46 protein-coding genes, 1 tRNA gene, 4 pseudogenes and 1 other annotated feature (2 of these 52 cut by a window edge) are annotated in these 57,671 nt (G+C 62.1%); of the genes and pseudogenes, 27 read left to right on the plus strand and 24 right to left on the minus strand.

The window, feature by feature from the left end; all coding sequences use genetic code 11:
* Positions 1 to 993: the 3' end of a cyanophycin metabolism-associated ABC transporter gene (locus tag FHS02_RS03205; RefSeq protein WP_137312772.1), read on the plus strand. The gene continues 1,290 nt to the left of window position 1, outside the view; the window shows 993 of its 2,283 coding nt (coding positions 1,291-2,283); the start codon falls outside the window, past its left edge; the stop codon is at positions 991 to 993.
* Positions 980 to 1,450, plus strand: coding sequence for a cyanophycin metabolism-associated DUF1854 family protein (locus tag FHS02_RS03210; protein WP_137312773.1), 471 nt, complete (start codon positions 980 to 982; stop codon positions 1,448 to 1,450). The genes FHS02_RS03205 and FHS02_RS03210 overlap by 14 nt, the downstream gene beginning before the upstream one ends.
* A 25-nt stretch (positions 1,451 to 1,475) precedes the next feature.
* Here the strand turns inward: FHS02_RS03210 and FHS02_RS03215 are convergent, their stop codons facing one another.
* Positions 1,476 to 2,147: a hypothetical protein gene (locus FHS02_RS03215; protein ID WP_137312774.1), complete on the minus strand. Its 672-nt coding sequence runs from the start codon at positions 2,145 to 2,147 to the stop codon at positions 1,476 to 1,478.
* A gap of 325 nt (positions 2,148 to 2,472) precedes the next feature.
* Between FHS02_RS03215 and FHS02_RS03220 the strand changes: the two genes are divergently transcribed.
* Both FHS02_RS03220 and FHS02_RS03225 read left to right on the plus strand, forming a co-directional pair.
* A complete protein-coding gene (locus tag FHS02_RS03220; protein WP_137312775.1) occupies positions 2,473 to 4,767 on the plus strand; it encodes an FdhF/YdeP family oxidoreductase in 2,295 nt (764 codons plus the stop codon).
* 149 nt (positions 4,768 to 4,916) lie between these two features.
* Entirely contained in the window at positions 4,917 to 5,471 is a 555-nt protein-coding gene (locus FHS02_RS03225) for an FxDxF family PEP-CTERM protein (protein WP_183444243.1), read from the plus strand.
* Positions 5,472 to 5,524: 53 nt separating this feature from the next.
* Here the strand turns inward: FHS02_RS03225 and FHS02_RS03230 are convergent, their stop codons facing one another.
* From FHS02_RS03230 to FHS02_RS03260, 7 genes are all read right to left on the minus strand, one after another.
* Positions 5,525 to 6,256, minus strand: coding sequence for a hypothetical protein (locus tag FHS02_RS03230; protein ID WP_137312776.1), 732 nt, complete (start codon positions 6,254 to 6,256; stop codon positions 5,525 to 5,527).
* A gap of 259 nt (positions 6,257 to 6,515) precedes the next feature.
* Entirely contained in the window at positions 6,516 to 7,514 is a 999-nt protein-coding gene (locus FHS02_RS03235; RefSeq protein WP_137312777.1) for an aldo/keto reductase, read from the minus strand.
* Between the two features lie 122 nt (positions 7,515 to 7,636).
* Complete coding sequence (locus FHS02_RS03240) at positions 7,637 to 8,590, minus strand: site-specific integrase (protein ID WP_137312778.1); 954 nt, start codon at positions 8,588 to 8,590, stop codon at positions 7,637 to 7,639.
* Between the two features lie 362 nt (positions 8,591 to 8,952).
* Positions 8,953 to 9,027 (minus strand) — tRNA-Val (locus FHS02_RS03245).
* 67 nt (positions 9,028 to 9,094) lie between these two features.
* Positions 9,095 to 9,793, minus strand: coding sequence for a DNA polymerase III subunit epsilon (gene dnaQ, locus FHS02_RS03250; protein WP_137312779.1), 699 nt, complete (start codon positions 9,791 to 9,793; stop codon positions 9,095 to 9,097).
* A 105-nt stretch (positions 9,794 to 9,898) separates the two neighbouring features.
* Positions 9,899 to 10,339: a ribonuclease HI gene (gene rnhA, locus FHS02_RS03255; RefSeq protein WP_137312780.1), complete on the minus strand. Its 441-nt coding sequence runs from the start codon at positions 10,337 to 10,339 to the stop codon at positions 9,899 to 9,901.
* Positions 10,332 to 11,102 (minus strand): class I SAM-dependent methyltransferase, encoded by a 771-nt coding sequence (locus FHS02_RS03260; protein ID WP_137312781.1) that lies wholly within the window; start codon positions 11,100 to 11,102, stop codon positions 10,332 to 10,334. Before FHS02_RS03260 ends, rnhA begins: the two co-directional genes overlap by 8 nt.
* A 164-nt stretch (positions 11,103 to 11,266) precedes the next feature.
* Between FHS02_RS03260 and gloB the strand changes: the two genes are divergently transcribed.
* Both gloB and FHS02_RS03270 read left to right on the plus strand, forming a co-directional pair.
* Positions 11,267 to 12,085, plus strand: a complete 819-nt coding sequence (gene gloB, locus FHS02_RS03265) for a hydroxyacylglutathione hydrolase (RefSeq protein ID WP_229422530.1) — start codon at positions 11,267 to 11,269, stop codon at positions 12,083 to 12,085.
* An 11-nt stretch (positions 12,086 to 12,096) separates the two neighbouring features.
* A complete protein-coding gene (locus FHS02_RS03270; RefSeq protein ID WP_175424722.1) occupies positions 12,097 to 12,744 on the plus strand; it encodes a 2-hydroxychromene-2-carboxylate isomerase in 648 nt (215 codons plus the stop codon).
* Positions 12,745 to 12,852: 108 nt separating this feature from the next.
* On the opposite strand, the gene aceB is transcribed toward FHS02_RS03270, so the two are convergent.
* Positions 12,853 to 14,442, minus strand: a complete 1,590-nt coding sequence (aceB, locus tag FHS02_RS03275; protein WP_137312783.1) for a malate synthase A — start codon at positions 14,440 to 14,442, stop codon at positions 12,853 to 12,855.
* A 115-nt stretch (positions 14,443 to 14,557) separates the two neighbouring features.
* Between aceB and FHS02_RS03280 the strand changes: the two genes are divergently transcribed.
* On the plus strand, positions 14,558 to 15,466 hold the full coding sequence (locus FHS02_RS03280; protein ID WP_137312784.1) for a LysR family transcriptional regulator: 909 nt from the start codon (positions 14,558 to 14,560) through the stop codon (positions 15,464 to 15,466).
* Between the two features lie 348 nt (positions 15,467 to 15,814).
* On the opposite strand, the gene FHS02_RS03285 is transcribed toward FHS02_RS03280, so the two are convergent.
* The 4 genes from FHS02_RS03285 to FHS02_RS31915 form a co-directional block, all read right to left on the minus strand.
* On the minus strand, positions 15,815 to 16,018 hold the full coding sequence (locus FHS02_RS03285; protein ID WP_137312785.1) for a cold-shock protein: 204 nt from the start codon (positions 16,016 to 16,018) through the stop codon (positions 15,815 to 15,817).
* Positions 16,019 to 16,598: 580 nt separating this feature from the next.
* Complete coding sequence (locus FHS02_RS03290) at positions 16,599 to 16,952, minus strand: Hpt domain-containing protein (protein ID WP_217496903.1); 354 nt, start codon at positions 16,950 to 16,952, stop codon at positions 16,599 to 16,601.
* 17 nt (positions 16,953 to 16,969) lie between these two features.
* On the minus strand, positions 16,970 to 17,620 hold the full coding sequence (gene upp / locus FHS02_RS03295; protein ID WP_137312786.1) for a uracil phosphoribosyltransferase: 651 nt from the start codon (positions 17,618 to 17,620) through the stop codon (positions 16,970 to 16,972).
* A gap of 33 nt (positions 17,621 to 17,653) precedes the next feature.
* On the minus strand, positions 17,654 to 17,941 hold the full coding sequence (locus FHS02_RS31915) for a hypothetical protein (RefSeq protein WP_137312787.1): 288 nt from the start codon (positions 17,939 to 17,941) through the stop codon (positions 17,654 to 17,656).
* Between the two features lie 358 nt (positions 17,942 to 18,299).
* Between FHS02_RS31915 and FHS02_RS03305 the strand changes: the two genes are divergently transcribed.
* Together FHS02_RS03305 and FHS02_RS03310 are read left to right on the plus strand one after the other, a co-directional pair.
* Complete coding sequence (locus FHS02_RS03305) at positions 18,300 to 20,030, plus strand: putative bifunctional diguanylate cyclase/phosphodiesterase (RefSeq protein ID WP_137312788.1); 1,731 nt, start codon at positions 18,300 to 18,302, stop codon at positions 20,028 to 20,030.
* Entirely contained in the window at positions 20,027 to 21,550 is a 1,524-nt protein-coding gene (locus FHS02_RS03310) for an HDOD domain-containing protein (protein WP_229422531.1), read from the plus strand. Before FHS02_RS03305 ends, FHS02_RS03310 begins: the two co-directional genes overlap by 4 nt.
* Positions 21,551 to 21,653: 103 nt before the next feature.
* On the opposite strand, the gene aroC is transcribed toward FHS02_RS03310, so the two are convergent.
* Positions 21,654 to 22,757, minus strand: coding sequence for a chorismate synthase (aroC, locus tag FHS02_RS03315; RefSeq protein ID WP_137312789.1), 1,104 nt, complete (start codon positions 22,755 to 22,757; stop codon positions 21,654 to 21,656).
* A 206-nt stretch (positions 22,758 to 22,963) separates the two neighbouring features.
* Here aroC and FHS02_RS03320 point away from each other — a divergent pair, with 206 nt between their 5' ends.
* Positions 22,964 to 25,198: an EAL domain-containing response regulator gene (locus tag FHS02_RS03320; protein ID WP_175424723.1), complete on the plus strand. Its 2,235-nt coding sequence runs from the start codon at positions 22,964 to 22,966 to the stop codon at positions 25,196 to 25,198.
* A gap of 170 nt (positions 25,199 to 25,368) precedes the next feature.
* On the opposite strand, the gene FHS02_RS03325 is transcribed toward FHS02_RS03320, so the two are convergent.
* Both FHS02_RS03325 and FHS02_RS03330 read right to left on the minus strand, forming a co-directional pair.
* Positions 25,369 to 25,824: a CBS domain-containing protein gene (locus FHS02_RS03325; protein WP_137312790.1), complete on the minus strand. Its 456-nt coding sequence runs from the start codon at positions 25,822 to 25,824 to the stop codon at positions 25,369 to 25,371.
* 120 nt (positions 25,825 to 25,944) lie between these two features.
* On the minus strand, positions 25,945 to 27,303 hold the full coding sequence (locus tag FHS02_RS03330; protein ID WP_229422532.1) for a YihY family inner membrane protein: 1,359 nt from the start codon (positions 27,301 to 27,303) through the stop codon (positions 25,945 to 25,947).
* An 81-nt stretch (positions 27,304 to 27,384) separates the two neighbouring features.
* On the opposite strand from FHS02_RS03330, the gene wrbA reads away from it, so the two are divergent.
* The 11 genes and pseudogenes from wrbA (at position 27,385) to FHS02_RS03385 (ending at position 40,249) form a co-directional block, all read left to right on the plus strand.
* Positions 27,385 to 27,993: an NAD(P)H:quinone oxidoreductase gene (wrbA, locus tag FHS02_RS03335; RefSeq protein WP_137312791.1), complete on the plus strand. Its 609-nt coding sequence runs from the start codon at positions 27,385 to 27,387 to the stop codon at positions 27,991 to 27,993.
* Complete coding sequence (locus FHS02_RS03340; protein WP_137312792.1) at positions 27,993 to 28,400, plus strand: DUF2069 domain-containing protein; 408 nt, start codon at positions 27,993 to 27,995, stop codon at positions 28,398 to 28,400. The genes wrbA and FHS02_RS03340 overlap by 1 nt, the downstream gene beginning before the upstream one ends.
* 29 nt (positions 28,401 to 28,429) lie before the next feature.
* Positions 28,430 to 29,836 (plus strand): FAD-binding oxidoreductase, encoded by a 1,407-nt coding sequence (locus FHS02_RS03345; protein WP_137312793.1) that lies wholly within the window; start codon positions 28,430 to 28,432, stop codon positions 29,834 to 29,836.
* Positions 29,833 to 30,270: a DUF4124 domain-containing protein gene (locus tag FHS02_RS03350; protein ID WP_137312794.1), complete on the plus strand. Its 438-nt coding sequence runs from the start codon at positions 29,833 to 29,835 to the stop codon at positions 30,268 to 30,270. Before FHS02_RS03345 ends, FHS02_RS03350 begins: the two co-directional genes overlap by 4 nt.
* Before the next feature lie 29 nt (positions 30,271 to 30,299).
* Positions 30,300 to 32,855, plus strand: a complete 2,556-nt coding sequence (locus FHS02_RS03355; protein WP_137312795.1) for an FtsX-like permease family protein — start codon at positions 30,300 to 30,302, stop codon at positions 32,853 to 32,855.
* Positions 32,852 to 33,943 carry a lipocalin-like domain-containing protein gene (locus FHS02_RS03360; RefSeq protein ID WP_137312796.1) on the plus strand — a complete coding sequence of 364 codons (1,092 nt, stop codon included), beginning with the start codon at positions 32,852 to 32,854 and terminating at the stop codon, positions 33,941 to 33,943. Before FHS02_RS03355 ends, FHS02_RS03360 begins: the two co-directional genes overlap by 4 nt.
* Before the next feature lie 16 nt (positions 33,944 to 33,959).
* The gene (locus tag FHS02_RS03365; protein WP_137312797.1) at positions 33,960 to 35,807 is read left to right on the plus strand and encodes an ABC transporter transmembrane domain-containing protein; all 1,848 of its coding nucleotides are present in this window, start codon (positions 33,960 to 33,962) and stop codon (positions 35,805 to 35,807) included.
* Positions 35,800 to 36,930, plus strand: a complete 1,131-nt coding sequence (locus tag FHS02_RS03370) for a threonine aldolase family protein (protein WP_137312798.1) — start codon at positions 35,800 to 35,802, stop codon at positions 36,928 to 36,930. The genes FHS02_RS03365 and FHS02_RS03370 overlap by 8 nt, the downstream gene beginning before the upstream one ends.
* Positions 36,927 to 38,444, plus strand: a complete 1,518-nt coding sequence (locus FHS02_RS03375) for a DEAD/DEAH box helicase (RefSeq protein WP_137312799.1) — start codon at positions 36,927 to 36,929, stop codon at positions 38,442 to 38,444. The genes FHS02_RS03370 and FHS02_RS03375 overlap by 4 nt, the downstream gene beginning before the upstream one ends.
* Before the next feature lie 31 nt (positions 38,445 to 38,475).
* Positions 38,476 to 39,066: pseudogene (locus FHS02_RS03380) on the plus strand (thymidylate synthase); the annotation flags it as partial.
* 211 nt (positions 39,067 to 39,277) lie between these two features.
* Positions 39,278 to 40,249 carry a thymidylate synthase gene (locus FHS02_RS03385; protein WP_137312800.1) on the plus strand — a complete coding sequence of 324 codons (972 nt, stop codon included), beginning with the start codon at positions 39,278 to 39,280 and terminating at the stop codon, positions 40,247 to 40,249.
* Positions 40,250 to 40,747: 498 nt separating this feature from the next.
* Here FHS02_RS03385 and FHS02_RS03390 read toward each other — a convergent pair whose 3' ends face one another.
* The 5 genes from FHS02_RS03390 to FHS02_RS03410 form a co-directional block, all read right to left on the minus strand.
* On the minus strand, positions 40,748 to 40,975 hold the full coding sequence (locus tag FHS02_RS03390; protein ID WP_137312801.1) for a hypothetical protein: 228 nt from the start codon (positions 40,973 to 40,975) through the stop codon (positions 40,748 to 40,750).
* Positions 40,976 to 41,650: 675 nt separating this feature from the next.
* A complete protein-coding gene (locus tag FHS02_RS03395) occupies positions 41,651 to 42,808 on the minus strand; it encodes a tyrosine-type recombinase/integrase (RefSeq protein ID WP_137312802.1) in 1,158 nt (385 codons plus the stop codon).
* Between the two features lie 4 nt (positions 42,809 to 42,812).
* Positions 42,813 to 43,322 carry a hypothetical protein gene (locus FHS02_RS03400; RefSeq protein WP_137312803.1) on the minus strand — a complete coding sequence of 170 codons (510 nt, stop codon included), beginning with the start codon at positions 43,320 to 43,322 and terminating at the stop codon, positions 42,813 to 42,815.
* Positions 43,323 to 43,326: 4 nt separating this feature from the next.
* Positions 43,327 to 45,354, minus strand: coding sequence for a hypothetical protein (locus FHS02_RS03405; protein ID WP_221403764.1), 2,028 nt, complete (start codon positions 45,352 to 45,354; stop codon positions 43,327 to 43,329).
* On the minus strand, positions 45,351 to 47,246 hold the full coding sequence (locus FHS02_RS03410; RefSeq protein WP_183444244.1) for a hypothetical protein: 1,896 nt from the start codon (positions 47,244 to 47,246) through the stop codon (positions 45,351 to 45,353). Before FHS02_RS03410 ends, FHS02_RS03405 begins: the two co-directional genes overlap by 4 nt.
* Positions 47,247 to 48,010: 764 nt before the next feature.
* Here FHS02_RS03410 and FHS02_RS03415 point away from each other — a divergent pair.
* Positions 48,011 to 49,180: pseudogene (locus tag FHS02_RS03415) on the plus strand (IS3 family transposase); the annotation flags it as partial.
* Positions 48,238 to 48,354 (plus strand) — a sequence feature (AL1L pseudoknot). (Overlaps the previous pseudogene by 117 nt.)
* Before the next feature lie 344 nt (positions 49,181 to 49,524).
* Here the strand turns inward: FHS02_RS03415 and FHS02_RS03420 are convergent.
* On the minus strand, positions 49,525 to 50,571 hold the full coding sequence (locus FHS02_RS03420) for a DNA-binding protein (protein WP_221403765.1): 1,047 nt from the start codon (positions 50,569 to 50,571) through the stop codon (positions 49,525 to 49,527).
* 175 nt (positions 50,572 to 50,746) lie between these two features.
* Between FHS02_RS03420 and FHS02_RS31195 the strand changes: the two genes are divergently transcribed.
* The 4 genes from FHS02_RS31195 (at position 50,747) to FHS02_RS03440 (ending at position 55,700) form a co-directional block, all read left to right on the plus strand.
* Positions 50,747 to 52,330 carry an SEC-C metal-binding domain-containing protein gene (locus FHS02_RS31195; protein ID WP_217496904.1) on the plus strand — a complete coding sequence of 528 codons (1,584 nt, stop codon included), beginning with the start codon at positions 50,747 to 50,749 and terminating at the stop codon, positions 52,328 to 52,330.
* Positions 52,323 to 53,264, plus strand: a complete 942-nt coding sequence (locus FHS02_RS03430; protein WP_137312808.1) for a site-specific integrase — start codon at positions 52,323 to 52,325, stop codon at positions 53,262 to 53,264. Before FHS02_RS31195 ends, FHS02_RS03430 begins: the two co-directional genes overlap by 8 nt.
* A gap of 972 nt (positions 53,265 to 54,236) precedes the next feature.
* Positions 54,237 to 54,551, plus strand: a complete 315-nt coding sequence (locus FHS02_RS03435) for a hypothetical protein (protein ID WP_137312809.1) — start codon at positions 54,237 to 54,239, stop codon at positions 54,549 to 54,551.
* A gap of 132 nt (positions 54,552 to 54,683) precedes the next feature.
* Positions 54,684 to 55,700: an IS30 family transposase gene (locus FHS02_RS03440; protein ID WP_137312810.1), complete on the plus strand. Its 1,017-nt coding sequence runs from the start codon at positions 54,684 to 54,686 to the stop codon at positions 55,698 to 55,700.
* Positions 55,701 to 56,339: 639 nt separating this feature from the next.
* On the opposite strand, the gene FHS02_RS31365 is transcribed toward FHS02_RS03440, so the two are convergent.
* Together FHS02_RS31365 and tnpC are read right to left on the minus strand one after the other, a co-directional pair.
* Positions 56,340 to 56,903 carry an Xre family toxin-antitoxin system antitoxin gene (locus tag FHS02_RS31365; protein ID WP_229422533.1) on the minus strand — a complete coding sequence of 188 codons (564 nt, stop codon included), beginning with the start codon at positions 56,901 to 56,903 and terminating at the stop codon, positions 56,340 to 56,342.
* A 94-nt stretch (positions 56,904 to 56,997) separates the two neighbouring features.
* Positions 56,998 to 57,579: pseudogene (tnpC, locus tag FHS02_RS03450) on the minus strand (IS66 family transposase); the annotation flags it as partial.
* Positions 57,580 to 57,598: 19 nt separating this feature from the next.
* Here tnpC and FHS02_RS03455 point away from each other — a divergent pair.
* Positions 57,599 to 57,671: pseudogene (locus tag FHS02_RS03455) on the plus strand (IS66 family transposase) (its annotated part continues 586 nt past the right edge of the window); the annotation flags it as partial.

Consider the following 57,671-nt stretch of genomic DNA (forward strand, 5'->3'; position numbering starts at 1 on the left):
GTGTTCGGCATCTGGCAGGTGTCGCAGTCGCATGTGACGGTCGGCGTGCTGACCGCGTTCCTGACGTACTCGACGCGTTTCTACAGCCGCCTCGATTCGATGAGCCGGATCGTCTCGGTGACGCAGAAGTCGGCATCGGCCGCCAAGCGGATCTTCGATATCCTGGACCACGTGTCGTCGGTGCCGGAGCCGGCCAATCCCGTCAAGCTGGCGAAAGTGGACGGCAACATCACGCTGCGCGAGGTCGGTTTCCGCTATGGCAACCGGGCCGTGAACCGCGGCGTGAACCTGGAGATCAAGGCCGGCGAGATGATCGGCCTGGTGGGGCATTCCGGTTCGGGCAAGTCCACGCTGGTCAACCTGATCTGCCGTTTCTACGATGTGGCGGAAGGCGCGATCCTGCTCGATGGCGTGGACATCCGCTCGCTGGCCGTGTCCGACTACCGCCGCAATATCGGCCTCGTGCTGCAGGAGCCGTTCCTGTTCTTCGGCACGATCGCCGAGAACATCGCCTATGGCAAGCCGGATGCGACGCGCGCCCAGATCATGGCCGCCGCACGCGCCGCGCACGCCCACGACTTCATCCTGCGGCTGCCGCAGGGCTACGATTCGATGGTGGGCGAGCGGGGCCAGGGCCTTTCCGGCGGCGAACGCCAGCGCATCTCGATCGCCCGCGCCCTGCTGATCGATCCGCGCATCCTGATCCTGGACGAAGCGACGGCATCGGTCGACTCCGAGACCGAGAAGGAAATCCAGAAAGCGCTGGACAACCTGGTGGCCGGCCGCACCACGATCGCCATTGCCCACCGGCTGTCGACGCTGCAGCGTGCCAACCGGCTGGTGGTGATGGACCGCGGCAAGGTGGTCGAGGAAGGCCCGCACGAAGAACTGATGGCGCAGGAAGGCGCCTATTACCGGCTGTACCAGGCGCAGGCCCGCAACGTCGATACCGACCTGGATGACAAGGGAGCATCACGCGATGACGACAATTGATTTCCAGCTGCGGCGCGACCCGTTCGGCCGCCTTTCCCTGACCGACGCGAACGGCATGGTGTACGAAGGCGTGTCACCGGTGCGCGCATTCCCGATCCAGGCGCCGGACGAAGGCCTGGCGCTGGTGAACGCGGACGGCAAGGAAGTGGTCTGGATCGACCGCGTCGACGATTTGCCGGCGCAGACGGCGGCGCTGATCCGCGAAGAATTGTCGGGCCGGGAATTCATGCCGGAGATCCAGCGCATCGTCGATGTGACGAGCTTCGCCACGCCCTGCACGTGGACCGTCGACACGGACCGCGGCACCGCCGATTTCGTGCTGCGCGGCGAGGAAGACATTCGCCGCATCGGCACCGAGGCACTGCTGATCTCGGACACCCATGGCATCCAGTTCCTGATCCGCAATCAGTACACGCTGGACAAGCACAGCAAGAAGATCCTCGACCGCTTCATGTGATGGCCCGCCCGGGGCCGCCGCTGGATTACTTCAGGTACGGCACACAGGCGGCGGTCTTTTTGGCCGCGCCGTCGCACACGGCGCGGCGACACTCGACGGCGCCCGATTCGCCGGGGCCCGGGCAGCGCGCGAACACGGCGCCGTAGCGGTCCTTGCGAGGGGCGGCCTCGCTGCGCTGGCGCTGCGGCAATGCAGACGGCTGGGATCGCTGAGCGGGCTCGGAAGACCGGGACGACTGGACGACGGCGGGCGCTGCCGACTCGTCGCCGGAACCGCCCGACGTTTGTACCGGCGCCACCTGGGCGGTTACCCACTCCGGCAAGTCGCGCAGCACCGCGGCCGGGACCGGCTGGCCCGGCAGGACCAGCGGCGGCAGGCGGTCGGCGGAAGCCGGGGCTGCGGCGACCGGCGCCATTCGTTGCCCTGGTTCGAACTGATCGACCTGGTTGTCCCGACTATCCCGACTCATCTGATCGGGCTGATCGACCTGCGGTGCCTGCTGTGCAAGCGGTGCCTGGCCAGGCGTGGCCGATGGCGTTGCCGCCGGGCCCGCCGCCTGCGACCGTCCGGCCAGCGAACTCTCGACATTCGCCATGGTCCGGTTCGTTTGCCAGGCCTGTACGCCCCAGACCGTTGCGGCGATGGTGGCCGCTGCCAGCAAGGCGGCACCCGCCCATGCGACTTTTCGGGGATTCATCGACGGCAGCGGAGAATCGGGCGACAGCGATTCGTGCGATGCCGATCCGTGCGATGCCGATCCGTACGATCCAGCTTCGCGCGCCCCAGCTTCGTGGGATGCGGTTTCGTGATGTGCAGTGTCGTGGGAGGCGGTTTGGCGAAATGCAGCGTCGCGCGATGCCGTTCCGCGTGCGTGCTCCCCTGGTGGTTGGCTGTCCGGGTCCATCCCGGAAGGATACCGCAGCTGCGCGTGATGCGGCGCACAATGATGTCCGGCATTGTGCGGTTGCGCACCGACAACCCGGCCATGCGGGGCTACCGTGGCTCGTCATCCAGGAGGGACCATGAGCGACGAGTTGAAGATCGAATCAGCGGACATGCCGGCGGGCGGCTGGGGCTCGGTGAAGGAAGTGACCAACATCCTGTTCCACGAGCACGTGCCGCTGAAGGACAGCCGCCTGCTCCTCAAACAGAACAAGCCGGACGGCTATGCCTGCGTCAGCTGTGCCTGGGCCAAGCCGGCCAATCCGCACCCGTTCGAATTCTGCGAAAGCGGCGCCAAGGCTACCGCGTGGGAAACCACCAGCAAGACCATCGGCGCCGAGTTCTTCGAACGGCACACGGTTACCGAACTGGAGAGCTGGAGCGACCATGCGCTGGAGGACCTGGGCCGCCTCACGGTACCGCTGCGGTGGGACGCCGCCAGCGACCGGTACCGCCCCATCGACTGGGACACCGCCTTCGCCGAGATCGGCGCCGCGCTGCGGGCCTGCGACCGCGAGAACGTGGTGTTCTACAGTTCCGGCCGGGCCTCGCTGGAAGCGTCGTACATGTACCAGCTGCTGGCCCGCATGTACGGCAACAACAACCTGCCGGACAGCTCGAACATGTGCCACGAGAGCACGTCGGTAGGCTTGAAGAAAACCATCGGCGTCGCCGTCGGCACCGTGGGGTTGAACGATTTCGAGCACACCGACTGCATTTTCTTCTTTGGCCAGAACGTCGGCGTGAACAGCCCGCGCATGCTGCACCAGCTGCAGGAAGCGCGCAAGCGCGGCGTGCCCATCATCACGTTCAATCCGCTGCGCGAGCGCGGCCTGGTCAGCTTCACCAACCCGCAATCGCCGCTGGAGATGCTGATGGGCCAGGAAACGCCGATCAGCACCCAGTATCACCAGTTGAAACCCGGCGGCGACACCGCTGCGCTGATGGGACTCTGCAAGGCCGTACTGGGACACGACGACGCGGCCCGCGCCGCCGGTGCCCAGCGCGTGCTGGACATGCCGTTTCTGCAGGAACACACGCATGGCTTCGCGGACTTCGAACGATCCGTGCGGGAATGTTCGTGGGAAACCATCGAAGCCGAGGCCGGGCTGAGCCGTGCCGCGATCGAGGCGGCCGCCGACGTGTATTGCAGGTCCGGCGCCGTGATGGGCGTCTATGGCATGGGCCTGACGCAGCACCGCCATGGCGTGCAGAACGTGACGATGCTGGTCAATTTCCTCCTATTGCGCGGCAATATCGGCAAGCCGGGCGCCGGCATTTGCCCGGTGCGCGGGCACTCGAACGTGCAGGGCCAGCGCACCGTCGGCATTACCGAGAAGCCCGAGCTGGCGCCGCTCGACAAGCTGAAGGAACAATATGGCTTCGAACCGCCCCGCAAGCCCGGCATGAATACCGTGGAGGCGTGTGAAGCGATCCTGGCCGGCAAGGTGCCTGCGTTCATTGCGCTCGGTGGCAATTTCGTGCGCGCGGTGCCGGATACGGTGCGGATGGAAGCGGCCTGGCGCGAACTGCCCCTGACGGTGCAGGTTTCCACGAAGCTGAACCGTAACCACGTGATCCACGGCAAGGCCTCCTATGTGCTGCCCTGCCTGGGCCGCATCGAGATCGACCGCCAGCGCGGCATTCCCCAGTCCGTGTCGGTGGAAGACAGCACCGCGTGCATGCATGGCTCGCGCGGCATGGCGGAACCCGCCGCAGCGACGCTGCTGTCGGAACCGGCGATCGTGGCGGCACTGGCGAAGGCGACGCTGCCGCCTAACCCGAAAGTGGACTGGGATGCGTGGGTAGCCGACTATGGCCGCATCCGCGATGCGATCGAAGCCACCTACCCCGACATCTTCAAGGACTTCAATGCGCGGATGTGGACGCCCGGCGGTTTCCGCAAGCCGCTGGGCGCCGCCGAACGCGTGTGGGACACGCCCAGCAAGCGGGCCGAATTCACCGTGCCGCAGTCGCTGCAGGTCGATCCCGATTCGGACAGCCGGGATCCGGCGGCGCTGCGGCTGTTCACGGTGCGCAGCGACGGCCAGTTCAATACCACGATCTACAGCAACGAAGACCGCTTCCGCGGCGTCAGCGGCACCCGCATGGTGCTGTTCATGGCGCGCGCCGACATGGCACGGCACCAGCTGGCCGAAGGCGACGTGATCGACCTGGCGACGGCCGTCAGCAGCGACGCGCCGCGCCACGTGCGCGGACTGCGGGTGGTGCCGTACGACATACCGGAAGGCTGCGTGGCCGGCTACTATCCGGAATGTAATCCGCTGGTGCCTTTGTGGCATCACGCCATCGACAGCAAGGTTCCGGCGGTGAAATCCATCGATGTGCTGCTGCGCCGCGCCGTCGTGCATTGACCGGATCGACCACACCAGTCCGGAGCGGTTGAGGTTCCTTAAAAAATAATAGGTTCGTGAGATTGACAAAAGAACCATTGGGGCTACGCTGGAGTTAGCGCGCGCCCCAACCTCAATCGGTTCTCTCAACTACTTCGACTGGAGTGATCATGCCCGCATCTGTCTCGACCAGATGGGCAGGGGCCACCGCGCTCGCCGCGCTGCTGGCCTGCCCTGCCTTCGCTGAAACGCAATCGGTTTATTACGACAACCTGACGGCCAGCGCCGTCGTCGCGGCGCAGCTCAACCCCGGCGACAACCTGTTCATCGATACCTTCACCACCGAGCACGGCAGCCTTACCCAGACCACCACCTTCACGCTGGCCGACGCGGTCGATTTCAACGGCCTGGCCGGCTGGATCATCGATACCGCAGACGGCCAGGGTCCCCGGCTGGTGGGGGTCAATATCGACATCCTCGATGCCGCATCGAACGTGGTGGCCAGCGACGACTTCGAAGGCGTGCTGGGCGGCTTCGCGGATTCGAGCTTCCTGGGCAGCCTGGGGCCGGGTACCTATACGCTGATCGCAACCGGCAATGCGGCGCGCGATGCGTCGCTCGATATCTCGCTGTCGTTTACACAGCCGGTTCCCGAACCCGCGACCTATGGCATGCTGATCGGCGGACTCGGCGTGCTGGCGATGCTGGCACGGCGGCGCCGATAGGTTGCAAGCCCCGGGCACGGGCTCCACGGCAGCCCGGCGCAGATGAAGGGAGATCAGGGCCGGCGCTCAAGGTAGGGCCGGCACGCCGCTTCTTTCCCGGCGCCGCCGTTGCAGATGTGCCAGCGGCACATTACCGCGCCTTTCTTGCCGAGCGGCGGACAGCGCTTGAACGTTCCGCCGCTGCGCGCCGCGCCCTTCTTCGCGACGCGGCGCTCCTGCACACCATCGCGCTTTGCCACACGCGCCGGGCGGCTCCGCTTCGGCGGCTGCGCCCCTGCGTCCATCGCGGTGCTGGCGTCGCCGTTTGCTTTCGCCTGGCTTGCGCTGGTCGAAGCTGCCGCTGCGCCTGTCCCGGCTCCGGCAGCGGTGCCAGCCATCTGTTGCGCTGCCGGTGCAGGCGGCGTGGCATTGACGGGTGCCGGCCCCGACGCCGGTGCGGGTGTGGGTACAGGGCCGGCTGGCGACTGCGGCGTTGCCGTGGCCAGCACCGCCGCACCGGCCAGCCCCGCTGCCGCGCCGGGCAGCATGCTGGCAGGCGCCACCGCGGTTGCAGGCGGGGGCACCTCTGGCGTGACCGGCGCCCCCGGCGCGGCCGCCAGGCCAGGCGCTTCGGCCGGGCCCTCGACCGAAAGCGCAGCCACGCTGGCCACCTGGCGCAGCGCCTGCTCGGCCTGCCACTTGCGCACCAGCGTGGGCGCTATCGCAACGATCGCCAGCACGAGCAGGCCGATGAAGATCCACGGCAGGCGGTGGCGCCAGCGAAACGCGGCACTGTCGTCTGCCACGCTCTCGGCCGGGGGAACAAAAACGCCTGGGCCGTCGGTGCCGGCGGCCGTCGCCGGTGGAGGCGCGTTCGCGCCTGCGGATGGCGTATTGGCGTCGTCCGCGGCGGTTGCAGGCTGGGCGGCTTGTTCTGGTGGAGGTGGAAAATGTTCACGCATACAGTAGAGTACGACTTTTGCGCCTGGCGCGCGAGGTGGCGCGCCACGAACGTGGCGGCGGCCGCGCCATCATCCGGCCAGCCGGTCCACCGCGCCGCACGGATTACGGAGTCGCCCTCCGCGGTGGAATCGGCGCATCCCGCGGCAACAGGCCCTCGGCCAGCAGTTCCTGCCAGAACACTTCCGGTATTTCGATCTCCAGCAGGGTGGCATTGCGCTGCAAGTGAGCGGGACTGCTGGCACCGGGAATGGTGGCGACGACGACCGGATGCGCCAGGCCGAATTGCAGCGCGGCAGCGGCCAGGTCGACATTGTGCCGCGCCGCCACCTGGCGCAGGCGCTCGCGGTGCTGTTGCTGCTCCGGCCTGGCCGGCCCATAGTCGTAGTTGCTGCCACCGGCCAGGAAACCGGAGTTGAACGGCCCACCCTGCACCACGTGCGCACCGCGTTCGGCGCACAGCGGGAACAGTTCCTCCAGCGGAGTCTGTTCCATCAGCGTGTAGCGGCCGGCCAGCAGGAAGATGTCCGGATCGGATTGCTGCAGCGCGCGCAGGCACGGTTCGACGGTATTCACACCCAGTCCCCAGCCCTTGATCAGGCCCTCCTCGCGCATCTTGACAAGTTCTTCGAAGGCGCCGCCGGGGCCCGCGGCAATCCGGAAGTAATGGTCGAACTCGTTGCCGAGAAAGTCGGGTGACAGGTCGTGCACGTAAGCGATGTCGATGCTGCCGATGGCCAGGCGCTGGAGGCTGTCCTCCACCGAGCGGCGGGCGCCGGCGGCCGTGTAGTCGAGCACGCGCCGGAACGGCAGCGATGTAACGAACGGGCTGGCGATGTCGCCGGCCACGTCCGGCACGAGCAGCCGGCCCACCTTGGTCGAGAGCGTGTAGCTGTCACGCGCGCGCCGGCGCAGCGCCTGGCCGAAGCGTAGTTCCGACAGGCCGGTACCGTAATGCGGCGCGGTGTCGAAATACCGTATGCCGGCATCCCAGGCAGCGTCCACGGTGGCTTCCCCTGCCGCGTCGGTAGTGGCTTTGTACATGTCGCCGAGCCCGGTGCCGCCCAGGCCCAGGCGCGTGATCGGTCGATAACGCTGGTTCACGTTGGATCCCTTCTTCCCGTTGATGGAGGCGCGGCGGATCGCCGCGGGCTCATGCTACACCGCGACGGGTACCGCACGATTCAGCTGGCTGAACAGGAACTGCGGCTGTGGCCGCTGCGCCATCAGGAGGACCCCTTCCCTTCGCGCTGCCGGCGGGCAGCACTCAGGTAGGTGTCCAGCGCGGGAGCGCGCGCCAGCCCGAGCCGCTTGCGCATTGCTTCTTCCGGCGTGCCCGCTTCCAGTTCCGCCACGGCGAAGCCGTTACGCAGCGTGCGCCCGCCCACGTGCGGTATCGCCACACCCGCCTCCGTCAACGCGCTGCGTGCCTGCCGGTACACCGTGCTCTTGTGCAGCGGCCGCCCTTCCGGGTCCGCGGGAAACGCCAGACTGCCGGGGATGCCGAGCCGTTCGCGTGCCGCGAGCCAGTCCAGCACTTCAGCCACCGCATGCGCCTGCAGGAAGGTTTCGTGCGGATGGCTGGTAGGCTGCTTGGCCGTCGGCGTGAGCCTGATGCGCAAGGTGCCGTCCGCTTCGGGCTCGGATGCGACTTCCCTGGTCAGCAGCCCGATCGCCTCGGCCACGCGCAGACCCGCGCATAGCATGACCAGCTGCATTGCCCTGTCGCGCTGACGCTTCCAGGATGTCAGCTCGGGCTTCCTGGCCACCACCTGGTCGGCCTGCACCGGCGTCAGCGCGACCATCTCGCGATCGCGCACGGGCCGGTCCGCCGCCATGATCGCGATGGCGCCACTGGCTGGATTCGGCAGGCGGCCGATATGCTCGTAGCACCGCTCGAGCAGGCGCAGGTAGCGGTAGGCGATCTTGCTGTGCAGTGGGCGCCCGCGCGCGTCGCGGGTCGCGAGAAATTCGATCAGATCGCCAGGCTGCAATCCGGACATGGTGCGGCCGTGCGCGCGCAGCCATTTGGCGAAGCGGCCGAACATGAAGGTGTACACCTCGGCCGACGCCGCAGACAACGGCGGCGCGGCGCGCTTGGCCGTTTGCGCGAACGCGGGGCTGTGGAGGAACTGGTCGAATGCGGTGACGGGATTGCGGTCCCAGGCGGAGATGTTCATGGTGCGGCGATCTTACCATTGGCGCTGCGGCGCGTTCGATTCCCTGCCCCGCAAGCGGGCGGCACTTCTTTGTAGACTTGGCGGTCGAGTAGCCCGGATTCTTGGAGGTCGGATAGATGGATTGTCTTTCGGTTAGTTGCATTTTAATGCTGAACACCAGTGCGTTCACCAGGGCTTTCTTTCCGTGGACGTCGGTCGTCGATGGATGATGGGAATGGTCCAGATGCTGGCAGGCTTGATGTGGTTGACGTAATGAACCGGCCTCGGCCAAGGGGTAAGCAACTCGCGAAGGAGCACTGCATCCCCGAAAAGCAAAAGGCCCGCAACATGCGTTGCGGGCCCTCTGATAATGAAACGAATCCTGGTGGGAAGTGCAAGTTTCGAACTTGCGACCCCTGCAGTGTGAATGCAGTGCTCTACCCCTGAGCTAACCTCCCGAAGAAGCGCTATTATAGGTGCCGCCTTGCGCCAGGTCAAGTACCTGCCGAGCTGGCGGAAGGGGCGTCAGGCCGCGGTACGCCAGACGCAGGTGCCCTTCACTGCCTTGTCCAGTCCGTTGAGCAGGTCCTCGTGCGCGGCCACCTCGTCGTCCGAGGCGCGCAGCACGATGATCTCGGCCAGCGCCACCTGCTCGAGGTGCGAGCCGGCCGATTCCTCTTCCACTTCGATATCCATGCCCAGGCTGTTCTGGCCGCGCGTCATGGCCAGGTACACGTCCGCCAGCAGTTCGGCATCCAGCAACGCGCCGTGCAGCTTGCGGTGCGCGTTCGAGATGCCGTAGTGATCGCACAGCGCATCGAGCGAGTTGCGCTTGCCGGGCCGCAGCTCCTTGGCCTGCACCAGCGTATCGATGACGCCGCCGATATGCTCGTCGAACGACGGCAGGTTCAGCATGCGGAATTCGTGGTTCAGGAAGCCGAGGTCGAACGGCGCGTTGTGGATGATGACTTCGGCACCGCGGATGTATTCGCGCAGTTCCTCGGCGATCTGGCCGAATCGCGGCTTATCGGACAGGAATTCCGTCGTCAGGCCGTGCACCGCCAGTGCGCCCTCTTCCGACTCGCGATCGGGATTGATGTAGCGGTGGAAGTTGTTGCCGGTCAGCTTGCGATCAACCAGCTCGACGCAGCCGATCTCGATGACGCGGTTGCCCAGCTTGGGGTTGATGCCGGTGGTTTCGGTATCGAGGACGATCTGGCGCATGGTACAGGATGCTTTTCTGGATGAGCCGCGCAGTATACAAGAAGAAAGCCGCGCGGCGGTGAATCTTGCCTTCTTCTTACCTGCCTCTTCTGCCTCTTCTGCCTCTTACCGGCCGCGCACCGCATCGACGCCGCGGTTGGCCAGCATGTCGGCCCGCTCGTTGCCCGGGTGGCCATTGTGGCCGCGCACCCAGCGCCAGTCGACCTTGTGCACCGACTGGGCGATATCGAGCGCCTGCCACAGGTCGGCGTTCTTGACCGGTTCCTTGGTCGACGTTTTCCAGCCGCGCGCCTTCCAGCCATGGATCCATTCGCTGATGCCCTTCTGCACGTACTGGCTGTCGGTGTGCAGCACCACTTCGCATGGCCGCTTCAGCGCATTGAGGGACTCGATGACGGCCTGCAGTTCCATCCGGTTGTTGGTGGTGTTCAGCGCGCCGCCGAACAGTTCCTTTTGCGCTTCGCCGGCCACCATCAGTGCGCCCCATCCGCCGGTGCCGGGATTGCCCTTGCACGCGCCGTCCGTAAAAATCTCGACTTTATCCATGATCCTTGTGTTTGTTCGTTGCAGGCACCGCCACAGGCGACTTCGCCTTTTTCTTGCTCCAGGCCGGCCCGATCAGCCGCATTCCCTTGACCCGCTTGATTGCCTGGACAAGGTAGACGGCACCGAAGTACGGCCACCAGCGCTCGCCGGCCCGGTCCATGAACGCATACCTGGCCAGCCAGTGCTCCGTGCGGCAGGCAGGAGCATAACAGCCGAAGTGGCTGTGGCTGACGCCCATGTTCAGCAATTTTAACCAGTCCTTCATGCGCAGCATCGAAATCTGCTCGCCGCGCGGCAGGTAGCGGGTACCGGTCACCCTGCCCCGCATCTGCCGCAAGCCCCACAGGCTGGCCGGGTTGAAGCCGCAGATGATCAGCTGGCCCTCCGGGATCAGCACCCGCTCCACTTCGCGCAGCACCTGGTGCGGTTCGGACGCGAATTCCAGCACATGCGGCATCACCACCAGGTCCAGGCTTTGCGAAGGAAATGGCAGTTCCAGCGGGTCCAGTGTCAGCGCGATGGGGCGTCCGGGCGTTTCCACGGTACGGCCCGGCAACGTGTCGGCCAGCCACTTGTGCGGCATCCGGCTGGCGGCCAGCGCGTCGATCTGGGGCATGCCGATCTGCAGCGCGTTGTAGCCGAAGATATCGGCCGTCAGCGCGTCCAGGCGGCTTTGCTCCCAGGCGCGCACATAGCGTCCGGCCGGCGTTTGAAGCCAGCTGTCCAGCGCTATAATGGATTTTTCGGATGCTGCGCTATCCATGCGTTTCCTTGGCAATGACCTCGATCGACTTTACATCCATTCGCAGTAAACCAGCCACTGCGTCATCTGCTGAACCTTCGGCTGCACCGACGGCTGAACCATCGGCCGCACCATCGGCTGAGCCATCGGCTGAGCCATCTCGTCAACAGTCGGCAGAACAATCCGTGGAAGCGGGCGAAGCGGCGGCGCCGCCAGCGCTGCGCGTGCTGCCCGTGCCGGCATTCAACGACAACTACCTGTGGCTGATCCATGACGGCCGCCATGCCGCGGTCGTCGATCCCGGCGATGCCGAGCCCATCCTCGCTGCGCTGCGCGATCGCGGGCTGGCACTTACCGCCATTCTACTCACCCACCACCATCGTGACCATATCGGTGGTGTGCCGGCGTTATTGCAGCGGTTCGATGTGCCCGTGTTCGGCCCCCGGCACGACGGTATTGCCGCCGTCACGCAGCCGCTGGGGGAAGGCGACCGCTTCGCCGTGCCGGGTATCGGCCTGGAGCTCGCCGTGCTGGACGTGCCTGGCCACACCAATGGCCACATCGCCTATGTTGCCGACGGTACGCGTGGCGAGGGAGCGCGCTGGCTGTTTTGCGGCGACACGCTGTTCGCGGGCGGATGCGGCCGCCTGTTCGAGGGGACGCCGGCGCAGATGGCGGCTTCGCTGGACAAGCTGGCCGCTCTGCCGCCCGAGACCGAGGTTTTTTGCGCCCACGAGTACACGCTGTCGAACCTGCGGTTTGCGCTGGCGGTCGAACCTGGTAACGAAGCACTGCGGGCGCGCATGGATGTGGAGACGAACAAGCGGCAACATGGCGTGGCCACCGTGCCGAGCACTATTGCCGTCGAGCGCGCAACGAACCCCTTCCTGCGCTATCGCGATGAATCGATTGCGCAGCGTCTCGCCGCGGCGGGCAAGGTGGCGGCTGGTGCCGCTCCGCTCGCCGTGTTTGCGGCGCTGCGCGAATGGAAAAACCATTTTTGACAGGAACAACTATGGAGAAAGTCCGGTTTTATTACGACCCGATCAGCCCTTATGCCTGGCTGGCAACGAAACAGATCGCCCGCATCGAAGCCGCGGGTGTACACCTGGAAATGGAGCCCGTGCTGCTGGCCGGATTGTTGAAGGCGCATGGCACGAAAGGGCCGGCCGAAGTGCCGGCCAAGCGTGAATTCCTCTTTCGCGACGTGATGCGCATTGCCGATGCGCATGGCCTGCCGTTCCGCGGGCCGCCGGGCCATCCGTTCAACCCCTTGCTGGCGCTGCGGATGTGCCTGGCGATACAGTCCCTGACGAGCAGGCGCCGCTTCACGTTCATGCTGTCGCAGGCTTGCTGGGAGCGTGGACTGGATCTTTCGAGCCCGGCCGTGCTGAAGGCACTGGCGGCCGAGTGCGACCTGAACGGCGAAGCGCTGGTGGCAAACGCAGGCGACCCCGCGATCAAGCAGGCACTGATCGATGCGACGGAAAACGCCGCGGCGGCCGGTGTGTTCGGCGTGCCGACGTTCAGCTATATGGGCGAGCTGTTCTGGGGCGGCGACCGCATCGACCTGCTGCTGCGCCGCATTGCAGGCCACCGCATCGATGAAGCCCGGCTGAAGGAATTCCTGGCCCGCCCCGCCCTGGCAGAACGCGGCATGTAATGCGCGAGCACCGGCAAGGCGGCTGATGCGGGCAGCCGATGCGGGCAGACGACACGAGCCGATTACCGGCGCCCGCAGCGAGCGCCGGTACGGAGCCCGCGGGGCCGGTCAGATTTCTTCGTAAAGCGGCAGCGTGAGGAACTCGGCAAACGATTCGGATGTCGACATCTGTTCGAAGATCTGCGCGGCGCGCTCGTAGTTCGGGCTGCCGCCGTCCGGTGCGGATTCCTTCACCTTCGGCAATTCCTCGGCAATCATCGCCCGCACGATGTCGGCCGTGACCTTGCGGCCGTCGTCCAGTACGCCCTTCGGCGAACGGATCCACTGCCACACCTGCGAACGGCTGATCTCGGCGGTGGCCGCGTCTTCCATCAGGTTATGGATGGGCACGCAGCCATTGCCGCCCAGCCAGCTGCCCAGGTAGTGGATGCCCACGTTGATGTTGTAACGCAGGCCGGCCTCGGTGATCGGCGCCTCCGGCTGGAAGTCCAGCAGGTCGGCTGCCGTGACTTCCACGTCCGGGCGCTGCTTGCCGATCTGATTCGGCGCATCGCCCAGCACGTTGGTGAACTCGGCCATTGCCAGCCCGACCAGGCCCGGGTGGGCAACCCATCCGCCGTCGTAGCCGTCGGTGGCATCGCGCGACTTGTCGTTGCGCACGCCGGCCATGGCCGTTTCGTTCTTCTCCGGATCGTTCTTGATCGGAATCAGCGCCGACATGCCGCCGATCGCCGGCGCGTTGCGCTTGTGGCAGGTCTTCAGCAGCAGCAGCGCATAGGCGCGCATGAATGGCGCCGTCATCGTCACCTTCGGGCGATCGGCCAGGCAGAAGTCCTTGTCGACCTTGAATTTCTTGATGCAGCTGAAGATGTAGTCCCAGCGGCCAGCATTCAGGCCGGCGCTGTGCTCGCGCAGTTCGTACAGGATCTCGTCCATTTCAAACGCGGCAAGGATCGTTTCGATCAGGACGGTTGCCTTGATCGTTCCCTGCGGCAGGCCCAGCTCGTCCTGCGTCATCACGAAGATGTCGTTCCACAGGCGCGCTTCGAGGTGCGATTCCATCTTCGGCAGGTAGAAATACGGACCCGCGCCGCGTGCCAGCTGCTCGCGGGCGTTATGGACCATGAACAGCGCGAAATCGAACACGCCGCCGGAAATGCGCTTGCCGTCGACCAGCACGTGCTTTTCATCGAGATGCCAGCCGCGCGGGCGCACGACCAGCGTCGCCGTCTTGTCGTTGAGCTTGTAGGATTTGCCGTTCTGTTCCAGCGAGATCGTCTTGCGCACCGCATCGATCATGTTCAGCTGGCCGGTAATCTGGTTGTCCCAGTTCGGCGTGTTCGAATCCTCGAAGTCGGTCATGTAGCTGTCCGCACCGGAGTTCAGGGCATTGATGACCATCTTGCGCTCGACCGGACCGGTGATTTCCACGCGGCGGCACTGCAGTGCCGCCGGGATCGGCGCGATCGTCCAGTCGCCGGCACGGACATGCGCCGTTTCAGCCAGGAAATCGGGACGCTCGCCGGCATCGAGACGTTTCGCGCGCTCGACGCGGGCCGCCAGCAATTCCTGGCGCCGCGGCTCGAATGCGCGCGACAGTTTTGCCACCAGGGCCAGCGCTTCCGGCGTCAGGACGCTTTCATAGCCGGGCTTGATCTCTCCCTTGATTTCCATACCTGCCGGTAACGTGATGCTCATGTCGATCTCCTTGTGCTCTGGTGAAATTGGATGCCTTGCAGTATATTGACTGCAAACTTATCTAAACAAGACAAATAATCACTTCATCTGTGCGAATTTGTCATAAATCGACGCCATGGCACAGTTCAAGCAGATTTCCACGTTCGTGGAAGTGGTCGCGCGGGGCAGTCTTTCTGCCGCGGCACGCGCCGAAGGTATCGCACCGGCCGTGATCGGCCGCCGCCTCGATGCGCTGGAGCAGCGCCTGGGCGTCAAGCTGTTACAGCGTACCACGCGCAAGCTCGCCCTCACCGACGAAGGCGCCGCCTTCCTGGAGGATTGCCAGCGCATCCTGGCCGACCTGGAAAGCGCCGAAGCGGCGGCCGCCGAACGCAGCGCGCGCGCCACCGGCCACCTGCTGATTTCGGCACCGGCGGGATTCGGGCGCCACCACGTCGCCCCGCTGATTCCGTCGTTCGTCGCGGAGCACCGCGACGTAACCGTCACGCTGAACCTGAACGACCGCGTGGTGGACCTGATCGGCGAAGGGGTGGACGTGGCGATCCGTATCGCCACGCTGGAGGATTCGAATCTGGTCAGCGTGAAACTGGCGGACAACCGCCGCGTCGTCGTCGGTGCGCCCTCCTACCTGCAGCGCCACGGCATCCCGAAAACCCTGGACGACCTGTCGCGCCACAACTGCATGGCGATCAGCAGCGCCGGCAGCCAGCGCGGCTGGACCTTCCGTGACGGCAGCAAGAACGTCACGCTGCGAACCACGGGCAACATGAGCTGCAATGACGGCGCGGTATTGCATGACTGGGTGCTGGCAGGCAAAGGATTGGGTTGGCGCTCGATGTGGGAAGTCGGCGTCGATATCGAAGCCGGGCGCCTCGTTACCGTGCTCGACGACTATGCCGCGCCGGGCAATGACAATATCTATGCAGTGTTTGCCCAGCGGCGGCACTTGCCATTGCGAATCCGCGCTTTCGTCGATTTCCTGCGGCGCACCTATGGGCAGCCGGGATACTGGGCCAAGGGCTGACGGGACGCTGACCGGTATCGCCGGCCATGAGTGCGGCACGGGCCGGGCGGCCCGGCGATTTCATGGGATTGCACGATTGCTGCAGGTTCGCCGGTTCCGCGGCAAATTTGCTTCAGATGGCGTGCGTCAGATGGCATGCGTCAGATGGCATGCGTCGAATGGCGTGCGGCAGGCATGGGTGCAGCACGGGGCAGCTCGTGGATGCAATTGTGGCGCAATTCAGGTGCAATTCAGGTGCAGCTCGGGTGCAGTGGTGCGCCTTTGACCACCTTGGAAATCGATGCGCCGGCAATGGACAAAAAAAAATCCTCGGAAACCGAGGATTTTTTGATCGTTAGATCCAGCGTATTACAGCGGCTGAATGTTCGATGCTTGCTTGCCTTTCGGGCCAGCGGTTACATCGAAGGATACGCGCTGGTTCTCTTGCAGAGATTTGAAGCCGTTGGTTTGGATCGCCGAGAAGTGAGCGAACAGATCTTCGCCGCCTTCGTCAGGGGTGATGAAGCCAAAACCCTTCGAATCATTGAACCATTTTACGATACCAGTTGCCATTACAATTCCTATTACAGTTAAATGAGCTTACGCCCGTGATATCGTTTGAAGCAAGTATGCAATGGCAGACAAACTGCACTACTCTTGAATCTAAACGATCCCGCATTATACCGAATGCAGCGCCAAAAGCACGTCGTGAGGCACGATTTCGTGAAAATATTCACTACTGTCGAGCGAAAAGTGATGGGAATCACATGAATGAAGGCAAAAATCCCGTGAAACCGGATTAAAAATGCTCTCAATCAATGAATCTTGCCACTTTCGGAGCTCGGGAGACGACAAATAGATGGGGCCGAATCATTTCGGAAACGGACTGGACCAAAGTTCGATCGACCGGCTCAGATCAACGTCAGATGAACATTAGATCAGTTGAGTCCGGATAGCTCGATGTGGACCGCCTGTCTTCAACTGCCGTGATCAGCGTACGACCATCGAAATGCTGCGATCGACGTACCCGGAACCACACCAGCCAGCGATACTATCCTGCCACCATCAAATTGCCTGCCTCGCAAGAATGCCCTCGCGTCGTTCGGCATATGTGTAACTATAGACAATATAGGCCGCGACCGTTTGATTAATATCAATCGTGCGCGGGATAATTCGCACTGTGAGGATCCCGCAAGGCCCATTCGACATAGGCATGGATTTGCGCCGACAGTGCGGCCCAGCCGGCTTCTCCCGCCATCTGGCCGCGCACCGCCTGCTCCAGCCGGCGCGCCTGCTCGCCCAGCAGCGTAAAGCCGAACGAGCCGGCCGAACCGGCCACGGTATGCAGTGCCTGCTGCAGCCTGTCCAGCCGGGGGCCGTCGGGCGCCCCGCCAGCGGCCGCCAGCGCCTCGGCGATTTCCGCCATGCGTGCCGGGATACTGGCGGCGAACATGTCCGACAACGCCTGCAGGCGGGCGCGGTAGTTGGGGTCGAGCGGCGCTGCCACGATCGCGACGGCGCCGCTTACTTGGTACCGAAGATGCGGTCGCCGGCGTCGCCCAGTCCGGGCACGATGTAGGCGTGATCGTTCAGGTGCGAATCGAGCGAGGCACAGTAGATCTTCACACCCGGATGCGCGTCCTGCACTACCTGGATGCCTTCCGGCGCCGCCACCAGCGCCAGGAAGATGATCTGGTCGTCGGTCACGCCACGATTCTTCAAGACCTCGATCGCATGGACCGCCGAATTGCCGGTCGCGACCATCGGGTCGCACAGGATGAACGTACGGTCGACGAGGTCCGGCAGCCGCACCAGGTATTCGACCGGGTGGTGCGTTTCCGGGTCGCGGAATACACCGATATGCCCGACGCGGGCCGACGGTACCAGGTTCAGCAGGCCATCGCTCATGCCGATGCCGGCACGCAGGATCGGTACCACGGCAAGCTTCTTGCCGGCGATCACGGGAGCATCGACCGTCATCAGCGGGGTTTCGATCTCGCGCGTCGTCAGCGGCAGGTCGCGGGTGATTTCATACCCCATCAGCAGCGTGATCTCCTTCAGCAGCTCGCGGAACGTGCGGGTCGACGTGGTCTTGTCGCGCATATGGCTCAGCTTGTGCTGGATCAGCGGATGATCGGTGATGAACAGGTTCGGGAAGCGCGGATCTTGTTTCATGTTGACTAAAGTGCAGGCGGTTTGTGTTCCGCATTATCCCAGCCCGCGATGCGCGCTGTCCATGGCGCGGCTTGAAAAAAACGCCACAGCAACCAGTCCGCTGCCAGCGCGCGTTGCAGGCCGGAAGCCATCCGCGCACTCCACTTCAACAACGCGTTCGACGGTTCGCGGCTTGCCCTGCAGTCGCTGCACGCGCAGGCCGTTGAGCGTTTCATCGGGCAGGAAGCGCGGCACGGGAAAACACGACAGGCGGCGCCCGCCGGATTCACCAGTGTGCGCCAGCACCTGGTGTGCATCGGCCTGCAGTGCGGAAAGAACCACTGATGGCCCACCAGGCCGTACACCCCTTCCCATCGTCGCGCTGCCCGGTGCCTTATTGACAGGTCCTTGTTCCATCAGCCAGCCCAGCGCAAGGCGATTGCCGCGGCAACGACGGCACCGGCCCGCCCGAACAGCGACGCGCTGCGTTAGAATGGCCGCGATTTTCAGTCACGGGAGCAACACATTTTTCCAAAACCACGGTAAATGTTGCTTCGTTTCATGTTTTTGTTCGCCCAAAGTGATACATTCACGCAACGTGACCGTCCGTCTCGCCCGGCTCGCGTACCGTCAGAGCCAAATAGCGCTCCATGGCAGGCATTCACAGGACGAGATACCAGAATAGACCGCTGCATTGTCCATGCTTTCCAGTCCTACCTCGCCCTTGCCGGATAACGCACGGCACGCACTCGACGGCATGCTCGAAGAAGCCGGCGACATCGTGTTCCGGCTCGATCCGCCCGGCAACGTGCTGTTTGCCAGCCGCCGCGCCATGACGCTGCTGGGCGCCGGCCGTCCTGTCGCAGGCCGCCCGCTGGAGACCTTCGTGTCCGAACTCGACGAAGCAGCCTTGAAGGCCGCGCTCGCCGGGCTGGCGAAGGACGGCGTTGCGCGCCTCGAGCTGCGCATGCAGTCGGCGGACAGCGACGTGTGGTTCGACCTGCGTTTTTCCACCTTTGCCGACACGGATGGCGCGAGCCAGGTGCTGGTGGTCGGGCGCGACCTGTCGGTCCAGCAGGCCACCGAGGAACGCCTGCGGCACATGGCCACGCACGACACCCTGACCGAGTTGCCGAACCGGCTGCTGCTGACTGACCGCATCCGGATGACGATCGCCCAGGCGCGCCGCTCGGGCCAGGGCTTCTCCGTTGCCGCCATCGGGCTCGACAGCTTCCGTAAAGTCAACGACGGGCTCGGCCACCCGGTCGGCGATACCGTACTGAAGATGGCCGCGGCACGGCTGCGCAAGACGCTGCGCGACAGCGATACGCTGGCGCGCGTGGGCGGCGACGAATTCGTGGCGGTTCTCCCCGGCACCTTCAACGAACAGCAGATCCGCCTCGTCACGGGACGACTGCTGGCCACGCTGCAGGCGCCGTTCGAGATCGGCGCGCACACGATCTATGTCGGCGCGTCGCTGGGCGTGGCCGTGTATCCGCAGCACGCCGAGGACGACGTGCGGCTGGTCGCCCTGGCCGATGCCGCACTGTCGCGTGCCAAGGAAACGGGCAAGGCGCGCTGTGTGATGTACAGCCCGCGTCACTCGAGCCCGACCGAAGACGACATTTCCCTCGAAGCGGCCATGTTCCAGGCGGTGCGCGAAGGCGAGTTCGTGCTGCATTACCAGCCGATCGTCGATGCGACCACGCGCGAGATCGAAGGATTCGAAACGCTGATGCGCTGGAAGCACCCTACCCTGGGCATGGTGTCGCCGGCACGCTTCATCCCGATTGCCGAGACTAACGGCCTGATCAATCTGCTGGGCGCCTGGGCGCTGAAGGCTGCGTGCGTGCAGCTCAGGCAATTCCAGGAGGCAGCGAAACGGCCGCTGTACATCTCTGTTAATATCAGCCCCCGCCAATTTCGTAGCGACAAGTTTTTAGAAGTGCTAGACGACGCCATATCCTACTCCGGCCTGTCCGGCGACCAGCTAGTGCTGGAAATCACCGAGGGCACGCTGATGATCGACCCGGCGCACGCTGAAACCATTCTCGGCAAGATGGCCGAACGCCGCGCCCGCATCGCGATCGACGATTTCGGTACCGGCTACTCATCGCTCGCCTACCTGAAGCGCTTCCCGATTTCGGTGCTGAAGATCGACCGCGCGTTCATCCGCGACCTGCCGGCGTCGCAAAAGGATGGCGCGATCTGCAACGCCGTGCTGGACCTGGCGCGCCACCTGTCGCTGTCGGTGGTCGCCGAAGGCGTCGAAACCGAGGAACAGATGGCTTACATGCGCGAACGCGGCTGCCGGTACGTGCAGGGTTACCTGACCGGCAAGCCAATGGCGGCCAACGTGGCGATCGCCGCGCTGACCGAGCGCCATTACGAAGAAGTCATGCGCGCCGAAGCGACGAAGGTGGTGCAATGAACGCCGATACCGCGATCAGCCCGCTCGGCGAGCAGACCTTGGCCCTGCTGTGGGAACGCACGCGCCGGCAGGGCGACATGCCCGCCTTCGCGAAAGCCATCGGCGCCGTGCTCGGCGCCATGCGCGGCGAGGACGACGGCGAATTCTCGATGACCGAAACGGTGCTCTCGGACCCCGTGCTCACCAACAAGGTGCTGCGCCTGGCGAACAGCACGATGTACTCCGCATTCGGCCAGCACGTCAACACCGTCAGCAAGGCGGTGCTGGTGCTGGGCACGGAAGCCATCGGCCACCTGGCGCTGGGCCTGAAACTGGTCGAGGAACTCAGTTCGAGCGCCAGCGACTCCACGCAAGCGCATATCGAGATGGAAAAAGCGGTGCTGGCCGGACTGGTGGCGCGGGAGCTCGCCGCCACGGTGCGCAGCCCGCAGACCGAACTCGCGGTCGTGTGCTCGATGCTGCACACGCTGGGCCGGATGATGGTCACGTTCTACCTGCCCGAGCACTGGCTGAAACTGCAGCAGCGCGGCGGTCCAGGCAACGAGGATGCGGCGGCGCTTGAAATGCTCGGCATCTCGCTGGCCGATATCGGCATGGCGGCCGCCCAGCGCTGGAACCTGCCACGCAACCTGGTCGCCGGCATGCGCACCGTGGACGCGGACACTGACGCGGCACAGGAACCGCAGGGTCAATGGCAAGCGCCCGGCGCGTTGCCCGCATCCGACTGGGTCGCCGGCATCGCCACGCTGGCGCGGCACTGCGCCGCCTCGCTGTGGCACGACGATGAAGAAGGCGCCGCCGAGATCGCCCGGGTCAGCGCCGCTTTCGCACCGCTGCTGGGCCTGGAACTGGAGCAGATGCGCGGCGCCATCGCCCAGGCCCGCGAGACCGCGGCCGAGGAACTGGCGATCGCTCCCCTGTCGAAGCCGCTGGAGCGTCGCGCCAAGGCCCTCGCGCAGACGCGCCAGCGCGCCGCCGGCAACCGTATCCTGCAAAGCGGCCTGGCGGACATGCGCGACATGGTCGATACCGCCAGCCCGGGCCAGATGGTCTCGGCGGCGCTGGAGACCGTCTACAAGGGGCTCGATTTCTCCCGGGCGGTGGCGTTCGTGCGCAACCGTCGGGAAAGCCGCTACGCGGCGCGGATGTGCTTCGGCGCACTGCCGAAGGAACAGCTGGCGGCCATGTCGTTCGAGGACGCGTATGAACCGAACGTATTCCATGCGGCGCTGAACAGCGACCGCGTGATCTTCATTGAAAACGCGCGCGATCCGAAATTCGCGGCCAAGCTGCCGCAATGGTGGAAAACCGGCCTGGCCGAAGCGCGCAGCTTCGTGATCCTGCCGCTGTCGGCGAATGGCCAGCCGGCCGGCTTCCTGTACGGGGACTGGGATGAGACGTTCCCCACGATCCACCTGTCGCAGACCGAGTTCGGCCTGCTGAACGACTTGCGCGGACTGGTCGTGAAGGCCATCGAACGGCGGCACCAGCTCGAGATGATGAGCAGCAGGGCCGCATAGTGCTGAACAAGCGGGTCAAGCAAGCGGCTGAAGCAAGCGGCTGAAGCAAGCGCCGCGAGACGTCATTGCACCGCCGGCATCATGCCGGCGGTTTTGTTTCGGCTCAGCCCTGGCGGCCGATATCCGGCGTTGCCACCCGCACGTCGCCGCACTGGGCGCGGTGCATCAGCGCGTGGTCGATCAGCACCAGCGCGAGCATTGCTTCGGCGATCGGCGTGGCGCGGATGCCCACGCACGGATCGTGGCGGCCGAAGGTTTCCACCATCACCGGATTGCCGGCCTTGTCGATCGAGCGGCGCGGCGTGCGGATCGACGACGTTGGCTTGATCGCGATCGATACCGTGATGTCCTGCCCCGTCGAAATGCCGCCCAGGACGCCGCCGGCGTGGTTGCCGACGAAGCCCTGCGGGGTCAGCTCGTCGCCATGTTCGGAGCCGCGCTGCGCGACGGACGCGAAGCCGGCGCCGATTTCCACGCCCTTCACCGCGTTAATGCCCATCATGGCGTAGGCGATGTCGGCATCGAGCTTGTCGTAGATCGGCTGACCCAGGCCTACCGGGACATTCTTCGCCACCACGTCGATGCGCGCACCGATCGAATCGCCCGACTTGCGCAGTTCGTCCATGTAGGTTTCCATTTGCGCGATCAGGGCCGCATCGGCCGTCGCCGCGAAAAACGGATTGGTCGGCACGTGCGCGAAGTCCTGGAACGGCACCTCGATGTCGCCCAGCTGGCGCATGCAGCCGGCGAACTCGGTGCCATACTGTTCCTTCAGCCACTTCTTGGCGATCGCCGCCGCGCCCACCACGGGCGCCGTCAGCCGGGCCGACGAACGGCCGCCGCCGCGCGGGTCGCGCACGCCGTATTTGTGCCAGTACGTGTAGTCGGCATGGCCGGGGCGGAAGCTCTCGGCGATATTGCCGTAGTCCTTGCTGCGCTGGTCCTCGTTGCGGATCAGCAGCGCGATCGGCGTGCCGGTCGTGACGCCTTCGTACACGCCGGACAGGATCTGCACCGCGTCCGGTTCCTGGCGCTGGGTGACATGGCGCGACGTGCCGGGCTTGCGGCGGTCCAGTTCCGGCTGGATGTCGGCCTCGGTCAGCGCCAGCCCCGGCGGGCAGCCGTCGATGACACAGCCGATCGCCGGTCCGTGAGATTCGCCAAAAGTCGTTACCGTGAACAGCTTGCCAAAGGAATTGCCGGACATGAGATCAATCTGAAAGAGCGGGAGGAACTGGCAATTTTACCGCTTTAGCATCGCGCTAGCCAGCCAAACGGGAAGCGCGGCGCTCGCGCGACAAATATAACAATTTCTTAACGGCAATTAGGTTCGCCGCTTATAATGAAGACGTTGCGCCGGTATCCCGCCCAATCCGTTATAAATGACCGGACGACACCACTGGAGAAGGACGCATGCCCACAACGAGCACCCCCACCGGCTCCGGACAGGACGAACTGGTGTTCCTGGACGAACTACCCCGGCAGCCGCCCGCGGCGCCGCGTGACGCCTGGCGGGTGATGATCGTCGACGACGACGCGGACGTCCACTCCACCACCACCTTCGCGCTCGGCAACCTCGACATGGGCGGCCGCACGCTCGAATTCGTCCACGCCTATTCGGCGGCGCAGGCACGCGAACTGCTGGCGCGCGAACGCGACATCGCCGTCATCCTGCTCGACGTGGTGATGGAACAGGAACACGCGGGGCTGCATCTGGTGCGCCACATCCGCGAAACGCTGAAACTGGCGGACGTGCGCATCATCCTGCGCACCGGCCAACCTGGCTATGCGCCGGAAATCGACGCGATCCGCGACTTCGACATCAACGACTACAAGACCAAATCCGAACTCACCCGCATCAAGCTGTACACCACGGTGACGGCGGCAATCCGCTCGTACGAACAGATCCGCCGCCTCGACGACAGCCGGCGCGGCCTGAACCGCATCGTGGAGGCAGGCACCGCGCTGATGGCCCTGCAGGGCGTGCGCGACTTCGCCGCCGGCGCCCTCGTGCAGGCCGCCGCGCTGATCGGCCAGCCGGCCAGCGGGCTGCTGTGCGTGCGCGGCGAAGCCGGTACCGCCCAGGTGGTGGCGGCCTGCGGCGCCTGGCAGGCATGCGCGGGACGCGTGCTGGGGCCCGATACCGATCCACCGCTGCCGGCCGCGCTGGCGCAGGCGCTGACGGCGCACTGCAACGTCTATGACGCCGATGCCGTCGCGCTGCACCTTGCCGGCAAGACCAAACGTACCTTTGCCGCCCTGCTCGACGTGCGGCAAGCCCCGGCGGAACTGGAGCGCAAGCTGCTGGACGTTTTCGCCGCCAACGTGGCCGTCGGCCTCGACAACGTGGAACTGATGTCGCACCTGCATGACGCGGCCTTCTACGACACGCTGTCGAAATTGCCGAACCGCACGCGGCTGATCGAGATCCTCGATGCGACGCTGGCCGGCCCGGGGCGCGGCGATGCCACGCTGTGCCTGGTCGACCTGGACCATTTTGCCGAAACCAACGATGCGCTCGGCCACGCCTTCGGCGATGGCCTGCTGGCGGCCGTGGCGGCGCGGCTGCGCGACAGCCTGGCCGGGCACTTGACCGTCGCCCGCATCGGTGGCGACATTTTCTGCGTGCTCGGTCCTGCCGACCACGTGCATCCGGCCGCCATCCTGGCGCTGTTCCAGCAACCGTTCGAGATCGAAGGGCAGACCGTGCAGGTCACCGCCACGCTCGGACTGGTGCGGCTGGCCGAGCACGACGGCAGCGGCACCGATGCGCTGAAGGACGCCGATATCGCACTCAAGCGCGCCAAGTCGCAGCAACGTGCCGGCCATTTTTACTTTACGCGCAATATGGGGGTGGAGATCCGCGAACGGGTGCGCATGATGCACGCGTTGCGCACCGCCTTCAGCAAGCACGAGCTGTTCCTCGCTTACCAGCCACAGATGGACCTGGCCACGCGCAAGCCGGTCGGCGCCGAGGCACTGCTGCGCTGGCGCGCCGCGGACGGCCGGTTCGTCCCGCCGGACCGCTTCATCCCGATCGCCGAGTATTCCGGACTGATCATCGACATCGGCGAATGGGTGCTGCGCACCGCCTGCGCCGAACTGGTCCGCCTGCGCGCCGCCGGGCACCAGGATTTCACGATGTCCATCAACGTCTCTCAGGTGCAGTTCCGCCACCCGCAATTCCTCCAGGTGCTGCGCGGCGCGCTGGCCGACACGGGCGCCCCGCCCCGCTACGTGGAACTGGAAATCACCGAATCGATGGCAATGGAAGAGCCGGAGACGTTCATCGAGATGCTTGCCCAGGTCAAGGAAACCGGCGTGCACATCGCGATCGACGACTTCGGCACCGGCTTCTCGTCGCTGTCGCACCTGCAGCGGCTGCGGCTCGACCGGCTGAAGATCGACCGCGCGTTCGTGACCGAGATCAGCGGCGCCTCGCGCGGCAGCAGCATCGCCGAAATGGTGATCCAGCTGGGCCGCAACCTCGGCCTGTCCGTGGTTGCCGAAGGCGTCGAGGACGAGCTGCAGGCCCGCGTGCTGCAACAGCTGGGCTGTCCGCTCGCGCAGGGCTTCCTGTTCGCACGCCCGATGGGCGCCGGCGAACTGTCCGACTGGCTCGAAGACCAGGCCCGCCTGCGGGCATGACACCAGGGCCTGGCTGCCAAGCATATCAACTGGAAACGTTGCCTGGAAAATGGGGACGTACCCCATTTTCCAGGCAACAAAAAACGCTGCCGAGGCAGCGTTTCGGGTAGCAAGCGGCGAACGGATCAGCTGGTCGAGGATCAGCTCATCGAGGATCAGCTCGTCGCGGATCAGTTCGCTGTCTCGTCCTGCTCGGCCGGCCAGTCGCGGATGTAGGCCTTCAGCATGCGGTTCTCGAAACTCTGCGCTTCGAGCACGGCGCGCGCCACGTCGTAGAACGAGATCACGCCCAGCAAGGTCTTGGCGTTCATCACGGGCAGGTAGCGCGCGTGCTTCTCCAGCATGATGCGGCGCACTTCATTGACCTCGGTATCGGGCGTCACGGTGATCGGATGGTCATCCATATGCTTGCGTACGGTGCCGCCGCCCACCGAGCCCTCGTTGGCATGCAGCGCCTTCAGCACTTCGCGGAACGTCAGCATGCCCACCAGGTCACCATACTCCATCACGACGAGCGAACCGATGTCCTTCTCGGCCATGGTGGTGGCAGCCTCCACCAGCGGCTGGTCCGGCGTGATCGTGTAGAGGATGTTGCCCTTGACTTGGAGGATTTCTGATACTTTCATGGTGGCCGTCCTGTCCGTGATGGGTGATTTTCATTCTATGCCTTCTGGCGCAATGTAGCGTATGCCAGTGAAAAAATCCAGCCTGGCACGGGAATAGTGCCCATGGCGGCCGATCGGGCGCTAGTTGCCGGCGGCCGGCGCATCGTCGCGGCCCACGGCGGGGCCGAAATGGTCGGCCAGGGTCAAGCCGAGCCCGGCTTCCACGGCATCCTCGACATTGCGTGCCAGCCGGGCCGCATCGCGCCGTGCCGCCACGTCGCGCGGGTCGTCCGACTCGTTCGCCACGCCGGCATTCACGGGTATGCCGCCGAACACGAACAGCCGGTAGACTTCGGCCAGCGTCAGCGTGTCGGGATTGGCCAGCAGCACCCAGTGATCGCCCGTATGCGCGACATGCTTGCCGAACTGCACGCGCGGCGCCGGCTCGACCCGCACCCGGCCCACCCAGCCCTTGTCCTGCATCCGTTCCAGCAAGGTGTCGAGCTCGTCGAAGCCCAGCCGCGTGCGCGTCCGCAGCGCCGCCGACGACACCAGCGCCGTATCGCCGTAGCGGCTGGCGCCATGCAGCACCTTCAGCACGGCCAGCGCGTCGACGAAGGCGCCGCCCGGCACCGGCTCGTACCACCAGCGCTCGTACTTGATGACCGGCAGCGCCGCCGCCAGCAGCGCGCCCAGCAAAGTGATCAGCCACGACAGGTAGACCCACAGCAGGAACAGCGGCAGTGCCGCCAGCGCGCCATAGATCTTCGAATAGGTGGGGAACTGCGTGATGAACACGGCAAAGCCGCGCTTGGCCAGTTCGAAGGCCAGCCCGGCCAGCACGCCGCCGGCCAGCGCATCGCGCCAGTCGACGACCTTGTTCGGCACCGCCATGTACAGGAACGTGAAGCCGGCCGTCGTCAGGCCCAGCGACAGCACCGAATAGGCCAGCGCGCCGGCGACGTTGCCGACCAGGCTGGAAGTGGCCGAGAAAAAGTCCGTCGACAGCGAGATCGAGATGCCCACCAGCAGCGGACCCAGCGTGATCAGGGCCCAGTAGACCAGCAGCCGGCGCGTCCAGCGGCGCTCGGCCTTCACGCCCCAGATGCGGTTGAACACGCGCTCGATCATGCCCATCATCGCCGCCGACGTGACCACCAGCGTCACCGCGCCCACCGCCGACAGCCGCGTGGCCTGCGACGCGAACGTGGTCAGGTACGACAGGATGGTTTCCGAGATCGCCTTCGGCATCACGCTCTGGATGAAATATGCTTCCAGCGCGGTGCGGAAGGTGGCGAACATCGGGAAGGTGGTGAACACGGCCAGCGCGATCGTCAGCACCGGCACCAGCGCGAACACGGTGGTGAAGGTAAGGCCGCCGGCGACTTGCGGCAGGCTCTCTTCGCGCAGCCGGCGGCGTGCGAACAGGCCCAGGTCGCGCACCTCGGCCCAGGACAGCGAGCGCAGCTCGGCGACGCCGTCGCCGCAGCGACTGGCCACAAAATGGTATAGGCTCCTGATACGTTGCTTCAAATGGTTCGTGTCCCTGTTCACCCGGTAAAGCGTTCTATAATACCAACGATGAACGCGCCCAACCTGATTATCCTAGTTTTGTTCTATTCCCGGCATGGCGCCACGCGCCGCCTGGCCGAGCTGATCGCCCAGGGCATCGAAAGCGTGCCCGGCTGCGATGCACGGCTGCGCACGGTGCCGGCGGTGTCCACCGTCACCGAGGCCACCGAGCCGGAAGTGCCGGTCGACGGCGCGCCCTACGTCGAGCTGGCCGACCTCGATGAGTGCGCCGGCATCGCCGTCGGTTCGCCGACCCGCTTCGGCAACATGGCGTCCAGCATGAAATACTTCTGGGACGGCACGTCGAGCCAGTGGCTGGCCGGCAGCCTGGCCGGCAAGCCCGCCTGCGTGTTCACTTCCACCGGCAGCCTGCACGGCGGCCAGGAATCGACCTTGCTTTCGATGATGATCCCGCTGCTACACCACGGCCTGATGGTCATCGGCCTGCCGTACACGCATCCCGACCTGATGACCACGTCGTCCGGCGGCACGCCGTATGGCGCCAGCCACTGGGCCGGCGTCGATGGCCGCAAGCCCGTCACCGACGAGGAAAAGCGCCTCGCCGTGGCGCTCGGCAAACGGCTGGCCGAAACGGCCGTCAAACTGCGGGGCCGGTAATGTACGGCGCGCGCCAGAAGGTATTGTGGTGGGGGGCGCTGGCCAGCGTGGCCGCGCTGATCGCCTTGTGCCTGCTGTGGGAAACCGTGCTGGCGCCGCTCAAGCCCGGCGGCTCCTGGCTGGCGCTGAAGGCCGTGCCGCTGCTGTTCCCGCTGATCGGCGTATTGAAACGCGACCTGTATACCTTGCAATGGTCGTCGATGATGATCCTTGCCTACCTGGCCGAAGGCGTCGTGCGCGGCTACAGCGACCAGACCATGCGCTGGCTGGGCTGGACCGAGGCGGCGCTGGTGTTCGTGTTCTTCTGCTGCGCGCTGCTGTACGTGCACCCGTACAAGCGCGCCGCCAAGAAGGCGGCGCGCGAGTTGCTGGACAAGGTCGCCCGCAGCCGCAACGGCCACCAGTAAGCACGTCCACCCATCGAGCGCTACCGATCATGACGGCATTCCTGGACCGCTGCCGCGCCATCGCCGGCGCCGATTTCGTGCTCGACACGCCGGCCGGCATGGCGCCATTCCTGCGCGACTGGCGCGGCCGTTTCACCGGCAGTGCGCGCGCCGTGCTGCGTCCCGGCTCCGTCGACGAAGTGGCGCGGCTGGTGCGCCTGTGCGCCGACGAGCGCGTGCCCATCGTGCCGCAGGGCGGCAATACGGGCCTGGTGCTGGGCAGCGTGCCCGACGCCAGCGGCAGCGCCGTGGTGCTGTCGCTGGCGCGCCTCGCCACGATCCGCGCGCTCGATCCCGTCAACCGCACCGTCACCGTCGATGCCGGCGTCATCCTCCAGCACGTGCAAGAAGCCGCGGCCGCCGCGGATTGCCTGTTCCCGCTGTCGCTGGCGGCCGAAGGCAGCTGCACGATCGGCGGCAACCTGTCCACCAACGCCGGCGGCACCGGCGTACTCCGCTACGGGAACACCCGCGAGCTGTGCCTCGGCCTGGAAGTCGTCACGCCCGCCGGCGACATCTGGTCCGGCCTGCGCGGCCTGCGCAAGGACAATACCGGCTACGACCTGCGCGACCTGTACATCGGCGCCGAAGGCACGCTGGGCATCATCACCGGCGCCGTGATGAAGCTGTACCCGGCACCGAAGGCGTCGATCACCGCGCTTGCCGCCCTGCCGTCGCCCGAATACGCGCTGCGGCTGCAGTCGCTGCTGCAGGACCGCGCCGGCGCCAGCCTGACGGGGTTCGAACTGATGTCGGCCCTGTGCCTCGACCTGGTGGCACGTCATTTCCCGGCACTGCCCCGGCCATTCCCCGCGACCTATCCGCAGTATGCGCTGCTGGAAATCTCCAGCAGCGAATCGGCGGATCACGCCGTGCAACTGCTGGAATCGGCCACCGGCGCGGCGTTCGACGCCGGCATCGTGCTCGACGCGGTGGTCGCCACGTCGGTCGCGCAATCGCGCGGCCTGTGGCAGCTGCGCGAGCACATCCCGCTGGCCCAGGCGGCCGACGGCAAGAACATCAAGCACGACATCTCGCTGCCGGTGTCGTCGATCGCCGAGTTCATCGCGCGCACCGAGCCGCAGTTGCAGCAGGCGTTTCCCGGTTGCCGGCTGGTCTGCTTCGGCCACCTGGGCGACGGCAACCTGCACTTCAACGTGGCGCCGCCACCCGGCGTCGACAATGAAGCATTCCTGGTGAACCAGGAAGCCGTGAACCGCGTGGTCCACGATGCAGTCGTCGCGTTCGGCGGCTCGATCTCGGCCGAGCATGGCATCGGCGCGCTGAAGCGGGACGAACTGGCGCGCTACAAATCGCCCGTGGAACTGAACCTGATGCGTGCCATCAAGGCGGCGCTCGATCCGCTGAACATCATGAACCCGGGGAAGATCCTGTGAAGCCGCTGCTGCCCGTGCTGGCGATTGCAATGTCGGGCATGCTGGCTGCCGGCCTGCCCGCCAGCGCGCAAATGTACAAGTGCGAGGACGGCGACAAGGTCGCGTACAGCGAAGCGCCATGCGCACGGGGCACGCAAACCGTGGTGCCGCCGCCCGGCGCACCGGCGGCACGGCGGGAGCCCGCGCCACTGAAACAGCTGCAAAAGCAATCCGCCCAGCTGCAAAAGGAACGGCTGGCACGCGAAGCGCAGCAGGATCGCGCCGACGTCCTGCACGACCGCCGCGCCGCGCAGCACCGCGACCGGTGCAGCAAGCTGGAACTGGCCCACAAATGGGCCGAGGACGACGTGCGCCGCGCCAGCCACCGCGCCATCGATGCCGCCCGGCTGAAGGCCCGGCGCGCCGCCGAACGCCACGCCGCCGCATGCCAGTGACGCCGGCCGGGACCGCCCGTTCGCAAGCCATGCGCACCCTGATGCGCTGGCTGCTGCTGGGCGAATGGCGCGCCCACCCGGTGCGCGCCGTCACCGCCATCGCCGCCATCACCGTCGGCGTGGCGCTGGGTTTCGCGATCCACCTGATCAACGCCGCCGCGTTCAACGAATTCTCCGCCGCCGTGCAAAGCCTGTCCGGCCAGGCCGACGTGCAGGTGGCAGGCACCGAACCGCTGTTCGACGAGGACATCTACGCCAGGCTGGCGCAGCGGCCGGAGGTCGTGGTGGCTTCGCCCGTGCTGGAAGTCAATGCCTCCCTGCCGGGAGGCAAGGAACCCCTGAAAGTGCTGGGCCTCGACGTCTTCCGCGTCGGCTATATCGCGCCCGACCTGATCGGCGCGCCGGCCAGCGGCGTGGCCGGCGACACGCTGGGCAGCGATGCGCTGTTCCTGTCGCCCGCCGCGCAGCAGTGGCTGGCGGCAAAGGCCGGCGACCGCATCGCTTTCATGACCGGCACCGAGACCATCGGATTGCGCGTCGCGGGTTCGCTGCAGCGCGCGCGCGTCGGCCAGCGGCTGGCGGTGATGGACATCGGCGCGGCCCAGTGGCGCTTCGGCCGCCTCGGCAAGCTGTCGCGGGTCGACCTGAAACTGCGCGACGGCGTCGACCGCAATGCCTTCCAGGCCGCGCTGGCGCGCGAACTGGCGCGCGACTTCCCGGGCCGCTTCCGGGTCGGCCAGCCGAACGACACGGACCAGGAAAGCCGCACCAGCAACATGAGCCGCGCCTACCGCGTCAACCTCAGCGTGCTGGCCCTGGTGGCGCTGTTTACGGGGGCCTTCCTGGTGTTTTCCACCCAGGCGCTGTCGGTGATGCGCCGCCGCAGCCAGTTCGCGCTGCTGCGCGTGCTGGGTTTCGAACGGCGCCACCTGTTGCGGCAAGTGCTTGTCGAAGGCGCCGCGCTGGGCGTGGCCGGCGCGCTGCTCGGCATCGCCGGCGGCTACGCGATCGCCGCGCTGGCGCTGCGCTTCTTCGGCGGCGACCTGGGCGCCGGCTATTTTGCCGGCGTGCAGCCCGATGTCCAGTTCACGCCGATCGCCGCTGTCGTGTATTTCGCGCTGGGCGTGGGCGTCGCGCTGCTCGGCTGCGCGGCACCGGCATGGGAAGCGGCGCGCGCGGCCCCGGCCATCGCGCTGAAATCCGGTGCCGACGAAGTCGCGCTGGCCCGCCTGGCCCGCCCATGGCCGGCCATCGCCTGCCTGGCCGTGGCCGGCGTACTGTCCCTGCTGCCGCCGGTGGCGGGCCTGCCCGTATTCGGCTACCTGTCGATCGCGCTGCTGCTGGTCGGCGGCATCGCGCTGATGCCGCGCATTGCGGCCGCCACGTTCCGCTTCGCCCATGCACGGTGGACGGCGGCCATGCAGCAGCGCACGGCCATCCCGGCGGTTCCCACGCTGACACTGGCGCGCCTGGCCAATGCTTCCGGCCAGGCCGGCATCGCGCTGGGCGGCGTGCTGTCGAGCTTCTCGCTGATGGTGGCGATGGCGATCATGGTCGCCAGCTTCCGCGTCTCGGTCGACAACTGGATCCTGCAGGTCCTGCCGGCCGACCTGTACGCGCGCATCGCCAGCGCGGGCGGCACGGCCGGCCTGACGCCGCGCGAGCAGCAAGCCATCCGCGCCGCGCCCGGCATCGCGCGCGCCGAATTTCTGCGCCTGCGCTCCGTGTCGCTGGCGCCGGACCGTCCCAACGTGGCACTGCTGGCGCGCGACATCGACCCGGCGCAGCCGGAGAAATCGATGGTGCTGGTCGGCGACCAGGTGAGGCAGGCGAATCGCGCCCTGCCGCGCGCCTGGGTCTCGGAAGCGATGGCCGACCTGTACCGCATCCGTCCGGGCGACACGCTGCCGCTGCCGCTGGCCGGGACTGCCGTGCCGTTCTTCGTGGCCGGCATCTGGCGCGACTATGCGCGCGTGTCGGGCGCGGCGATGATCGAACGGGCCGACTACATCCGGCTGACCGGCGACGCCGATGCCAGCGATGCCGCGCTGTGGCTCGACCGGGGCGCCAGCGCCGCCGATGCGACCGAAGCGCTGAAGCGGCTGCCGTTCGGCGCCACGCTGGACATCGAGGCGCCATCGGCGATCCGCGCCCTGTCGCTGCGCATCTTCGACCGCAGTTTCGCCGTGACGTACCTGCTGGAAGCGATCGCCATCGTCATCGGCCTGTTCGGCGTCGCCGCCACGTTTTCGGCGCAGACGCTGGCGCGCGCCCGCGAATTCGGCATGCTGCGCCACATCGGCGTCACGCGCGGCCAGATCCTCGGCATCCTGGCATTCGAAGGCGGCGCGCTCACCGGCCTGGGCATCGCCACCGGCTTCGTGCTGGGCTGGGCGATCAGCCTGATCCTGGTGCACGTCGTCAATCCGCAGTCGTTCCACTGGACCATGCAGATGCATTATCCGTGGCCGCTGCTGGGCACCGTGGCCGCCGCGCTGCTGGTGGCGAGCATGCTGACGGCACTGGGCGCGGGCCGGCAGGCGCTGTCTGGCGGCCCGATCCGCGCCGTACGGGAGGACTGGTGATCCGGATTCTATTGATCCTGCTGCTGGCGCTGAGCGCTCCGCTGCTGGCGGCGCCGCCGGTATTCGCGCCGGTGGTGCCGCTGGAAGCCGGCCGGCAACTGGCTTTCCCGCGCGACTTCGGCTCACATCCCGCATTCCGCACCGAGTGGTGGTACGCGACCGGCTGGCTGACGACGGCCGCCGGCAAACAGGTCGGCTACCAGGTCACCTTTTTCCGCAGCCGCACGGATACCGACGATGCCAATCCCAGCAAATTCGCGCCGAAGCAGCTGATCATCGGCCATGCCGCGCTGTCCGACCCGGCACAGGGCAAGCTGCTGCACGACGAGCGCAGCGCCCGCGCCGGCTTCGGCCTGGCCTTCGCCAGCGAGGCCGATACCGACGTCAGGCTGGACGACTGGCGCATGACGCGCGGCGCCGACGGCCGCTACCGGATGACCATTCCCGCCGCCGGCTTCGCGCTGGAGCTGGTGCTCGAACCCACGCAGCCGGTGCTGCTGCAGGGCCGCGGCGGCTACTCGCAAAAAGGCCCGCGGCCCGAACAGGCCAGCTATTACTACAGCAAGCCGCACCTGAAGACGTCCGGCACCATCGTCGGCGCCGACGGCAAGCGCAGCGCCGTCACGGGCACGACGTGGCTCGACCATGAATGGTCCAGCCAGGTGCTCGATCCCGGTGCGGCCGGCTGGGACTGGGTCGGCGCCAACCTCGACGACGGCGGCGCGCTGATGGCCTTCCGCATCCGCGCCAAAACGGACAAGGGCGGCGATGCTACACTATGGGCCCACGCGACGTGGCGCGACGCATCCGGTAAGATCACGCATTTCGGTCCGGACGACGTGTCGTTCACGCCGCGCACGCGCTGGCGTTCGCCCCGCACGGGCGCCGACTACCCGGTGGCCGTCACGATCCGGACCGGCGGCACCAGCTGGCAGCTCGACCCGCTGCAGCCCGACCAGGAACTCGATTCGCGCCGCTCGACCGGCGCCGTGTACTGGGAAGGCGCAGTGACCGTGAGGCGAGACGGCCGGCAGGTCGGCCATGCCTACCTCGAGCTGACCGGCTATGTCCGGCCGATGAAACTATAAAAACTACCGTGATAGCATGAGCAACAGCACCACCAGCAGCGCCCCCTCCCCCCGCCCACCCCGCGACTCCCGGGAACTGAAGAAAGGCAGCCTCGCCGCACTGCGCGGCCTGCTGCCGTTCCTGCGACCGTACCGCTCACGCTTCGCGATGGCCGGCGTCGCGCTCGTCGTCGCGGCCGGCGCCACGCTGGCGATCCCGTACGCGTTCAAGCAGATGATCGACCTGGGCTTCGGCGCCAGGGCCGGGGTGAACAGCGCCGAGCACGTGAACGCCGTATTCCTCGCGCTGTTTGCCGTCGCCACGGTGCTCGCGCTGGCGACGGCGGCGCGCTTCTACACCGTCTCCTGGCTCGGCGAACGCGTGGTGGCCGATATCCGCAGCGCGGTCTACCGCCACGTGGTGCGGCAAAGCCCGGCGTTTTTCGAAACCACCCAGACCGGTGAGGTACTGTCGCGCATCACGACGGACACCACGCTGATCCAGGCAGTCGTCGGCACCAGCATCTCGATGGCCTTGCGCAATGCGCTGCTGTTCCTGGGCGGCCTCGTCATGCTGTTCGTGACGAGTCCGAAACTGACCGGCATCATCATCGCGCTGCTGATCCTCACGGTGCTGCCGATCGTGATGTTCGGCCGGCGCGTGCGCAAGCTGTCGCGCGATTCGCAGGACCGCATCGCCGACGCCTCGGCGGTGGCCGGCGAGATCCTGAATGCGATGCCCACCGTGCAGGCGTTCACGCACGAGGAAATCGAAACGCGGCGCTTTGGCAGCGCGGTCGAAGGCGCGTTCGGCACGGCGATGCGCCGCATCCGCGCCCGCGCACTGCTGACGATGCTGGCGATCGTGCTGGTCTTCGGCACCATCGTGTTCGTGCTGTGGCTGGGCGCGCACGCGGTATTATCCGGCACGATGTCGGGCGGCGAACTGGGCCAGTTCATCCTGTATGCATCGATCGTGGCAGGCGCCGTCGGCGCACTGTCGGAAGTGATGGGCGAGGCGCAGCGCGCGGCCGGCGCCACCGAGCGCCTGCTCGAACTGCTGGCCACCGAATCGGCGATCCGCGAACCGGCGCAGCCGCTGGCGCTGCCGCCGCGGGCCGCCAACGGTGCCGCGCTGACGCTGGTGGACGTGACGTTCTCGTATCCGTCGCGCCTTGACGCCGCGGCGCTGGGCCACCTGAACCTCGACATCCGGCCCGGCGAAACAGTGGCCATCGTCGGCCCTTCCGGCGCCGGCAAAACGACGCTGTTCCAGCTGTTCCTGCGTTACTACGATCCGCAGCAGGGCGCCATCCGCCTCGACGGCGTGGACATCCGCCACCTGGCGCTGCACGACCTGCGCGGCGCGATCGGCATCGTGCCGCAGGATACGGTGATCTTCTCGACCGATGCGATGGAGAACATCCGCTACGGCCGCGCCAGTGCGACGGACGAGGAAGTGATCCGCGCCGCGAAACTGGCGGCCGCCCATGAATTCATCGAGCGGCTGCCGAACGGCTATCAGTCGTTCCTCGGCGAGCGCGGCGTGCGCCTCTCCGGTGGCCAGCGCCAGCGCATCGCGATCGCCCGCGCGCTGCTGAAGAATCCCCCGCTGCTGCTGCTCGACGAAGCCACCAGCGCGCTCGATGCCGAATCCGAGCGCCTGGTGCAGTCGGCGCTGGAAGCGGCGATGGTCGGCCGCACCACCGTCATCATCGCCCACCGCCTGGCCACCGTGCAGCGCGCCGACCGCATCATCGTGATGGAAGACGGCCGCATCGTCGAAACCGGCACGCACGCATCGCTGGTGGCGCTGGGCGGCATCTATGCCAACCTGGCGGCGCTGCAATTCCACAATGTCCAAGTCGAGCATCCTCATGAATAATCCAGTGCAAGCGGCAACCGATCCAGTCGTCGACGAATCCGCGCTGCGCCAGCAATGCGGCACCGTGCTGCCCGGCCACCGCCAGCAAACGCCCGCGCAGGCCTTTGCCGCGATGGCCGCCTGGTGCGAGGAAAACGGCATCGCCCACGACGTTTATGGAGACGGCGAACTGATCGGGGCCCTGGAGCGCAAGGTTGCCGCGCTGCTGGGCAAGGAAGCGGCCGTGTTCTGCATCACCGGCACGATGGCGCAGGCCACCGCGCTGCGGCTGGCCTGCGCCGACCGCGGCAGCCGGCTGGTGGCCTTGCACACCACCGCGCACATCCTGAAACACGAACGGGGCAACCACCAGTTGCTGGATCATTTCCATGCGCTGCAGGTGGGCAGCCCGCATCGGCCATTCACCGTGGACGACCTGGCGGCGATTCCCGACCACCTGGGCGCCGTGTCGATGGAACTGCCGGCCCGCGAGATCGGCGGCATGTCGCCCGCGTGGGAGGAACTGGCAGCGATCAAGGCCTGGTGCGCCGAACGCGGCACCCACCTGCACATGGACGGCGCCCGGCTGTGGGAAGCCGCTGCCGCGTTCGGGAAGTCGCCTGCGGAGATTGCCGCCGGCTTCGACTCCGTCTATGTGTCGCTCTACAAAGGGATCGGCGGCCTCGGTGGCGCGCTGCTGGCGGGCAGCGCCGGCTTTGTCGCGCGGGCGCAGGAATGGTATCGCCGCCAGGGCGGCAGCATCATCCACCGTACGCCGTATGTGGTCGCCGCGGCGATGCAGATCGATGCGCGGCTGGCCGCCATGCCGGCACTCTACCGGCGCACGCAGTGGCTGTACGAAGCATTGCGCGGCTACCCGCTGCTGCGGGTCAATCCGGCCCGCCCGCACGCCAACATCTTCCACCTGCACCTGCCGGTGGAGCGCGACCGCGCCATCGCCATCCGCAACGACATCGCCCGCGAACACCGCATCTGGCTGCACAATGCCGCGCACCACGCGCAGCTCGAAGGCAGCAGCTACACGGAATGGTATGTCGGCGACCAGCTGCTGGACCTGCCCGACGACCAGGTGCATGCCGCGCTGGCCATCTGGCACGCCGCTTTGAAGGAGGCAACGCAATGAGCTTCCGTTCGCTGAAGCTGATCGATCCGCTGCTGCGCGCCCTCGACGACCTGGGCTACGACGAGCCCACGCCGGTGCAGAAGCAGGCGATTCCCGCCGTGCTGGCGGGCCGCGACCTGATGGCCGCCGCGCAGACCGGCACCGGCAAGACGGCGGGCTTCGCGCTGCCGCTGCTGAACCGGCTGACGCTGGAAGGTGCCGTCGGTCCGCTCGGCGTGCGCTGCCTGGTGCTGGCGCCGACGCGAGAACTGGCCGAGCAGGTATTCAACAGCTTCCGCAAGTACGGTGCGCACGTGCCGCTGCGCTTCGGCGTGGCCTACGGCGGGGTGCCGATCGAACCGCAAATCGGCAAGCTGAAAAAGGGGCTCGACGTGCTGGTGGCCACGCCCGGCCGCCTGCTCGACCTGCAGCGCCAGGGCGCCCTCACCTTCGCACAACTGCAGACGCTGGTGCTGGACGAGGCGGACCGCATGCTCGACCTCGGCTTTGCCGCCGACCTCGATGCCGTGTTTGCCGCCCTGCCGCCCGAACGCCAGACGCTGCTGTTCTCGGCCACGTTCCCCGACACGATCCGCGCACTGGCCGGCCGCCTGCTGCGCGACCCCTTGTCCGTGCAGGCCAGCCCCGCCAACGCCGCGGCGCGGACCGTGCGCCAGCTGGTCATCACCACCGACAAGAAGTCGAAACCGGAACTGTTCCTGCACCTGCTGCGCGAGCGCGGCTGGAGCCAGGTACTGGTGTTCGCCAAGACGCGCAAGGGCGTCGACCAGCTGGTCGGCCTGCTCCAGCAGCAAGGCGTGCGCGCCGACGCAATTCATGGCGACAAGCCGCAGCCTGCGCGCCTGCGCGCGCTGGCCCGCTTCAAGGCGCACGACGTGGACGTGCTGGTCGCAACGGACGTCGCCGCGCGCGGCCTCGATATCGCCGGCCTGCCGCTAGTGGTCAACCACGACCTGCCCACCGTGGCGGAAGACTACGTGCACCGGATCGGCCGCACCGGCCGCGCCGGCGCCACGGGCGAGGCGATCTCGCTGGTGGGCGCCGACGAAGTGGACCTGCTCAAGGCCATCGAAACGCTGATCAAACAGGTGCTGCCGCGCGAGGAAGTGCCCGGATTCGAAGCCGATCATCGCGTGCCGTCGACCGGAACGCCGCCGAAATCGGCGCAGCCCGCGGGGCGCAAGCCGGTCGCAAAGCCCTCTGCGAATCCAGCTGCGAAGCCTGGTGCGAAGCCTGCTGCGAATCCTGCTGCGAAGCCTGCCGTGAAGCCCGCGGCCGGGCCGAGGACCCCAACGCGCTCGCCCCGCCCTGCCGGTGGATTCGCTCCGGCGACGCCGGCCCAGCCGGTCTCGCCGCGCACGAAGCCGGCCACGCGCATCCCGCAAGGCGCGGTCGTGGTCGCAGCGGGCCGCGGCGCAAAGGCGGTCGCCAAGGCGGCAGCGAAGTCTGCGGCCAAGACCGGTGGCAGGAGTGGCGGCAAGCCTGCCAGTGCCACGGCCAAAAAGCGTACCTGATAAAATTGCCAGTTTTCAGCCGGAGAATCGCATGCAGCAGTACCAGCAACTGATCGAAACCGTCCTCGCCCAGGGTACCTGGCAGGACAACCGCACGGGCATCCGCACCTTGTCGGTGCCGGGCGCGATGATGCGCTTCGATCTGGCGCAGGGCTTCCCGGCGGTGACGACGAAGCGGCTGGCGTTCAAGTCCGTGGTCGGCGAACTGTGCGCCTTCCTGCGCGCCTCGCGCAGCGCGGCGGACTTCCGCGCGCTGGGCTGCAAGGTATGGGACCAGAACGCCAATGAAAACGCCCAGTGGCTGGCCAATCCCTACCGCGAAGGCGTCGACGATCTCGGCCCCGTCTACGGCGTGCAGTGGCGCCAGTGGCCAGGCTACAAGCTGGTCGACGCCGCGAACACGGCGCAGCGCGACGATGCCCGCCGCAACGGGTTTACCGAAGTCGCCCCCGTCATCGAAGACGGCGTCGAAAAGGTGCTGCTCTACAAGGCCATCGACCAGTTGCGCGAGTGCCTCGACACGATCGTCAACAATCCCGGCAGCCGCCGCATCCTGTTCCACGGCTGGAACCCGGCCGTGCTGGACCAGGTCGCCCTGCCCGCCTGCCTGCTGTATGTGCAGTCCGGTCGTTATCGGCGCGGCGCGCGCCCGCGCCAGCTATGGAATCCAAGGAAAAATCAAGCGGATAACGTTATCGGCTGAGACTAGTCACGTAGGGCCCGTACAGCTTAGGTAACGTCGATACGTAGGGATACCGCACGATCCGGGTGTGGCTCGGCATTGCGGCGCCGTGAGTTCGGAATTTGTACTTTAATCATTCAAGAGCAGCTCAATGAATCAATACTTGGATTTGGTCCGCCAAATAATCGAAACCGGCGCCTGGCAGGACAACCGCACCGGCGTCCGCACCATCAGCATTCCTGGCGCGATGATGCGTTTTGATCTTCGCGAAGGGTTTCCGGCAGTCACTACAAAACGTCTGGCGTTCAAGTCCGTAATAGCTGAACTGTGTGGCTTCCTAAGAGCCTACCGTAGCGCCGCAGACTTCCGTTCCCTTGGCTGCAAAGTATGGGATCAGAACGCAAATGAAAATTCCGAATGGCTCTCGAATCCATATCGCCTCGGCGAGGATGATCTCGGCCCTATTTACGGCGTGCAGTGGCGACAATGGCCTGCTTACAAACTGATCGATGCTCGGCATTCCGACCAAATTGAAGACGCGCAAAGCCGAGGATTCAGAATTATCTCGCCGGTCGTTGACGATGGAATTTCCAAAGTGCTCCTCTATAAGGCGATTGATCAGCTCAAAGACTGCCTGAATACGATTATGACAAATCCGTCCAGCCGAAGAATTTTATTCCATGGTTGGAACTGTGCGGATTTGGATTCTTTTGCGCTCCCACCATGCCACCTCTTATATCAGCTTCTTCCGAACCCGGCGACGAAGGAAATCTCCCTCTGCCTATACATCAGGAGCAATGATATTGGCCTAGGGGCTCCTTTCAACTTGGCTGAAGCTGCAGCGTTATTGCATCTGATTGGAAGGTTGACAGGCTACACGCCGAGATGGTTTACGTACTTCATCGGTGATGCTCATATTTATGAGAACCATATGGACATGCTTACCGAGCAGCTAAATAGGCAACCGTTTGCCAGTCCGACATTACGAATATCTGAGCGAATCCCGGAATATTCCGTTACGGGCGTTTATGAGCCAGAATGGCTGGACACGATCGAGCCAAACGACTTTATACTTGACGACTACTTGCATCATCCTCATATCACGGCTCCAATGGCTGTATAATCGTACCAGTGACATAGCGCAAGCTTTAATAAATAATGCAAATAGAAAACTACTGCACACTCGGTTGAGTATTACTCACGGCCAAGAGCGGCGGAATCATCCCAGCAGTGCGTTCTCGACGGTTATAGAAGGCCGGCGTGGTAGGCATCAGTTATACGATGCGACGCAAGCACGTTTCCTAAATTTATCCTACGGACGACCGCGCCCGGCGTCTACTTGGCCTTGTAATTCAAGCGCACATGTCAGTGTCTGCCAAGTGGCCTCTTCGCAATCGTCGATGCTTTGCTGGTAGAACTCGTAGAGATCGAGTGGCTGCTTGAGCGCGAAGGACATGCTTGGGCCGGTAATAACCGACCAGTGCACTCAAATGGTCTCCAGGCATTCCTTGCACCGAAAATCGCGTCTCGCCGCCAACGTATCAGGATCGCGTTAACCGGCAACAATGGCACGGTTGATCATGCCGGTGACGCGGGTGATCGTGGCAATGACGTGATTGAGCTAAATGTTCATGAAGGCCAGCGCCTTCTGCACGTGCTGAATTTGCGCAGCGGCATAGTCAGTATACTTCTCGCGTGCACGACGATAAGCACGCAGCTCTGCGATATCACGGTTAGGGCGAAAACTCGGCCGCAGCAGTCTGCAGGCATGCAATCGCTGCAGCCACTGAGCATTAGAGACATCGATGTTTTCGACCAAGGACAGCACGTGCTTCGCGGGCATTCGCATCGATGACCTCCAGCCCGTGAGACTTGAGTGCTTTGATGGCCGCGGCCCGGTACACGCCGGTCGATTCCATGACGACCGGTTTAGTTTCGGTCGCGGCGAGCCAAGAGGCATGCGTTCTAGATCCCTCGTAAAAATTTGCAACGGCCGGGTAAGTTCGTCACACAGATTGGGACTGACAGCCACAACGTAAAACGGTGTCGGATATCGATACCGGCTACGGAAGGAGGAATAATCGGCCGCCTGTTGGGCTTCGATCATCAGCGCAAATGGGACATGGTCCACCTCCCGGATAGTGAGGCGCAGGGCGAAGACTCGAAATTGACCAACGTTCTAAACGGGTCGTTAATTGGCGCCGCCACAGATGAGTCCGTAGCTTCCGCTGTACCCGATATTGACAGGATTTGTACCAACAGAATGGGTCTGAGAGCAACAGTTAGCTTGCAGTTATCAAACAAACAACCCTCGAGTGGCTGGAGGCGCGTGAATTCTTTGAAGCAAAATAGCTCGCCCGTTCCGTAGAACGCTCTTGTCGGCAAATGACCCATTGCCCGAACCTCGCAGCGTGTGACACCATCGTGCGTACGGGCGTATCAAACTGAAGCCCGGAAAATTGAAGTGCTTGCCACCGTGTAAGTTATTTAACAAACTTAATCCCAAAACCCCGCAAAGCATTAATCAACCAAAAACTACCCTTTCAGGCCGATGCGACAATCTCTGATGTGCCCGTCTCAATCCTAAGCGCAGATAGTAGCGAAGCGAACGAATATCTCTATGTCCAGCTTGCTCAGCAACACGAAAGAGAATAGTATCGGCGTGAAGCCCGTCTAAGGTACCGTACACGTGCATGTGCTCGTCAATATATGCTTCACACAATTTAGTCAGATAGCGGCCTCTTGCTCGGTGCCCGGTCAATTTTGCGAAACGATCCGAATTCTTGAAGGATGCCGAAAGCAGATGGCTTATAAATGAACCACTCAAGCGAAGGCCGCGGGTATGGGATATAAAAACTGCCATCTCAGGAACAACATTATGCGCTCTGGCGACGACATCTGCTCGCTCAACCTCTATGTACTCGCGTGTCGCTAAAATTAGTTCGGGGTCTACGACAATATTTCGCTTCCTATTTCCCTTACCTATTACATCCATTGTACAAAGCCTATTTTCCCTTTCAGCAGTCGCGATTTGTGTATGACTAGGCAAGTCAGTAATACTCATGCAACGGAACTCATCACGACGTAAGCCTGCCTCAGCCCATCTCAGCAATAGAACATTCCGTGCCGCTAGATCAGGTCTGATGTTCGATAGTTCAGCATACGCGTCCTCCATCTCCGTATCTGTGGGGATTGGGCGAAACTGCGTGGAGCCGCGTAGACCGAGCTTTGAAGTTATTATAGTTCGCCCTCGCACCTTCGAAATCAAAATACAAATCGGGGGAAGAACTCCATTTTTTCCTTCCCCGATATGATTTCGGATATGTCCGTGATCTTGGGCCCAATTAAAAAATGCCAACACCACTCCTAAAGAACGGTTCCAGGTCTTATTAGTTACTGGTGGTGCGTTTTCAGTCAAATATCCGCGCCACCGCTCCAATATAAAATCAGTAACACTATGCCATTCAATCTTTTGCTTATCCAAATAGTCGAAAAACGCTGTCAGTGTGTAAGCGTACTGCCCGCAAGTATTTCCGGATAGCTTACACTTGGTAGCCAATTCACGAAACCAGTCAGTAGCAGCCTCAATAATACTGAAGTCATGACTTAGAAGGTATGGGATCCTGGAATAATAAGCTCCGTTAATAAAACATTGCGCGCTCCAACATAACTGGACAGGCATATTATCACTCCACAACTCGAAGAGAATTTCGAAAATTTGGCTCAGATGCCGCCTTTGCTGACGAAATCTGACCTTGGAGCCTAGCAACCTGAGACCTGGCAGTTGCAAGATCAACTTTCAAAACTGCAATATCATTTCTCAGTTCGTGCAATGTCGCCCCCATCTTCGCCAATGCTTTTTTTAAGGTCGTATTTTCGGTTGCATAATTCTCGGCCTTCTTCGACCTCGAGACCTTTCTACGGCCAGCAGGGTGACGTTGAAGTTTCCCGATCACTGAAATGACACGTTCGATCAACTCAAGGTTGTGCGGGCTATGCTTACGGTCAAGCGAGTTTGGGCTACTGATCATATGCACGTTTGCGATAGGGTCATCCCAAAGTCGGAATTGAGTGATACTTTTCGGCACCGCAAAAAAATCTGGAATGCCGTCGACATTGTATCCCTCAAGTATTTCCAGCTTTCGAAGGATTTTTTGCCTCAGTTCTTCCCTGCGCTGAGTGTTTGAACCCTTCACTAGATCACTCCTTATTGAAATTTTTTTGAATGAAAATGCGGATCACACGACTTCGCTCCATCTGAGCTCTACGAAGCAGTTCTGAAGTGTATGCATTCCTTGCAGCCTGTTCCATCGACTTTTGTTTAGCAACCCAATGGTCTTCTCGAGTCGAATCAGTCACATGGAAATGACAACGTGCGCATAAATACTCATCCGAGCCCGTCGAGTCTGGGACGCCGTCCAACGTTATGCCGCGACTAGGGTTGATTACACTTTGGCACGCGGCGCGCCGGAGATTAGAGGGTGTGCCACTAGCACCACAATATCCCCAAGGGGTCGCTCGCAAGCGTAGTTTTCTTTGCTCAACGAATTCAACCAGTTTTCGCTCTAGACCAGCCTCGTCAGTCATACTAATAGTGTTTCGAAAACGCTGGATAAATTTCTTCAGAACATTACCAAAAATCCCGCATGGTTTTTCTGGACCGTTAGCGTATGACCGCATTTTCTCAAGCGTTAGCTTGTGATACTCTTCGCCTATCAGCGACGACAACTCAGCATCACGCACGTAATTGAGCGTCATATCAATATTAAAATGACGCAATTGGTAACTCAGGGCGCCAATATTGGCATACTCGAAGCGCCAAACAAAAAGAACTGCGAACGCGCGTCTGAACTGATGAGGAGAGAACTTCCAATCGGTTAAGATCTCTTCAATCATCACTTTTGGCGTCTGTACGAGCCGCGCAAATAGATTGATATCTATCGCACAACGTCGATAGCTGCAGTTATTAGCGTCGCCTGGAACCACAAAAAGTAATGAAATCGCATGCTCTTGACGCACCTCGCGCCCGATTTTTTCCATCAAGCAAACTGCAGCTTTGACAATTTCTGGGCATGGAGTAAAGTCATCGCGCCTAAGCGTCTTGGCAATATAGCTCTTCAGCCACCATCCACTTTCAGAATTTCCGGTCACGGAACCAGCGCTCAGTTTAGATATTTCAATATCTCTTCGCGCCGTGAAAGCGGCGATTATTATATACACAGCCGTAGGCAAATAGGTAATGCAGGCAGTTTTAGGGTGAACTATATATGGCGATCCCAACTTCCTAGTGCTTAAGCTAACACCGCAGAGCTCATTTGCATGCCTCTTGCTAAACTGCAGACATGCTTCTTCCGCTTTCGACGGATCCCTGCTTGTCTCGTGCATCAACCGAAGTAATGCATTACCCAACGTCACCCAATTTACTGCAGCAGCCAGAATGTGAAAACAGACGTTAACTGGCATAGTCTTTGTGTGCCCATTGTCCTTCCCTAGACTTTCTGCGACGGACCAGACGCCGGCTGGAAATGGCTCGAAGACGAGCGCAGACGATATGCTCTTGCGACATTGCCATAGCATATCTAGAGGAAAGAATTTCTGGTATAGAGTTCCTTTAGTGAGAGTTTGTTTCGTTTCGGTGCGAGCACTTACCGTCTCCAAAGCCAAGGGATAATTCATATGGTAATATGCTTCCAAGGCCCGTGGAATCTTTGACCGCAAGTTGGAAGGGATGCCGGCATGCTGTAGAGCTAGCGCCAACGGGACGGGAACTCCCACCGCGGACCTCAAGGCATCCGTGGCATCTTGGATCCTCCTAACCGTCTGCATCGTGCGCTCATATCCCGTTGCGGCCAACGAAACAAATCGCGCGATATCATCCGGGGTAACGTTCTCAAATCGTTCGATATTTTCCATGTTGCACCATGCGCCAAATCCGATAATTGATCGAGCAACACGCGCCAACACCTTTGGCGACTGGGTGAAGGCAAACGGCCCTTCTCGCGATGCGACAATTAATGACTGAGTTGTTTTCAGCAGTAATGTATGCCGCGGATGATTTAGCGCGTAGCCGTCTGGCATTACCTCGTTAAATAGAATCGTCGCATATTCATCGTGGTCGCCCCGTACGACCCACTGATCATCGAGGGCTTCGCTCAACCATTCGCGACGGTGAGTAGGCAAGAGAGAAGAGGAACTTTCGTAAGTAGAATCTACTTTGGCCATATTCACAAAGAAAATATAGTACCTGCCTGCATTTGGCGACTTGCAAGATCACGAGCCTTTCGAAGGAGCGACGAAAATTTGCTCCGGCCAGCTTTCTCTATCAACACATCTGTGAATGCCAGTAGAGGGAGGTAATATTCTTCCCACTTAAGAGCATTGTTGGCTTCCATTTCGGTAGCTTTACTCTTTAAGGTAGCGTTGACAATAATTGCATCAGTTAGATTCAATAAGTCGACAACCACGATGTGCCCCTCACACCTCCAACACTGGCCCACTTGAGCACAATCACGACCCACCCGTTCGCGATCCATATATCCTGCCTTCGGATCTATACAGTTCACGCCTACGCCGGTTCGGGCACTGACGACGGCCTCGATGCCGACTCTACCGAAGCTCGATTCCGGAGACTCAGGTGCCGAAAACACTTGCTGGGCCATGTTGTCTTGAAAGTGGCGAATCAATTTCACGTATTTTGCCCTTACAGGCCAGCGCAATGCGTATGTCTCCGTTGTACCCCCTGACGAGTGATCTGCTAGCGCCTGAGTCACAGCAATATTGCCATCCCCCTCAATAGTATGTTTCAGAAGAAATGAAACCCGGATCGCACTAGGACGTGATCCTAGGTTCCTCAGTCCTTCATCTCGCAGAAAATAGCGCAAACGTTTAGCAACGAATCCTTGACTAGCGATGCTTGGTTCTTCGAAATAAGCAAATACAAAAAGCTGACCCTGCGCGTGTTCGATCCCTGCTCTCGCATGATGAGTCATCTCGCGTATATTTCGTAGCACCTTCACAGAAGACAGATCATGCTTCGCATCATTAACTGGCAATTCCTTGACAATTTCGCTGTATCCAGCTCTGGCCTTTTGCGATTCAAAGCGTACGAAATCCTTGTGGTCGGTTGGCTGTTCCGAATCGACCGTTAAGCTTAGCGCTACACTGACATTCGCCCCAGTATCCACCATGTAGATTAGAATCGCCGCAGCAACAGCATCTGGATGCGCGGTAATCATTGCGGATAATTTAGTTCTCCCCCCCAGGAGAGCCATGAGATGGCGGTGCTCCATCAGACCCCCTATCCAGGATTTCGTTGTCGGAATCTTTCCATTGTAATAGTTCACGGTGATATATAGAAAGTTTGCCGTCGCCAACGCTACCGCAGTCGCTGGGAAGAGCTTGTCTCGTAAATGCCGGAGATTGTCCACATCACCGGCCCTGCAGAATACTCTATACCGCTCATAAAGCTCACGCACGTATGGTCCATCCACATGCTTGAGTAATTGCGCCCCATCCCTATACACAGACTCCCATTTCAAGAATTTGCGACAGGCAATAGAGCGAATTGCGTCGAGAATTTTACATGTTACGCGATGCATACTACTGGCTAGCACATCAATACCCGCTGTGCTATCAATGCCAGTTTCGCTTACTAAAGTAGATACTAGCCGATGAACTTCCTCTTCAGGTAAAGTTGCGTCGAGCTTTATGATACTTTGTACCATCTCATCGATATGATTTGCGGGAGCGGTAGCACGTACCATCTCGACAAGGGAAGGCCGCTTGCTTGCGCCGAAATGGTAGTTTCGATGCATTTTGAACGCTGCCAACCTTGGCAAAATTGCAGCGCTTTCTAGCGCGACTAGTGTAGGTCGGAGGCAGTTGAAACGGTCCGCCAGTGTGGTTGCTCTTTCACAATATTTATTCCTTTCGCTCTCCACCCAATTCAGGAGATACTCATTAATCTCATCTACACGCACAAACACGTCATATCCCAACAGAGGTGCCTGTTGTATCACCATGGCTTCCGCAACAAATTCTGAAAAATCCTTAAACAAGCGGTACCGTGCCACTGCCGTCGATCGGGCGAACTTTGCGAAATGTGAACACAATTCAAGCATGAGTTTTTCTGAAAATTCCTCGGTGAAGGTCGACAGTAAAAATGAGAAGTTAAATACCCTTCTAAGTTTCGGTATTTCGTAAATTCTCTGACCATGGGAGACAATATGATCACTTACATTAGCTATGGCAAGCTCCTTTTCATTTTCAACCCATCTGCCGCAAAGACAAGATATGGGCCGGAGATATAATACCTACTGATCACTGGTTCCCTTGCGCCACTTTCAGACGATGATATTCACTTACGATGAGACACCCGGCTTGGGAAATCGCCAGCGACATATGGTTCGTAAATTTCAGTTGCGCTGTTAGGCAACGTCTGCCTGCCACTGGCGCTTTCATTTTTATCCTATCACCACCGCACATGAAATTACAAGGCTCCAGAAAAATAGCATACTCGTTGAATTTATTTGATAAATTTGCTACTCTCAGCAGCTATGCAAATAAAGAAAATATTTTTCATCAGACTGCTATTTCTTGCGCCAAACGCAAACATTATATTTTTCGATTTCGTGGCAGGTTACCGTGTGCTGAAACCTACAAGTAATTTTCCGTTGTAGTTTTGCTACCGTCGAATGTGGATGGCGCGCGAGTCTGAACACTAGAGTGGGGTACTCATCTACTCCATGTGCAAGCACTCGCAGATACAGCGACACGGAATCGTACTGAATCGCCCAGGTTTCCTAGAGACTCCATTGTTTGAGAGAATGGAGCTATGAAGAAGCAACCCAAATATTCCCCTTAGGTCATCGAGCGCGCCGTGCGCATGGTTGGCGAGGCAGCCAGTGAGTACAGCTCGCAGTGGGCTGCGATTGAATCCATCGCGGCCAAGATTGGCTGCACGCCGGAGACGCTACGGCGCTGGGTACGGCAGTAGGAACGCGATACCGGACAGCGCCCTGGCCCGACCACTGCTGAAGAAGAGCGCATAAAGACCCTGGAGCAAGAAAACCGTGAGCTGCGCAAGACGAACGACATCCTGCGTCTGGCGAGTGCATTTTTCGCCCAGGCGGAGCTCGACCGCCGCTTCAAGCCGTGAGGGCATTTATCGATCAATACCGCCACGCCTACGGCGTCGAGTCGATCTGTAAGGTGATGCAGATTGCGCCGTCCGGCTACTGGCGATACGCAGCACAGCAACGTAATCCGGCCTTGCGCTGCGCACAGGCCCAGCGTGACGACGTCCTGAGCATGGAAATCGAGCGGGTATGGCAGGCAATCTGCAGGTGTACGGCGTCGATAAGGTCTGGCATCAGTTGCGGCGTGAAGGAACCGATGTGGCTCGCTGCACGGTGGAGCGCTTGATGCTTAAGGCCGGATTGCGCGGTGTGGTGCGTGGCAAGGTCATGCGCACGACAGTAGCCGACGCCACGGCGCCATGCCCACTCGATCGCGTCAATCGCCAATTCAAGGCACAGCGACCAAACCAGCTATGGGTCAGCGATTTCACCTATGTGTCGATTTGGCAGGGCTTCGTCTATGTCGCTTTCGTCATCGACGTCTTCGCCCGGCGTATCGTCGGCTGGCGCGTAAGCAGCTCGATGCGAACCGATTTTGTGCTCGATGTGCTGGAACAGGCCCTGTATGCGCGCCAGCCAGAGCGCAACGACTCCCTGGTCCACCATAGCGACAGGGGCTCGAATACGTATCGATAAAGTACAGCGAGCGAGTCGCAGAAGCCGGCATCGAGCTATCTGTGGGCAGTAGGGGCGACAGCTACGATAATGCCCTGGCCGAGACCATCAACGTGCTTTACAAGGCCGAGCTGATCCACCGCCGTGCTCCTTGGAAGACGCGCGAAGCGGTCGGACTGGCTACGCTTGAATGGATGTCCTGGTTTAACCATCACCGCCTGCTCGGACCACTCGGCTATATTCCGCCAGCGGAAGCTGAGGCAAACTATTACAAGCAACTGAGCGGTCAAGCCATCGCGGCCTGGCTCACACCAACCGGCCTCCACGAAAGCCGTGGCGATTCAGTTCTACAACCCAGGACGCAGGCATCCAACGTTGGGCTACATCAGTCCAGTACAATTTGAAAATTTAAAAAGCGCCTAGAGGAAGTGTCCGTCAAATCGCGGGAAGCCCAGTAACGCCCGGCGCTATGTCACTCAATTCCTGCATTAAAGGCTTGTGCAATTACAGGTCGTGCCACGTGTGTTATTCATTCAAATCGGCCCGGATTGCTGATGGGGCTAAGCCGTCTTGTCCTGACTGAGGCCGTTCGGGATGATATTTCTCGTTTGCGCGCACTGATCGCAACATAGCCGATGTGGGACCGTCAGGTTGTTGTGTCCCTTCCTTGGCTTTCCGGGAATGTATTTGGCTTGTTCGTGCCAAACACGGCGGTCTGCAGTTCGTTGATGCGTTGTTCGAGCATTCTCGATTGGCCGAGGCTGGTCAGTTGCGCCTCGAGCCCCGCGTTCTGCTGCCGCAGCTGGCTACATGTCTCTTGTGCGGCGGTCAATAAGGTTTCGGCTTCTCGTGTACGAGCGCGAGCGTCGGCCGCTTGGCTTTCAAGTGTGGCAGCATGAGCTTCCATCGCCTGGAGTTGCTCGAGCTTACGCTCGAGACGCCGGCTGACTTCCTTTTCCAAGTAGATGGCTTGTTTATTTGCCGCCAGTTCGGCGGCAAGCGCAGCGGCCTCCTTATTCATCTGGGTCAGCTGCTCCTGCTTCACTGCCGCTGCCTGTTGGGCTTGTCGAAGCTCTGCCTGAACGGAATGCACTTGATGTTCGTGTCGCCGGGTTTCCTGTTCGCGCTGTTCTCTTGCGGCTGTGCGGAAGTGATCGAGCGCCTCTCGCGCATGCCGATGTTTCTCTTCCAGCGACGCCTGGTGCCGTTCAGCTACTGCCAACCGTTCTATAAGATCCTGAGTTCGCAGTTCCGCCGTATGCCTCGCAAGCTGCTCCTGTTGCAGCCGCTGCTGCACGTCTGCAAGCTGGCATTGTGCCGATTCCAGCTGCTGAGACATCGCCACAAGCTCGCGCCGGCTGTCGGCCAGGGAGGCAGTCAATGCAGCAGCCTGCTGTTGATACTGCGTCCGTTCTGAGGAAAATTCCGTACGTACTGCTTTGACAGTGCTTTCTGCCTCGGCTTTTAGTTGTTCGGCAAGCTGGGCAACAAGCGCCTGAATCGCATCACTAACCGGTACCCCTGCCGTACTCTCTTCTGCCTCAAGTTCTCGCAGGTACTTATGAATCGTCGTCTTAGATCCGGTATCGCCGAGCTCTGCTCTGACCGCATCGATCGATGGATGCCTGCCCTTGGCAATCAATGCATCGCGTGCTCGTTTGACATCCCATGCATATACACCAGACCTCGCCATGACATACCCCCGATATAATTTCGTAGTGGTGTACATACTAGCGTAATACGTACAGTTTGAGGCCATGAAATTGGGTTTTTGGTGGTCAACACAGCACAGGATAACAACAGGTTATCCAATCTAAGGCCGGTTTTTCCCTCTATAATCGAGGTTGGCGTTACAGGAGCTAGCAACCGTGGCTAAGATCGGCCGAAATGATCAATGTCCTTGTGGTTCAGGACGCAAATATAAGCGCTGCCATGGTTCATCCCAGGTCGCTGGCCAGGTCCTGCACCCAACCGCCGAGTTAATGCTTCAGCGTAAACTTGCAAGCGAACAGCAGAGGCGCAGTCAACAAGGGTTGGGTAAGCCCATCATTTCTGGATCACTCGGCGGGCGTCGCCTTGTCGCAGTCAGGAACCGACTGCTTCATGCAGAAGGATGGAGAACGTTCTCGGACTTCCTGTTCGACTACATCAAAATGGTGTTGGGGCCTAAATGGGGCACGGCAGAGCTGGCCAAGCCTATTGCTGAACGGCATCCCATCCTGGTCTGGTATCACTACGTGTGCGAAGTCCAGACGGCACATGCTGTCCCAGGACAGATCATAGACCTGCCAATGACTGGTGCAGTCGAGGCGTACTTGATGCTCGCTTACGACCTCTACGCGTTGGACCACAATGCCGAACTCCAGGAAAAACTGGTCGCGCGCCTACGTCACCCTGACCAGTTTGCCGGGGCACGTTACGAGATTTTCGTTGCCGCCGCTCTCATCCGGGCGGGATTCGCGCTCGTATTCGAAAACGAAGATGACCGCCAGTCTACCCACTGTGAGTTCACGGCGACCAATACCGAAACTGGGCGTTGTTTCTCGGTCGAGGCGAAATGCCGGGTGTCAAATGGGAAATTTAAGCTAGGGCGTCAGCTGTACCGGGCATTGAAGAAAGAAGCCAAGCATGAGCGGATGGTATTTATCGAGCTCAATATGCCAGATGCCATAAACGAGGATGAGATGCTCGACGAGGTGAACCGTGCGGTGGCCGCGATACGTGCGTCCGAGGGCCGGCGCGTCGAGGGGGAAATGCTACCATCTGCATACGTATTGATCACGAATAGTCCTGCGCACCACCACCCGACGACGCAGCAGGTCGGCTCCTTTGTTGTAGCCGAGGGCTTCCAAATTAGCGATTTCAAGCACGATACCGCGTTCCCGACTGTACGTGCTGCGCTGGACTCACGTGACCGACATCGGGAAGTATTGAGCATTATGGGCTCACTGCAGACCCATCGCCGGCCTCCGGATACATTCGACGGAGAAATTGCTGAGTACGCTTTCCGCCGGGCAGATTCTGCCAAGCGGCTGCTGATTGGCGGAAGGTATCCTATCGCGTGCGCCGACGGCGTCGAGCGCATGGCCACGCTTACCTGTACGACCGTGAGCGAAGATGAGTCAGTCGTCATCGGCGGCGTCTCCTTCGACGACGGTAGTGCAACCGTCTGCAACTTTCCGCTCTCGGCAGCTGAGTTGGATGCCTGGCGAAGACATCCAGACACGTTCTTTGGAACTGCCGATCGCCGGAAGGGAAATAGTGGTGTCCTAGATATTTACGATTTCTTTTTCCATAGTTGCTGCCAAACGCCTCGTGAGCAGTTGCTTTCGCTACTCGCCGATGCATCAGACATCTCTGCATTGCGCTTGCTTTCGCAGCCTGAATTGGCCAGCGCATACGCAGAGCGGCTGACCAGTTCTGTGATCGCGAATCACGGTGCCCATGACTGAGCTCGACCTTTACCTTGCTGCGTCCACTAGGGATAACACACGCCAAAGCTATCAGGCCGCGCTGCGGCATTTCGAAGTCGAATGGGGTGGCCTACTTCCCGCCTCCTCCGATAGCGTCGCCCATTACCTTGCGCAGTATGGCGCGACGCTATCGATCAGCACATTACGCCAGCGCTTGGCGGCGCTCGCGGCGTGGCATCAGGAGCATGGCTTCGGGGATCCCACCAGGAATCCAATCGTGCGTAAGGTGCTTCGTGGTGTCCAAGCGATCCATCCAGCAGAACAGAAACGCGCTGCCCCGCTGCAGATCGAGCAATTGGCTCAGGTCGACAGCCGCCTGACATACCTGATCGAATGCACACGCGCCGCGGGTGATCGGGCTGCCGCGCTGCGCCACTTGCGTGACCGTGCCCTTTTTCTGCTGGGCTTCTGGCGTGGTTTCCGCAGCGACGAATTGAGCCGACTGCGTGTCGAGCACATCAGGGTGGTGCAAGGGGAAGGCATGGAATGCTACCTCCCGCGCACAAAAACCGATCGCTATCTGAAGGGGCAGACATTTCGCGTACCGCAGTTGTCGCGAATGTGCCCAGTGAGCGCCTATCTGGACTGGGTGCAAGCCGCAGACCTGCAGGACGGACCGGTTTTCCGGCGTGTCGATCGATGGGGCAATCTCGGTGATGACCCACTTAATGTGGACAGCCTTCTCCCCTTGCTCCGGCGTGTGCTGGCAACTAGTGAAATCGACGCCGCTGAACTGTACAGCACTCATTCGTTGCGGCGCGGATTTGCGAGCTGGGCTGCTGCAAACGGCTGGGATCTGAAAACGCTGATGGAACACGTAGGCTGGAAAAGTGCGCAGTCAGCTCTGCGCTACATTGAACTTGCAGATCCGTTCAATCAGCAACGTATCGAAAAATCCTTGAAGGATCGATGAGGTACACGCTTCGTTCGCCGCCAAAATTCGAGTTGCTCTCGTCTGCAAGGGCATTCTTATGGAACGCAACGATCCGAGCGATATATTGGTCCACATGCAAAGGCGGCGACTGGGGAATATAGACCAAGTTCACTGACCCGTTCGATGGGTGGCCCATGGTAGTGTCTTCCAAAGATCGTACAAACTCGCCATACCTGCTTCTCAATGCATCACCGCTGGGATAGATGCATTGAGCCAGAGTGAGCACGATCCCGGGGAGGGCGACAGTTCGTTAGGCGATACAGCCGAGAACTGCTGCGACCAGGCGTATTTGAGCACACCGTCCAGCACCTCTCCCCGACCACCAAAGGTCACAAACATTGTGCGGACGCAGTAGCAGCAGACCAAAGGTCACCGTCAAGTCTCCAAAATCGTCGGTTTAGCATAGCAGTCCACTGAATCTCGACTATAACTATCTGATTATAATAACTTTCTACACATCGACTGGATCAGCACACAGTCGCTTTTGCACAAGTTTGGTGACTTTGCCGCCCATGGGGATACCGCACATCCAGCAACGTTGTACGTGAAGTGTATGGCTTCCTCCAGTGAGCTTTCGGTCCGGGAAATCGAGCATTGTTTTCGAGCCGGATAACTCATCTTTCTTCAACATCGTGCCCCGTAACTGCCAGATATGACAATTTCAAATGGTAAGGCTGTGGCAGGTGCACAACAGCCTAAATGTTACTGAGTAATTTCTGTTTTCGCTATGAAATTGGTAAATTGCATTTTAGCAAGTTAATCGGCGAATTACTACTAATATCCCTCTTGCGATTAGTAGTAATTCAGCTATTAAATTTTTGTATCACATTTTATGCTGACAAGCATGGCGAGATCGTAATCTGCTGCTGGCCTGCTCGCGGAGTTGTAAGTGCGCCCGCACCAATGGTAGGCTTTGACACATCGCCGACTCAGTGAACACTTAGGAATAAAATGGAATCGATTGAGCCTACTAACATCAAATCAACGGCCTCTGCCGAAGAACAGGATAGTCACGCATTGAATGAATCGAAAATCGTGGGTCCTTATGTGGTTGCGACCGCAAGTGGATTTCTGGTGTCCCAAAATAGCGAAGCGTCTCGTTGTAAGGTATATACCGACCCCAATGTGCGTCACGCAAGTACTTGGGTTACATTTGATGAGGCCGATCAAGCGGCAAAGCGCGGCGTTGCTTCACTTTATCCGAAAGAATTGCACTATTACTCAATTTTGGTCGCTCCGAATATTAAGCAGGTAGATGGTTGCTGAAAGCGGCCCCCATTACGCTTGGCTCGCGACGGTCGCGAAGCTGGCGGCCAGGGTTTTAAAGTCGACATGCTTGTCCAAGCCCAGGCGTTCTCAAGAATCAAGTGCAACACCCTCTTGCTGTAAGGTGTTGCCATGCCGAGAAACTATAATCATTTGACCCCACAAGACCGTGCAGTCGTCATGCTCATGCGCGACGACCAGTGCAGCATCCGTTCCATTGCTAAACGCCTTGGCCGTTCTGCCAGCACGATCAGCCGCGAGCTCAAGCGCGCAGGCGCCACGGACATGTATGATGCCAATCTGGCTCAGACGAAAGCCCTGGCGCAACGCGTCAAACCTCGTAAAGTGCCCAAGCTGCATGTTCACAGCGTGATGTTCATCGTGGTGCGCCATTTTCTCAACTTACGCTGGTCGCCTCAGCAAATTGCTGGTAGGCTCAAAGATATGTGGCCCGACGCCCCTACCAAAACTGTCTCCCACGAGACCATCTATAACGCCATCTACCTGCACCCGCGCGGCGAACTCAAGCGCGAGCTTGTTGCCTGCCTGCGCCATCACAATCAGGTGCGCAAGCCGCGTAGCCAAGGCGCCGATCGGCGCAATCAGATCGTCGATATGCAAAGCATCCATATCCGGCCGCCCGAGGTCGAGGACCGGCTCATTCCCGGTCATTGGGAGGGCGACTTGATCAAGGGCGCCGGCAATCGTTCTTCGGTCGGTACGCTGGTCGAGCGCACTACTGGTTTTGTGGTGCTGGCCAAGATGGACAATGCCACCACCAAAGCCGTGGTCGACAGCTTCGCCGCCGTACTCAACCGACAGCCTGCGGCCATGCGCAAGACGATGACTTACGACCAGGGCCGTGAAATGCACGGCCATAAAATCCTTACTGAGCGTACTGGCGTGCAGATCTATTTTGCCGACCCACACAGCCCGTGGCAGCGCGGCTCCAACGAGAACACCAACGGTTTATTGCGCCAGTACCTTCCCAAAGGATCGGATCTGTCGATCTACTCCCAGGAACAACTCGACGCCATCGCGCTGGAACTCAACCAGCGGCCACGTGCTCGCTTTGGCTTTGCATCGCCTCTAGAAGTTTATACTGCTCACATGGAGCAACTAAACAATCCAGCGATCGCTGTTCATTAACCCAGTGTTGCAATTGGTTCTTGAAACCGCCCCACCAATGGATCGCCCAGCCTAGTGTGTCGGACCTCGCGTTCATGCTTGGCAAATAGGCTGTCGCTGGGATACATCATCGCAGGGACTCGCACGTTGGTTCGATCCCAGAGCTGCCGAAGCGCCACCGCCATGGATAAGGCCTCTCGAGGTGCCCAGAAGTAGCGTGTGTCATAATGCGACCTGCACAAGATCCCGGCGATGATGTTCATGGCATCCAGGTGAAGCGGTTTATCAGCACGTTTGATTCCTGCGGCACGCTGACCGAGGGCACGACCAGCAGAGCGGACACCTGTCTCAGCAGCCAGCTCTAACCTGCTCGCACGCTATCATCGCCACGGGCAGCGTGTCCCAGCCCATCGGCGGTGTAAACACCTGACGCGTTGCCTATACGTCATATGACAAATCAATGCGCATCAAGTAGCGATTCAAAAGCAAACCGCCGCTACTGAGGTGCACAACCATTTCGTGCACGGCCAGCGCATATTCTGGGAGCTGTACGTGACGGCGGCGCCAATCGGGTTCCAACGCCCGCCCCTGTTCTTCGCGGTAGTACCGGACATATTATCAGCGACATGGTGGTAGCACCGATCCGCCATAGCGCCACCGTCATGTATATGTTCCACTCTGGACCATCTCCAGCAGATTGCTGACGTAGTTCTGGCCCCCTACCGTATCTATGAAGCTCGCGGGCGTGGCACCGCCCAGCGCAGGCAGTGGAGCGGTGAGCCAAGTCGCCAGCCACCTCGCGGCATCAAATTCGGCTGTTCTCTCTGTATCGAAGAGCGCCTGCACCTGGCCGATTAGCGCATGCATGCCCATCACGCGTTCGGATTCTTGGGGCGAGAGGGTCTGCTCACGTCGCACCTTACGGTTAATGGTGGCGGGCGACAGGCCCAGCCAGGCCATTAACGCCTCCTTTGGCATGTCCATGACACATGACAGTTCCCCCACGCGAAGCGCGGGCACGCCTGACCGAATGACGTGGATTCTGTCGGCAAAGTCCATCCTGTACCAACCAAGGAACTGTCCACTTTTGGAGGTCCGTGTGAGACTGAGCATAATTGCCTTACTTGCGGTTTTTTTTGCTGCGAGCATCGTCGTAGGTTTAGCTTCCGCTGGCGGTGCTGAGTGCTTGCTAGCCTGCTTGGCAGATTGGCGGCGCGTTGTCATAGATGGCTCCGTTGGGACTTCATGCTAGTGGACATGAGAGCTACTCGCAACCGGTACACTGTAAGCGGCCAACCGCCCCACATTCCAAACAGATTCAGTTGTGGGTAAATTCAGCAAACGGTAGCAGGGAGTCGATCGTGCTGTTCGGGCAGGTGGGGAGTTTTTCGAGCGTTTCGGCAAGCCAGCGTGCTGAATCCAGTCCGTTGAGCTTGGCGGTAGCAAAAAGGCTCTGGATGGCCGCGGCGCGGCGGCCGGCACGGTCCGAGCCGGTAAAGAGCCAGTTCTTTTTGCCGATGGCGATCGGGCGGATCGCGTTCTCGACCGGATTGTTGTCGATCGGGAGGTGGCCCGCGGTGACGTAGCGTTGCAGTGCGGGCCAGCGCTTCAGCGCATGGTCGATCGACTTGGCCATGCCGCTGCCGGCGGCGGTGCGCTGGGTCGCAAGCAGCCAGGTATGCAGATCGGCCATCGCTGGCACGGCCTGCTGCTGGCGCAAGGCGAGGCGCTGTTCGGGTGTCATGTCGTGCGCCAGTTGTTCGATGGCGTACAGCTGGGCGATACGGCGCAGTGCCTCCTCGGCCACGGGGCTGGCATTGGCGGCGTGCACGTCGAAAAACTTGCGGCGGATGTGGGCCAGGCAAGTCAGTTCGACAGGCCCCTGCGCAAACAGGGCCTTATAACCGACAAAATGTTGTGCACAACATTTTGTCGGCTATAACGCCGTCTATGAAACCGGCCGCGTCATCGAAGCAGCCTGCTGGGCACACG

Origin of the sequence: Pseudoduganella umbonata (assembly GCF_014192225.1) — a bacterium.
Taxonomy (GTDB): domain Bacteria; phylum Pseudomonadota; class Gammaproteobacteria; order Burkholderiales; family Burkholderiaceae_D; genus Rugamonas; species Rugamonas umbonata.

Excerpts from the sequence above, each read along its gene's own strand:
- FHS02_RS03370 (WP_137312798.1), top strand. The coding sequence starts at position 35,800 with ATGAATAATCCAGTGCAAGCGGCAACCGATCCAGTCGTCGACGAATCC.
- FHS02_RS03410 (WP_183444244.1), bottom strand. The coding sequence starts at position 47,246 with ATGCTTGAATTGTGTTCACATTTCGCAAAGTTCGCCCGATCGACGGCA.
- FHS02_RS03285 (WP_137312785.1), bottom strand. The coding sequence starts at position 16,018 with ATGGCAACTGGTATCGTAAAATGGTTCAATGATTCGAAGGGTTTTGGC.
- FHS02_RS03320 (WP_175424723.1), top strand. The coding sequence starts at position 22,964 with ATGCCCACAACGAGCACCCCCACCGGCTCCGGACAGGACGAACTGGTG.
- FHS02_RS03280 (WP_137312784.1), top strand. The coding sequence starts at position 14,558 with ATGGCACAGTTCAAGCAGATTTCCACGTTCGTGGAAGTGGTCGCGCGG.
- wrbA (WP_137312791.1), top strand. The coding sequence starts at position 27,385 with ATGAACGCGCCCAACCTGATTATCCTAGTTTTGTTCTATTCCCGGCAT.
- FHS02_RS03420 (WP_221403765.1), bottom strand. The coding sequence starts at position 50,571 with ATGGCGAGGTCTGGTGTATATGCATGGGATGTCAAACGAGCACGCGAT.
- upp (WP_137312786.1), bottom strand. The coding sequence starts at position 17,620 with ATGAAACAAGATCCGCGCTTCCCGAACCTGTTCATCACCGATCATCCG.
- FHS02_RS03210 (WP_137312773.1), top strand. The coding sequence starts at position 980 with ATGACGACAATTGATTTCCAGCTGCGGCGCGACCCGTTCGGCCGCCTT.
- FHS02_RS03270 (WP_175424722.1), top strand. The coding sequence starts at position 12,097 with ATGGAGAAAGTCCGGTTTTATTACGACCCGATCAGCCCTTATGCCTGG.
- FHS02_RS03325 (WP_137312790.1), bottom strand. The coding sequence starts at position 25,824 with ATGAAAGTATCAGAAATCCTCCAAGTCAAGGGCAACATCCTCTACACG.
- FHS02_RS03310 (WP_229422531.1), top strand. The coding sequence starts at position 20,027 with ATGAACGCCGATACCGCGATCAGCCCGCTCGGCGAGCAGACCTTGGCC.
- FHS02_RS03430 (WP_137312808.1), top strand. The coding sequence starts at position 52,323 with ATGACTGAGCTCGACCTTTACCTTGCTGCGTCCACTAGGGATAACACA.
- FHS02_RS03215 (WP_137312774.1), bottom strand. The coding sequence starts at position 2,147 with ATGAATCCCCGAAAAGTCGCATGGGCGGGTGCCGCCTTGCTGGCAGCG.
- FHS02_RS03225 (WP_183444243.1), top strand. The coding sequence starts at position 4,917 with ATGCCCGCATCTGTCTCGACCAGATGGGCAGGGGCCACCGCGCTCGCC.
- FHS02_RS03440 (WP_137312810.1), top strand. The coding sequence starts at position 54,684 with ATGCCGAGAAACTATAATCATTTGACCCCACAAGACCGTGCAGTCGTC.
- FHS02_RS03345 (WP_137312793.1), top strand. The coding sequence starts at position 28,430 with ATGACGGCATTCCTGGACCGCTGCCGCGCCATCGCCGGCGCCGATTTC.
- FHS02_RS03340 (WP_137312792.1), top strand. The coding sequence starts at position 27,993 with ATGTACGGCGCGCGCCAGAAGGTATTGTGGTGGGGGGCGCTGGCCAGC.
- FHS02_RS03435 (WP_137312809.1), top strand. The coding sequence starts at position 54,237 with ATGGAATCGATTGAGCCTACTAACATCAAATCAACGGCCTCTGCCGAA.
- FHS02_RS03385 (WP_137312800.1), top strand. The coding sequence starts at position 39,278 with ATGAATCAATACTTGGATTTGGTCCGCCAAATAATCGAAACCGGCGCC.
- FHS02_RS03395 (WP_137312802.1), bottom strand. The coding sequence starts at position 42,808 with ATGCCTGTCCAGTTATGTTGGAGCGCGCAATGTTTTATTAACGGAGCT.
- aceB (WP_137312783.1), bottom strand. The coding sequence starts at position 14,442 with ATGAGCATCACGTTACCGGCAGGTATGGAAATCAAGGGAGAGATCAAG.
- FHS02_RS03260 (WP_137312781.1), bottom strand. The coding sequence starts at position 11,102 with ATGGATAGCGCAGCATCCGAAAAATCCATTATAGCGCTGGACAGCTGG.
- rnhA (WP_137312780.1), bottom strand. The coding sequence starts at position 10,339 with ATGGATAAAGTCGAGATTTTTACGGACGGCGCGTGCAAGGGCAATCCC.
- FHS02_RS03305 (WP_137312788.1), top strand. The coding sequence starts at position 18,300 with ATGCTTTCCAGTCCTACCTCGCCCTTGCCGGATAACGCACGGCACGCA.
- FHS02_RS03355 (WP_137312795.1), top strand. The coding sequence starts at position 30,300 with ATGCGCACCCTGATGCGCTGGCTGCTGCTGGGCGAATGGCGCGCCCAC.
- FHS02_RS31365 (WP_229422533.1), bottom strand. The coding sequence starts at position 56,903 with ATGACAACGCGCCGCCAATCTGCCAAGCAGGCTAGCAAGCACTCAGCA.
- FHS02_RS03375 (WP_137312799.1), top strand. The coding sequence starts at position 36,927 with ATGAGCTTCCGTTCGCTGAAGCTGATCGATCCGCTGCTGCGCGCCCTC.
- aroC (WP_137312789.1), bottom strand. The coding sequence starts at position 22,757 with ATGTCCGGCAATTCCTTTGGCAAGCTGTTCACGGTAACGACTTTTGGC.
- FHS02_RS03390 (WP_137312801.1), bottom strand. The coding sequence starts at position 40,975 with ATGCGAATGCCCGCGAAGCACGTGCTGTCCTTGGTCGAAAACATCGAT.
- FHS02_RS03365 (WP_137312797.1), top strand. The coding sequence starts at position 33,960 with ATGAGCAACAGCACCACCAGCAGCGCCCCCTCCCCCCGCCCACCCCGC.
- FHS02_RS03240 (WP_137312778.1), bottom strand. The coding sequence starts at position 8,590 with ATGAACATCTCCGCCTGGGACCGCAATCCCGTCACCGCATTCGACCAG.
- FHS02_RS03220 (WP_137312775.1), top strand. The coding sequence starts at position 2,473 with ATGAGCGACGAGTTGAAGATCGAATCAGCGGACATGCCGGCGGGCGGC.
- dnaQ (WP_137312779.1), bottom strand. The coding sequence starts at position 9,793 with ATGCGCCAGATCGTCCTCGATACCGAAACCACCGGCATCAACCCCAAG.